Below are 56,316 nucleotides of genomic sequence, written 5' to 3'. Positions count from 1 at the left end.
AGACCATTCGGAACCTCCACGCCGAACAGGACCTGCAGCTCTTTCATGCCCATGGCGCGGGCGGCATCCACCACATTGGAGTCCACACTGGAAATGCCGGCATACGTGCCGGCCAGCAGCGGCGGGACCGTGAGGATGACCAGCGCCCACACCGGCGGCATGAGGCCGCTTCCGGCGACGAGGGCGAACAGCACCAGGAGCCCCAGCGTGGGCAGCGCGCGGAGGGCGCCGGCCACGGCCACGGCCACCACCCGGCCCCTGCCCGTGTGGCCGATGTAGAGCCCCACCGGGACGGCGATGGCGGCGGCGATGATCAGGACCAGGAAGCTGTACTGCAGGTGCTCGAGCAGGCGGACGGGTATCCCGCCCGGGCCGGACCAGTGGGCTGGATCCGCGAGCCAGGCGAATGTTTGCGTGAAGATGTTCATGAGCCCGCCCCCGCGTGCACCCTGGCGTCGGCGGTGAATTCGGCGCCGGACTTGGCGTTCGCGCCAGACTTGACGGAACCTGCCCTGGTCCAGGGTGTGAGGACCCGTTCAAGGAGGACCAGCAGCGCGTCCATCACCACGGCCAGCAGCAGGATGGCGACAATCCCCACCACCACCTCGGTGACGAAGTTCCGCTGCAGCCCGTCCGTGAACAGCATCCCCAGGTTTCCGACGCCCAGCAGGGCGGCCACGCTCACCAGCGAAATGTTGCTCACCGACACCACGCGGAGACCCGCGAACATCACTGGCAGGGACAGCGGCAGGTCGATCTGCAGGAACCGGGCGGCGGGCTTGTAGCCCATGGCCACGGCCGCCTGCCGGAGGTCGTCGTCCACGGAATCGAAGGCGTCCATGGCCGCCCGGACCAGCAGCGCCACGGCGTAGATGGTCAGGGCGATGACGACGTTCAGCGGGTCAAGGATCCGGGTTCCCAGCAGCGGCGGGAGAATGATGAACAGCGCCAGCGAGGGGATGGTGTAAAGCAGGGAACTCACGGTGGCCACGAGCTGCCGAAGTGCGCTGTGCCGCCGCGACAACTGTGCCAGCGGGATGGAGATCAGCAGGCCCAGGACCATCGGAACCAGGGCCAGGGCCAGGTGCTGGCCCGCCCTTTCGAAGACCATGGGGCTGTTCGCCAGGAACCACTGCATCAGAGTGCGCCCTGCCGGGTCCGGCGCGCGGACTCGATGACGGAAAGCACCTCCGCGCCCTTGACGACGCCGGCAACCTTGCCGTCGCCGTCGACCGCGACGCCGAGACCCGAGGGTGACGACAGGGCGGCATCGAGGGCGCGCCGGAGGGTGTCGCCCGGCCGGAACAGTGAGCCGCCGGGGATGAGCTGGGAGTCAAGGCCGGGGCCTTCCCAACCCAGCGGGCGCTGCTGGTCATCCACCACGAGGCGCCAGCTGTTCTCATGCGCTTTGGCGTCCCCGCCCCGGGTGACCGTGTCCACGGGATGAACCGCGACGCCGTCGGCCGTGGTGAAGGCGAGGTGCCGAAACCCGCGGTCCCGGCCCACAAAGGAAGCCACGAACTCGTTCGCCGGCGCCCGGAGGATCTCCTCGGGGGTGGCGTACTGCGCCAGCTTGCCGCCGACGGCGAAGACCGCCACCTTGTCCCCCAGCACGGTGGCCTCGTCGATGTCGTGGGTGACGAAGACGATGGTCTTGGCCAGGTCACGCTGCAGGCGCAGGAGCTCCTGCTGAAGTTCGTCGCGGACCACGGGATCCACGGCGCTAAAGGGCTCATCCATCAGCAGGACCGGCGGGTCGGCGGCGAGCGCCCGGGCAACGCCGACGCGCTGCTGCTGGCCGCCGGAGAGCTGCGACGGGTACCGCTTGCCCAGCGACGGGGCCAGCCCCACGACGTCGAGCAGTTCTTCCGCGCGCCTGCGGGCGTCAGCTTTCGCCACGCCGTTCAGCCGGGGCACCGTGGCGATGTTGTCCACCACGGAGCGGTGCGGCATCAGGCCCGACGACTGCATCACATAGCCCATGGAGCGCCGGAGTTCTGCCGCCGGCACGGAGGTGACGTCCCGTCCTCCCACGGTGATGGTCCCGGACGTGGGCTCCACCATCCGGTTGATCATGCGCAGGGAGGTGGTCTTGCCGCAGCCTGATGGTCCCACGAACACCGTGATGGAGCCGCGGTCAATGGACATGCTCAACTGGTCCACCGCCGGTTGCCCGCTCTGGTACTGCTTGGTGACGCTCTGGAACTCAATCATGGCTTCGGCCATACCCGGCTTACCTAACTGTTGGGCGGCAACATCGGACGGTAAAGCGAATTGATCATATGCATGCTGTTTTTTGGCTGTAAAGCGCGTCTTGACACAGCGTAACCACTGCCTCAGGCAAAACCGCCGCAGGCGCGGATACCTTAATCATTCGGAGACAAACACCAATGATTCGGTGCCGTCCCCCGCCCGGATGGGTGGCGGAGTTTTTGTCCAGATAATGGGTCCAAAAGACCCCGGAGCGGCCATTATCTGGACAAAAACTCCAGCCTCAGGAATGGCGGTATCGCTCGGCGGCCCGCTGGCTCCGGCCGGCCACCACCACTTTCTGGTGCCATTCCCGCTGGTACGCCCTTCTCGCCGCAGCGTCGTGGCGGCGCTCCAGGGCGGCGAGCTCCCGCTGCAGCTTGACGTAACTTGCCCAGCGCCGCTCCTCGAGGGACCCGTCGTCGAGCGCCTCACGGACCGCGCACCCTGGTTCCCTGTCATGGGCGCAGTCCGAGAAGCGGCACTGTTCGAAGAGCATGTGCAGGTCGCCGAACATCTCCTCCATCCCGTCGTCGGCGTCGAACAGCCCGAAGCCGCGGACACCCGGGGTGTCCATCAGAACGGCGCCGTTGGGCAGCGGCACCAGCTCCCGCGCCGTGGTGGTGTGCCGCCCCCTGCCGTCGGTGGCCCTGACGTCGCCTGTTGACTGGACGTGGTGGCCCGCGAGCGCGTTGATGAGCGTGGACTTTCCTGCGCCGGAGGGTCCAAGCAGGGCGATTGTCCGCCCCGGCTGCACCCGGGAGAGCAATTCGTCGATGCCGTCCCCCTGCTCGGCAGAGGTGGTCACCACGTCCACTCCGGCTGCCTGCAGGATGACCTTCCCGACGACGTCATCGGCGATGTCCGCCAGGTCCGCCTTCGTGATGATCACCAGGGGTGTGGCACCGGAATCCCAGACGGCAACAAGCGTCCGTTCGAGCCTGTTGTGGCTCAGCGGACGGTCCACCGGAACAACCACGCCCACCATGTCGATGTTCGCGGCGAGGACCTGTGCCTCCGTGGACGGATCGAAGGCACGTTTGCGGCTCAGCTCGGACGTGCGGGGAAGCACCCCGACGACGGCCGGTTCCGCCGCCCGGTTGCGGCCGAGCCAGATCCAGTCGCCGGTGGCCGGCACGGCACCGGCCGGGTAGGGCAGATGCATCAGTCCGTCGGCCGTGGCGGCCACAATCCGGTTGCGGTCCACCCGGACGACGCGGGCGGCTGCCTCGCCGCCGGCGGCCGGATGGGCTGCGAAGTGCTGCGCCGCTGCCGCCGTGAAGCCGTACGGGACTGGGCCTGGCAGGTGGTCAGGTTGTATGGGAGGGATTTGGTTTTGAAGCTGGTTGGCACGAAGGCCGGAAGGATTTTTCACTGTGAACCTCGGGTTGGCCCCGAAGTGCCGCCGGCCGTCCGGACAGTGCGCTGTGCACCGAGTGTGCTGGACTGGCTACGAGCGGGCAGCAGGGGCAGGAGTAATGAAGGTGTTTTCGACTGGGCGCGGAGCGCGCACGAATTCTGCAATCATCAGGTCCACCTCCCCCGCACTGTGTTCAACCGCACTGTGTTCAACCGCACTGTGTTCAACCGCACTGTGTTCAGCCGGATTGTGTTCATGTCAGCCTGGCCGCCGCCGGACAGAATGTCCGCGGCCTCCCCCAGAATAGCCAGCCGGGCGCCGCCTGGCTAGGGAAACCAGGAATTCAGTCCAGCTTGCCGTTGACCGGCCGTTCCCGGAACAACCGCAGCGCGGCATCGACCAGGGACACCCTGTTGAGCGAACCGACGTCGTGCAGCTGTATCCACGCGGCGTGCGTGGTGGTGCCGTTCTCTTCGTGGGTGAGCTCCCCGCCCGTCACCCTCGCCTCATACACCAGGCGGAGGGCCTGAAAGTCGCGGTCCGCCCCGTCCAGCCGCGAACCCGCCGGCCAGTGCCCGACGTCGATCCCCAGCATCGCGCCGATTTCGGCGTGGTAGCCCGTCTCCTCGAAGACCTCCCGGATGCAGCCGTCCACGGGATGCTCGGCAAGGTCCAGCCCGCCGCCGGGCAGCGTCCAGCCTTCCTTGCCGTCCTGCTTCCAGTACGCGAGGAGGATGGCGCGGTCGCGGATGATCACCGCGTAGGCGGCGGGGCGGGTGTCGAAGAGAACGGTCATGGCTCCAGCGTAGCCCCGCGCTATCCGCGTGCAGGCGGCCGTCCTAGAGTGGGACTGTGACGAATCTGGAGCTTCTCCCGCAGGAGGAAACCTGCCCGCCCGCCGGCCCGGACACAGGGACGGGAACCGGGCCATGCCTGCAGCTGTGGCCGGCCCGTGAAGTGCCGCTCGGCGGGGTCCGCGCGATGTCGGTGCTCCGCACCCTCCCCCAGCGCGGCCTGCCCACTGTGGGCGCTTGGTGCTTCCTGGACAGCTTCGGCCCCGACCGGACGGCGATGTCCGTGCTGCCGCACCCACATACCGGCCTGCAGACCGTGACGTGGCCCCTCGCCGGGCAGATCAGGCACCGGGACAGCGTGGGCAGCGACGTCATTGTCCGCCCGGGCGAGCTGAACATCATGACAGCCGGGCACGGCGTCTCGCACTCCGAGTTTGCCATGCTGCCGGCAACGGACGACGCCGGTGCAGGGCTTCCGCTGCAGCGGGGGCTGCAGCTGTGGGTCGCGTTGCCGGACGGGGAACGGGACAGGCCTCCGGCCTTCGAGCAGCACCGCAACCTTCCGACGGTCCGTGGCCCGGGCTATACGGCCACGGTGATGGTGGGGACCTTCGCCGGCGCTTCCTCGCCGGCCACGATGTACACGCCCATCGTCGGAGCGGACGTCAGCTGCGGCGGCGCCGCCGCTTTTCCGCTTGACCCGGCGTTCGAACACGCCGTCCTGGTGCTCGACGGCGGCCTGACGGTGGACGGGCAGGACGTCGGGCCGGGGCCGCTGGGCTACCTGGGGGCCGGGCGCGAGGTCCTGGCCGTGGACGCCCTGCCGGAGACCCGGTTCGTGCTGATCGGCGGCGAGCCGCTCCAGGAGGAGCTGCTGATGTGGTGGAACTTCGTGGGCAGGACGCATGAGGAGGTGGCCCAGGCACGGGCGGACTGGGAGGCCCAGGCCGAACTGTCCGACGCGGCTGCCGAAGCCTCGCGGTTCGGGCTGGTCCACGGCCACGGTCCTGACGCGGGCCGCGAGGCAGGCAGGATCCCCGCACCGCCCTTGCCCGGGGTGAAGCTCAGGCCACGGACCCGGTCCTGAGTCACGGCCGCCCCGGGCTGGCTCTCTCCAAGCGCGAACGGACACCTGGGGCCCTCAACGCGGGGCTCAAGTGTCCGTTCGCGCCCGGTTACACCAGTGTCAGCCCTGGCCACGGACCAGCAGCGGAACACCGAAGACAGGGTCCTGCTCCAGGATCCGCACATCGCTGACTCCGGCTGCCGCCAGGTGCTTCCGGAACGAGTCCTGGAGCCGGACAACGTTCATGCCCAGGCCGCTGCCCAGGATGACCGGTCCGTCCAGCCCCAGCTGCCGGAGGACCTGGGCCGCCATGTCCGCCAGGTCCTTGCCCGCCTGGTCGATCAGGTCGCGGCTGACGCTGTGGCCGGCGTCGGCCGCCTCCACCACCAGCCGGGCCTGCTGCGCCCAGAAGCGGCGTCCCGTGTCCGGGGAGTGAAAGAGCGCGATCAGCTTGTTCGGGTCGTCTGTGCTGCAGGAGTCCAGCAGCGCCCGGGTCAGCGCGTCCGGTTCCTGCCCCTGGTTCATGCGCCGCAGGCTGTGGCGCACTGCCTCCCGGCCCAGCCAGTAGCCGCTGCCTTCGTCGCCCAGGAGGTAGCCCCAGCCGCCGGCCCTCGCCTCGTCGCCGTTCCCGTTCGTGCCCCAGGCCGCCGAGCCGGTGCCCGCAATGACTGCGACGCCGGTGTTGGCGCCGCCGGCCGCGAGCAGGAGCCGGGAGTCGTGGACCACCGTGATCCGGGCCCCCGGGGCGTGCGGCGCGATGAGTGCTGCCAGGGCGGCGGCGTCCTCATCGGTGTCGATTCCGCCCGCACCGGCATAGACCTGTGCCACCGGGCCACGGCCGATTTTTGCGAAAAGCTCCTCGAGATGCGCAGCGGCTTCCGCCCGGCTGACATTCTGGACGTTGGCGCTTCCCACGCTCTCGTCAGCCACCGGTTCCCCGTGTTCGAAGCGGACGCCCCTCGTCTTGGTGCCGCCGATGTCGAGGCCGATCACGACGTCGTCGGGCTGGGCAGTGCCCGACCGGGCAGAACCGGACGGGACAGCATGGGACACGACCGGAGTGGACGCATCAGGGGCCGCACCGGATAGGTTGTCAGAGTTAGTCACCTGAACAGAGTACTGATTAGCCCCAAGGAGCAGGCCATGTCCCTCGCCGAGATCGATACCCGCATCATTGCCGCGCCCATGGCGGGCGGGACGTCGACGCCGGGCTTCGTGACGGCCGTGCACCGCGCCGGAGGGCTGGGCTTCCTGGCCGCGGGCTACAAGAGTGCGGACGCGGTCAGCGCCGAAATCCGTGCCTGCCGGGACGCCGGCGTCCGGTTCGGACTCAACGTTTTTGTGCCCGACCATGCACAGCTGAACCCCGCCCCCGACGCTGTGGCCAGGCTGGAAGACTACCGGAGCAGCCTCGACCGGGACGCCGGGCGCTATGGCGTGACCGTGCCACCCCTGGTGCTTGACGACGACGATGCCTGGCAGGCGAAGATCGACCTCCTCCTGCAAGAGCCCGTTGAACTGGTCAGTTTCGCGTTCGGGCTGCCCGGTTCCCCCATTGTCCAGGCGCTCCGGAAGGCCGGGTCCACCGTCCTGGCCACGGTCACCAGCCGCGCCGAGGCCGAGTTGGCAGCGGACCGCGGCTTCGATGCCCTCGTCGTCCAGCACAGCAGCGCGGGCGCCCATTCCGGTGCTTTCCTGCCCGCGGCGGCACGTGTCGGGATGCCGCCGTCGACCGCTGACTTGATCCGGGAGGTAAGGGCCGCCGTCGGCCTGCCGCTGATCGCAGCCGGCGCGGTATCCGACGCCGCCGCTGTCAGGTCGGTGATTGCCGCCGGGGCGGCCGCCGCCCAAGTGGGAACGGCGCTGCTGCGGACGGAGGAAAGCGGCGCGCGGCCGCTGCACAAGGACGCCCTTGGCGATGACCGCTTCACGGAAACAACACCCACCCGGGCGTTCACGGGCCGCTACGCACGGGCACTCGTCAATGACTTTGTCCGCGACCACGGGGACGCACCGGAGGGCTACCCCGCCATCCACCATCTGACCGCCCCCATCCGCGCGGCGGCTGCCGCCGCCGGTGACCGGGAGCGGCTGAACCTTTGGGCGGGGAAGGGCTGGCGCTCGGCCAGGACGGGACCCGTGGCCGAGGCGATCGGCGCACTGCTGGACGGTTAAGCTCCAGGGCGGTTAAGGAGCCCGACGGCAGGAGGCGCGGCTCCAGGGGGCACGGCTCCGGGTGGCACGGCTCCCGGGGCCAGCGCCGCGTGCCGGTCAGGCGCCCGACCGGGCCCGGACCAGCCCCGCCAGCAGCCCGGGTCCCTCGTTCAACACGAGCTCGCGGAAGAGGCGCACGGCGTCCGATTCACTGTCCCGCACGCTGCGGCGTTCCCGCCAGGCCAGGCCGATCTCGCGGTATGCCAGTTCCGACTCCAGCGCAACTTCCACCCAGCCCAGGTCGCCGGTGGCTTCCGTGACACCGCGGCCCGGGCTGCTGCCGCCCTCCGGCGGCAGGATGCTGACACCCAGGCCTGCGGAAACCAGGCCACGCGCGGTGTGGGAATCCTGGCTTTCGAAGGCTATCCGCGGCCTGAAGCCGGCCTCCCGGAACAGCGCATCCGTCAGGGAGCGCAGCCCGTAGCCGGATCCGAGCGCAACGAACGGGTCTTTCCGGATCTGGGCCACGGCCACCGACGTCCGGTCGGCAAGAGGGTGCCGGTGGTGCACCACGAGCCGCAGCGGTTCCCGGTACAGGGCAACGGAGCCAATGGTCCTGCTGGCGGGTGCCACGGGGGCGGTCAGGGCGAGATCGGCGGCGCCGGAGGACAGTTCCGCGAGGCAGCTGTCGCGGGAGCCCTGGCTGAGGTCGAACTCCGTCTGCGGATAGCGGCTCCTGAACGCACTGATGAGCAAGGGCAGCGTCGCCTCCCCAAACGTGTGCTGAAAGGTGACGGCGATCCGGCCGCGCACCACCTCCGATTGGTGCCGTACAAGGTCCAGGCCGGCGCGGAACTCGGCGAGCGCCGACTCCACATAAGGCAGCAGCGTCGCGGCGGCTGGAGTGAGCCGCACTCCCCTGCCGTCCCGGACCAGCAGATCGGTCCCCACCACGGCGCTGGCACGCGCCAGCGCTCGGCTAACGGTCGACTGCGGAACGCCCAGCAGCTCGGCGGTTTCGGTGATGTGTTGGGTCCGCCCGAGCTCTGCCAGCAGGGGCAGGATCGGCAGCAGCTGCACGAGCTGCCTGTGCTCGATATCCACGGTTTTTCCTCCGTCAATCAATCCGATACAGCATGAATAGTCGATGAATCATGCATTGGATACTAGAACAGCCTAGATCTACGCTGAAGGCATGCCAACGCCGCGCAAGCACGCCCCCGGAACCCCGCCGCGCCAGTCGCGGCCACCGGCCGGTGCCGCCGCCAAGGCGGGGGCCGAGTGGAACGGGCACCGGAAGGGCTCCCAGGCCTACGGGAGAATCCTGGCTGGCCTAGCGTTCGCCGGCGTGGCCACCTTCGCGCAGCTCTATTCCACCCAGGCAGTGCTCCCCGTCATGGCCGCCGAGCTTCGGGTGAGCGCCGCGGAAGCCGCGCTCACCATTTCGCTGGCCACTGTGGGCCTCGCCGTCACCGTCATCCCCTGGTCGTTCCTCGCAGACCGGATCGGGAGGGTGAAAGCGATGACCTGGGGAATCTGCCTGGCCACGGCCTTGGGGCTGCTGGTGCCGCTGGCCACGTCCTTTCCCGTGCTGCTGGGCCTCCGGATGCTGGAGGGCATGGCCCTGGGCGGCATCCCTGCCATCGCCATTGCCTACCTCAACGAGGAGATCGACCGGGCGCATGCTGCCGTGGCCGCGGGCAGCTACGTCGCCGGCACCACCCTGGGCGGGCTGGCCGGCAGGCTCGTGGCCGGACCGGCGGGGGAACTGTGGGGATGGCGCGCCGCCGCGCTCGCCGTCTCCGTCCTGGCCACGGTGGCCGCCGTGCTCTTCCTGGTCCTCATTCCCAAGGCCCGGGGCTTCAGCCCGGCCCGCGGCATAGGCCTGCGCGGTGCGGCCAGGACACTGTCAGGGCATCTGGCCAATCCGCGGCTGCTGGCACTGTACGTGCAGGCCTTTCTGCTGATGGGCGGCTTCGTAGCTGTCTACAACTATCTCGGGTTCCGGCTTTCCGGCGAACCGTTCAGCCTTCCCGCCACGCTCATCAGCCTCATCTTCCTGGCCTATCTGTCAGGCACGGTGACCTCACGCTGGGCCGGAGCCCTGACGCAGCGCTTCGGCCGGCGGACAGTGCTGCTTGCTGGAATTGCGGTGATGGCGGCAGGCCTGGCCCTCACCCTTACCCAGGTGCTGGCGCTGATACTGGCCGGACTCATCATTTTCACCGGCGGCTTCTTCGCCGCCCACAGCGTCGGCGCGGGCTGGACGGGAGCCATCGCCCAGACCGGCCGGGCACAGGCAGCATCGCTGTACAACCTCGCGTATTACCTGGGTTCCAGCATCCTGGGCTGGGCAGGTGGGCTGGTGTTCCAGTCGCTCGGCTGGCCGGCGCTGGCCACCGCCGTCATCATCCTGGGGTGTGCGACGGCGGTGATCACCGCCGTCGTGCATCCCGCCTCCGGGCGCCAACGGCGGCATCGCCCACAGGACGAGGCGAGCCTGCAGCATTCCTGAATTATTCGCCGCCGAACCGGACGGGAAACCTGCAGATGTTCGGAAGTGAAGCCTGCCCGTGAATGTCTTGGCCAGATTCGCGCCGCTAAGATGAACGGAGAACACTTCAGGAGGATTCGTGAGCAGCAACCCGAAGAATATTCGGCCGGCGGCGGGGCACGAGCCGCTCGACGCCATCGATGAGCGGCTGCTGGCGGCCCTGGTGGACGATGCCCGGATATCCAACAAGCAACTGGCGGAACTGGTGGGCATCGCCCCCTCCACCGCCCTCATGCGGACCCGCGCACTCTCAGACCGGGGCATCATCCAGGGATTTGAGGCGAAGCTGAGCCTTTCCGCGATCGGGCGGTCGGTGCAGGCCCTGATCGCTGTCCGGCTCCGCGCCCACGACCGGGAGCAGATCGACCGGTTCACCTCCCGCGTCCCCAAGCTGCCCGCCGTGCTGTCAACCTTCCACACGTCGGGCTCGGTCGACTATCTGCTGCACATCGCCGTCGCCACCACCGAGGACCTTCGGGACTGGGTTCTGGACAACCTCGCCACTGACCCCGTGGTGGGCCACACCGAGACCACACTGGTGTTCGAGCACATGCCTGGCAACCACGGGCCGCTGCCCGACCAGGACTGACCCGGCAAGAGGATCCGGCCAAAGGACTGACCCGGCGAGAGGACTGGGGCGGCACCGGGACGACCCTCCGGCCTACCTAGCGGCGGGGAAGCAGCAGGCCCGAGTGGGCTGCGCCGAGAAGGTCGCCGCGGAGAAGGGCCAGCTCGTCGCGGCGCCGGGCGGCGGCCCGCTGTTGCCGCACGGTTTCCTCCGGAATAACCCGCCGCCGCTCCGCCCATTCCACCAGGCCGGCACCGACACGAACGGCCACAGCTTCCAAGAGAGAGGCACGGCGGTAGCCGAGGACGGACTGGTTGACCGATAGAGCACTCATGGCTCTTTCCTTTCGGGACTCGTTGACTGTTTTGTACTGATCGACTCCGCATCGGCGGTGTCCTGCGCTTTGCGCTGGCCGCGGGTGCCTGCTGATGCGGGGACACCGAGGATGGGGAAGGCGTTGAAGTGGATCTGTACCGGCCGGGCGCCCCGCTGGTCCCCCTCGCCGCGGATCTCCTCCAGCAGCCGGTAGGAGTAGGCCTCCATGGCCCGCGTGTACGCGCCCAGCTGCTCCTCGTTCATCCGCACGTTGGCGGTGCTGACGGTGGCGGCTTCCAGCCAGTCGCGGTCCAGGGTGTCCGCCCCGTGCGCCATGAAGTCGGCGAGCACGGCCTGCCTGCGCAGTTCGAATTCGCGGTTGACCAGCCGGGATGCCTCCTGGGTGGCGGGGGAACTTGCAAGTTCAGGTGACGATACCTCGATGGCGCCGCGCGGCCGTTCCCACCACCGCTCCCGTGCCGTGCCCTTGCCCTCTACTTCCCGGACGAAATCGTGCTTGGCCAGCTGGCGCAGGTGGTAGCTCGTGGAACCGCTGGACTCCCCCAGCAGCTCGCCTAGGCTGCATGCCGTCTGCGCGCCGTACCGGGACAGCATCTCCAGGATCTGGACGCGCAACGGGTGCGCAAGGGCCTTGAGGGAGGCCGGATCCATCTTACGGACGGGGTACTGCAGTTCCTGCACGCCGGGGGCTTCGGTGCTGGGCTTGATGGCCATACGCCAAGGCTACTCTTGCAAAGATTCCTTTGCAACGATTATTTTGCAATCAGTTCTTTGCAATCGTTTCTTTGCAAGAACCCTGCTTTACGACGGCGGCAGGCCACCAGCCGCTGCTACCGGCGGAGGCTCCGGCGCCAGGTAATCGCGGCCAGGAGCCCCGCCGCGCAGGCGCAGGCTGACACGAATCCGGCGACGGCCGCGTCGAGTCCGTAGGCCGCCGTCGCGAGCCCCAGCCCCATCACCGGGACAGCGCTTCCGAGATAGGTGATCACGTAGACCGTGCTGATGATCTGTGCATGCCGGGACGCCTCCACCTTGCCGGCCACGTCATTGAAGACGGTCCGGAAGGCGATGCCCTGGCCGGCGCCTGCGGCAACGCTCGCCGCCACCAGCAGCCACGGGTTGCCGGCCGCAGCCGCGGCCGCAATGAGCGCCACGGCGCCGCCGAGCACAGCCAACCCTGCCGGCACAGCGAACCTGCTCCGGACGGCAACCAACTGGCTCAGGGCGGACGACCCCAGGGTGAGCCCGGCCAGCAGGCCAATCAGTGGCCGGGAGTCGGTGCTGAGGACTTTCGCGAAGTAGCCGGGTGCGAGGGAAAGGCAGAAGCCGAATACGGCAAAGCTGAGGAAGCCGACGGCCGCCGCCAGCCAGAATGCGCCCCGGGCCTCGCGGGACACTGTTGGCCGGCGCGGCGCCAGGGCCTTCAGCGGGCGGGGGCCGGCAGCAGGCTTGATGGCGGGCCGGGCGCGGAGCAGGTACAGCGGGACCAGCAGGGCTGCCAGGACGAGCGAATGGACGAGGTACGGCGTCGTGGTGGACCCGGGCAGAAGGGACAGGATCCCGCCGATCGCGGGGCCCGCTGCCACGCCCCCGGCCGAGGCCAGCAGGGTGAAACGGGAGGCCCACTCCGGGCGTTCCGGCAGCAGCTCACGCAGTGCCGCCGAGCTGGCCCCCGTTGCCAGGGCGACGGCAACGCCCTGGAGCGCCCGGCCGCCGCACAGCCCGGCAAGACTGTCTGCCCCCGCAAAGACCAGCCCGCCCGCGAGCCCCGTCAGCACGGCAAGGAGGAGCGCCGCACGGCGCCCGATGTGGTCGGACCAGTGCCCGGCAAGCATGAGCGTGGCCACGAGCGCCAGGACGTAGGCAGCGAACGCGACGGTGATGCCCAGGGAACTGATGCCCAGCCGCACCTGCAGCAGCGGATACAGCGGGGTCGCCAGGTTGGCTCCCACCAGGAGCGTGAAAATGACGACGCCGGCCATGGTCAGCCGTGAGGTGGTGGACGCATCCCAGCCCCAGCGGGTGGCCGTCGCCGGACGCATTCGAAGTTCGCTAAAGACGGTCATGCCCGTGCCCTTGCCTGTGTGTCCGCGGAACCTGCCCCTTATGGGGGCTGCACGCGCGGATGGAATCTTGGTACCTAAAGAATGCGGCAAGAGTGCGTACCCAGTGCGTCATTTTGTGGGAATATTGAGCAAAACCATCAATCTTTGGCCGGATTCATGAACCGGAGTGACGATTTGAACACCTTGGACCCCACGGATCTGAAGATCCTGCTCGAACTGATCCGCGACCCCCGCGTCCAGATCGGCGAGCTGAGCGACAAACTCGGCATCGCGCGGAACACCGCCCAGTCACGCGTGCGCCGGATGCTGCGCTCCGGCATCCTGCACGACGGCGGCCGCGAGATCGACCTCGAAGCGGTGGGTTACGACGTCGTCGCCTTTGTGACGATTGAAGTAACCCACCGGGAGCTCGACGGCGTGATCGCCGCTTTGCGGCTGATTCCCCAGGTCCTAGAAGTGCACGAGATCTCCGGCAGGGGCGACGTCTGGTGCCGGGTAGTGGCCACCGATACGCAAAACCTCCAGGGCGCGCTGCGTTCGATCCTGCGCGTCAAGGGAGTGATCCGCACCGAGACCGTGCTTGCCCTCCACACTCACATCCCGTACCGGACCGAGCCGCTGATCAGCCGGCTCGTTCAGTCGGCTCCGGCGCCTGCGCCGGCCCGGCCGGAATAGGATGCGAGGATGGATTGGCTCTCTTACTTCTTTCAGATCAACTGGCTTGCGGTGCTTCTTGCCTTCATCGCGAGCATGGCCATCGGCTTCGTCTGGTACCTGCCCGCCGTGCTCGGCAAGCGGTGGATGGAAGCCGTGGGCAAAACGGAAGATGACCTCAGGAAGTCCGAGGGCGGCGCCGGAATCTGGGTTCCCATGATGGCAGCCGCAGCCGTGACAGCCGTCCTCCTTGCAGTGCTGATCAGCAAGCTCGGGCTCGACACCGCGCTGGCCGGCGGATGGTTCGCATTTGTTCTGGCGGTGGTGTTTCGCGTGGGTGGCCATTTGATCCACAACGGCTTCGCCGGACGTCCTGCCGCGGTGACGCTGATCGATTCCGGCCACGATGTCCTCGCTGTGACGGCCGCCGGAGTCATCATCGGCGCAATGTCCTGACCCGACGCGATGTCCTGACCCAACAGACGGAGACCTGCACACTGTGACCATCATCGATAACGCCGTCTACGTCGACGGGGTCCGCACCGCGGAGCCCGAAAACCTGGAACAGACGTTTGAAACGCTTGGCAGCCACGGCGGGATGGCCTGGATCGGCCTGTACCGGCCCTCGAAAGCCGAGATGGCCGCCGTCGCCGAGGAGTTTGGCCTGCACGACCTCGCCGTCGAGGACGCCATCTCGGCCCATCAGCGGCCAAAGCTGGAGCGCTACGGGGACAGCCTGTTCACTGTTCTGAGGCCGGCCCGGTACCGCGATGACACCGAAACCGTGGAATTCGGAGAGCTCCATATCTTCGTTGGCAAGAACTTCGTGGTGACGGTCCGGCATGCCGAGATGTCCGGCGTCGGACAGGTACGCCGCCGCCTGGAGTCCCGGCCGGACCTCCTCCGCCACGGACCGCCGGCAGTGCTGTACGGGCTGCTGGACCAGGTGGTGGACGACTACGCTCCGGTGGTGGCCGGGCTGGAGAACGACATCGACGAAATCGAGGACCAGCTGTTCTCCGGGGACTCGACGGTGTCCCGCCGCATCTATGAACTCGCCCGCGAGGTCATCCAGTTCCAGCGGGCCATCCACCCCCTGCCGGCCATGATGCAGCAGCTCAACCGGGGGTTCGACGACTTCGCTGCCGGCGCCGACCTCCAGCACAATCTTCGCGATGTGGAGGACCACGTGGAGCGGGTGATTTCGCGGGCCGATTCGTTCCGTGACCTCCTGCAGAACGCACTGACCCTGGACGGCACGCTCACGGCCAACCGGCAAAACGAGGCCGGCGCGCAGCAGAACGAACAGGTAAAGAAGATCTCGTCCTGGGCTGCGATCTTCTTCGCACCGTCTTTCGTGGCCGGCGTGTACGGCATGAACTTTGACCACATGCCGGAGCTCCACTGGGCCTACGGCTATCCCATGGCGATCCTGCTGATGGTTGGCACAGCCGCCCTGATGTATCTCATCTTCAAGCGGAAGGGCTGGCTCTAGTGGCAGGATTTCACCGGGGCCTGGTCATCACGCCCGGCACGGAACGGCAGCTGGGTGCCTGCGGGCTCTTCAGCCCTTCCCCTTCCCAGCGGGACGTCCTGGCCCTGCCCACCGGTCCGCTGTCAGTCAAAGGCGCCGGCCCGGACATGCTGTGGGCGAGTTTTGCCGAGCTGTGCGGCGGGGCACGATCGACGTCGGACTATCTTCTGCTGGCGGAGCGGTTCCCCGCCTGGGTGGTGGACGGCATACCCGCACCTTCAGCAGAAGGCGGGGCCGGCCCGGCTGACTGGCAGCGGTTCCTGGCTGTGCTGGACGTCCTCCACGGGCAGGACATCACTCCGTTCCTCATCGCCCCGGGGCTTCTTGGCAGCCTCTTTGGCGGGCCGGAGTGCCGCGCTCCTGAGGAACTGGCCCCCGTCATGTCACGAATAGAAGAGCGACTCTCGAAGCTTCGCCGGATCGAATCGGACGAACAGTTGGCGGATGAGCAGTCCGGCGGCTGCTAGCACCAGCCGTAACCCGGCCGACCTGAGCCGGTTGCGTCTGCTTACAATCGATTGACATCAACTACTGAGGGAAACATGAAGAAACTCACCACTGCCCTGCTTGCCGCCGGGTTCATCCTCTCCGCTTCCGCCTGCGCTGCGCCGCAGCTCACCACCGCACAAACCTGCGACCGGATCCGGACGGTTGTCTCGAACCCCACGAACTCCGTGGGCAAGACCGGCATGACCCGCCTGGCCAACCAGATCCGCCCCATCGAGGCAGTGTCCTCGGACGAGCTGCAGCCCGCGCTGCATGCCATCCTGGAATACACGGACGAGTCCGCCAAGGAAACCCCTGACGAGGCGAAGCTCACCGAGCTGAAGGCCGGCTATGAGCAGGCCGGCAGCACCTACAGCAAATTCTGCGGCGGCCAGTAGCCCGCACCTTTACACGCCTGGCGTCCACGGGCAGGGTACCTTCCCGCCCGTGGACGCCTTTCGCGTTGGCAAAACACGGCCGCCCACGCACCGACGCGGAGGCGAATCCGCCACGCTTTCCTGAGACGGAAGCCAGCGACCCGGGCTTAGGAAAATCTTGGGTATGCCGCATCAAACCCCTCAAACAGGGGGTAAAAGCGACGCCTGACTCTCAGGTAGCTCCGGCGTTTCATAGCGTGCAGGCCGCAGACTGTTCCTGTCCCTGAAGCAAAGGTAGCCGCGAACCGTAGCTTCAGACTGCCGGGTCCGGAACGCATTCCCCCCATGTACTCCGGACCCGGCGGACAACTAACTGACACAGCCGGACATGGAGGACCGCTGGCAGCCGGGACCCGGCGACGCCCAGCTGCGGCTCCTCGGATGAAAGCTGGCCAACTCTTGATCCGAACCTGCGACGACAGTGTCAGGTTCTTGAGCTGAGTCCCGGACCATTTCATTGAGAATCGCAGGATGGCGTGGACAACTGGATGAGGTGGCTGCATGGCGGAGGACCCGGACGCGGCCCAGGACCTTCCGGTACTGGATGACCGTGCGCTGCAGGACCTCACGGACGAAGCCGGGGAGGACGCAGCGCAGAAGTTCATGGAGGAGTATCTGGTGATGCTTCCCGTGCGGGCGGCCAAGATCTTCAAGGGCCTCACCCGAGGCGATATGGAGACGACCCAGGAGGCCATCATCAGCCTGAGGGTCAGCTCGGGGATGGCCGGCGCGCAGCGCCTTGAGGCATATTGCAGCAGCCTTGAGAGTGCGCTGAAGCACGGGCACCACCCGGACATGACAGCAGTGAAGGCAGTGCTGTTCGCCAACATCCGGCTGGTAGTCCGCGAAGCGTCCCGGCGCGGCCACCTGCCGCCCAAGGGACACGGTTCTTCGGGCACATGAGCTGCAGCCGCGTAGTTTGTTCTCCGAGCCAAAAAAGGAAACACCCCGGTCCGCAGACCGGGGTGAAACTGTGGAGCTAAGGGGATTCGAACCCCTGACCTCTTCGATGCGAACGAAGCGCTCTACCAACTGAGCTATAACCCCGTGGCGCCGTGTCCCTGAGGAACACCAACGCCGGTTTCCCTAGGCTACAAATTTTCTGGCCGGTTTGCCAACCAGGCCTCAAATGTCGTGTCTCCGTAACGCTGTTCAGGCGCCAGGTTCTTTCCTTCACGCAGGAACCTGCCCGTCGATCCGGGCAGCGGAAGTTCGATCACGATGCCCCTGGCGCCGGTTATCCGCTTCCAGGTGCCGGCCAGCGATCCCATGCCCAGGACTTCCGGCCCTCCGACTGTCTGCAGCGCGTGGGGACCGCCGGACCGCGCTCCCCGTGCGGCTTCCAGCAGGGCCGACGCCACATCCGCCGGCGAGATCGTCTGGAACCGGGCCCCTTTGATCGCCGGCACGAGGCCAACGCGGGCCCCCGCGCCGAAACTCCCCGCCAACAGGCTGTGGAATGAGTGGCCCGCACAGTGCGGGTGTCCAGCGCGGATCGCTCGTACACGCGCTCCTTGTCCGCCTTTGACCGGTAATAGGCGAGGGTGCTTTGGTCGCAGTTGACGATGGACAGCTGTACGGCGCGGGCAACACCCGCCGCCGCGGCTTCGCCCAGCAGCACTGCCCCGCCAGCCGCATAATGCCTCAGTGCTTTGCCGGTCCGCGCCTCGAGGCAATCGACGACGACGTCGGCGCCCGCCAGCGCTTCCGGCACCCCTTTTCCGGTGGTGACGTCCGCGCGGAAGTAAGCGGCGCCGTCGTAATACTCCCGGGCACCCGGGAGCGGCGGGTTCCGGCTCAGAACGGCGACGGCGTGCCCCTGGTCAAGTGCCTGGCGCACCACTTCGCGGCCCGCCTCGCCGGTGCCGCCGGCAACGCAGATCCGGGCCACTACTGTGGCGCCTGGTGCCGCACCGGCGTCCGGCTACGCGCGGCGGCGCTGCAGGACGTCGTCAAGGTTGCTCAGCGCGCTCTGGGCCTTGGTCAGCGGCTTGGCGGGCGCGGCATTCGGGGAGGCGGCGGGAGGTGCGGCGGCCGGACCCTGCTTGAGTGAGGGCTTGCCCACGGACTTGGGAGCCTCTGGCAGCGCCAGCGGCTCGGGTGCCGGACGCTCGGCCTTGGCCGCTTCGACGTAGGTGGGCTTGGGAACTTCCACCGGATCCCAGCTGGATTCGGGCTGGGCCGCCTGGCCCTGTACCGGAACTGCGGCGCTTTCGTCGCCGGCCGCAAGGGCAACTGCCAGGGCCGCCTCGCGGAGTTCGACTGCCGTTAGAGGCTTGGGCTTCTTGGCTTCTGCCTCGGCATCGAAGAGCGCAATTTCGCGGGGCTTCACCGGCTCCACGGCGGGTGCCGCCTCCGCGCGGCGCTCGGCGGCGGACTCCCGGCCGGCGGGTGCGCCCATGGCCGCCCTGAAGGCGGCGCTGACTTTCCTGCGGCGGTCACGGACGGCGAGCCGTCGCAAAACCACGACGGCGGCAGCGCCGGTCAGGAACGCCACGGCCGGAACCCAGGGGTTGCCGAGCCCAAAGAGCCGCAGGACTCCGGCCACAATGGCCGTCATGACGGACAACAGCCCAACGAACGCGATGGCCGTCCGTCCGTAGCGGATCCGAAAGGCACCGGTCCCATCGGCGGCAGGCCTGGTGCCGGACGAAGCCGGGGTGAGGCCTGTTGCTGGTTCGCTGCTCTTCCTGGTGTCCATGCGATTCTCCTGCTGGGCGGCCATATACACGACCGTCCCGGCTTGCGGGTTTGCAGTTTCGGCGTCGACGCTGTCCAGCGTCAGGTCACCGGCAGTCTGGAACTGATGCCGGCCGTTGCGGAGCATGTAAGGGGCAACCCAAACGATCCAGAGCGCAACTGCAGCCACAAGGATGACTGAGCTGCTAAGGGGGAAGTCCACACACAAAACCGTATGAGGAATGTCGGGGCTCTTGTGGCATTCGTCTCGGTGTGTCGCGGCCCAGCTTCAATTCAATGGACTTATATGCGGAAACCCGGCTCTGACCAGCGGCTCTGTCGGTCAGGGGTCAGGCGGGTCTTACCCGCAGCCAGCGGCTGAGGAGGCCTTCCGGAATTTCCTCTGAAGTCAGTGCGAAGGAACGGTGGTCCGCCCATTCCCCGTTGATGTGCAGGAACCGCGGGCGGTAGCCCTCGTCCCTGAAGCCGAGCTTTTCCACGACGCGCAGGCTTGGACCGTTTTCGGGACGGATGTTGATTTCCATCCGGTGCAGGCCAAGGGTCCGGAAACAGTGGTCGGTTGCCATGGCCACGGCTGTCGGGGCAATCCCATGCCCGGCGCGGTCCTGGTCCACCCAGTAGCCGAGGGTCGCCATCATGGCCGATCCCCACACAATGGAAGAGACAGTCAACTGCCCCACGATGACGGGGTCACGGTGTCCGGGTGTCCACTCGGCGATCACGAAGGGCAGTGCCGTGGCCTGGGCAGCCTGGGTGTTCAGGGACCGGACCATCTGCCGGTAATCGGGCAGAGCCCCGCCAGCGATCGGATTCGAGGCCTCCCAGGGCGCCAGCCAGTCGCTGTTGCGGGAACGGACCTCAGTCCATTCCTTCCGGTCCCTGTACCTGATGGGCCGCAGGACAAGGTCCCCGCACTCCAGCGTGACCGGCCAGATGTGGCTGACCCTCATGAATGGTTACTTGGACAGACGGGCGGCAATTTCCGGCAGCCACTCACGCAGACCAGGTCCGAGGTCTTCGCTGTCGATGGCGAGTTCCACGCAGGCCTTGAGGTAGCTGAGCTTGTCCCCGGTGTCGTAGCGGCGGCCGCGGAAGACCACGCCGTACACGCCGCCGCCTTCACCGTCCCTGCTGGCCAGCTCCTGCAGGGCGTCGGTCAGCTGAATCTCGCCGCCACGGCCGGGCTCGGTCTTTTCCAGCACATCGAACACGTCAGGGTGGAGCACATAGCGGCCAATGACAGCCAGGTTGGAGGGCGCCTCGTCCACGTCCGGCTTCTCCACCAGCTTGTTGATCCTGACGAAGCCTTCGCCCTCAATCTCGGAGATATCAGCACAGCCGTAGGCGCTGATCTGGGACGGCTCCACCTCGATGAGGGCCACCACGGAACCGCCGGTTTTGGCCTGCACGTCGATCATGGTGCTGAGGAGCTCGTCGCGGGCATCGATGAGGTCATCACCGAGGAGGACGGCGAACGGCTCGTAACCCACGTGCTGGCGGGCGCGCAGCACCGCGTGGCCAAGGCCCTTGGGGTCACCCTGGCGGACATAGTGGATGTCGCCCAGGTTGCTCGCGGCCTGGATCGATTCCAGCTTGGCGGTGTCGCCCTTGGCCTCCAGCGTCGCTTCCAGGGCCGGGACGCGGTCGAAGTGGTCCTCGAGCGCGCGCTTGTTGCGTCCGGTGATCATCAGGACGTCGCTCAGGCCTACCTTGACGGCCTCCTCGACGACGTACTGGATGGCCGGCTTGTCAACCACCGGCAGCATCTCCTTGGGCATGGCCTTGGTGGCAGGCAGGAACCTGGTGCCGAGCCCAGCAGCGGGGATTACGGCCTTGCGGACTGAACAATTAGTGGAAGTCACTGGTCTAATCTATCCGAGGGAACATTCATACGGTAAATGCTTCCGGCAGCGGCCCGCCCGCCTGCCGCTGCGACAAAGGATGACATCCATGCCAACAGGGACCATGCCGTCGAAGGACGGGATCCGTTCGCGGCACCGGCAAATCCGGGCCACGATGACAGCAACGGACCTCGCAAATGCCGGCGACGGCATCGCAACCCATGGCCTGCCCTGGGCCGAGGCCATCGCTGCCGGCAAACGGGCCACGTTCACTGCTTACCTCGGCGTTGACTTCGAACCGCCAACCCTCCCGCTGCTGCACGCGCTGCATGAGGCGGGTCACAGCATCCTGCTCCCGGTGTGCGAACCGGACCGGGAGCTCAGCTGGGTCTTCTGGACCCCGGAGAGCGAGTTCATCCGCAGCAGGTACGCGCCCATTCAGGAACCGGACGGTGAGCGACACGGACTGGACGCGGTGCGGACTGCGGCCGGGATGTTCATGCCGGCAACGGCCGTTGACCGCAGCGGCAACCGAATCGGACAGGGCGGCGGCTACTACGACAAGTTCCTGGCCGCGGCCAACGCCGGCGGCCTGCATCTTCCGAAGGCAGCCATCATCTACGACACCGAACTCCTGCCAGCCCAGACCATCCCGGCTGAAGACTTCGACCGCCCCGTCGAGGCAGTGCTCATGCCCTCCGGGCTGGTAGCCTTCGCGTGACCTCGCCCGGGGCGGGGTGCTAGAATTGGCACTCAGGCCCTGCGACTGCTAATGGAGTCATTTCCGCCGCGGTGATCCGTCAAGGAGAAACCGGGAAACGAAGCCAGGCAGCACGGGACCTGTCGTTTGTCCAAGAGGAGGATCTACAGTGCCCACGTATGCCTATGCCTGCAAGGATTGCAGCCATGCCTTTGACATCGTGCAGTCGTTCACCGACAGCACTCTGACGTCCTGCCCCGAGTGCCAGGGCACGCTGCGCAAGAAGTTCAACAGCGTGGGCGTGGTCTTCAAGGGTTCCGGTTTCTACCGGACGGATTCGCGCGATTCCAAGGGAAGCGCCGTCTCGCCCTCCCCCGCTGCGTCAGCCCCGGCCGCCCCGGCCGCTCCCGCATCCTCTGCCCCGGCAGCAGCAGCCGCGAGCTAATCGGGTTCCCGCGGCACCTGCCGCCTTCAAACTCAAAAGAGTCCGGCCGGGTTTACCCGGCCGGACTCTTTGCTTTAGTCGGGTAACCCGGGGCTTGCGTGTCCCTTCGTGCGTGCAGGTGCCTAACTCTCTGTTCGCGCTCGGGCCAGTCTCCCGGCGGGCTGTGGAGGGCGCTACTTTTTCCACATACGGCTGCCCGCACCTGTCGCGGCCCAACGGACGGCCCGTAGCGTGGCGGCATGCCAGCTACCGGAATCTTCCCCGCAAGGGCATCCCGCCCGGCCGCTCGTCCCGGGCGCCGCAACGCATTGCCCGGTTCTGCCGTCCGTCCGCGCCCGCGCGGACAGCGCTTCGCGGGGTGGCTGAACCGTAACCGCCGCCTTGCCGTGGCACTCCTCCTTTGCGCGGCCGCGGGGATCGCCGTCCACCAGCTGACTCCTGCCCCCGCCCAGACCGTGGGTGTCCTGGCCGCTGCCCGTGACCTTCCGGCCGGGGCGAACCTGACGGGCAGCGATGTCAGGACCGTCAGCGTCCCGCCCGCCATGGTGCCGGACGGGAGTTTTGACGACAGCAGCGGAGTGGACGGCAAGCAACTGGCAGGGCCGCTTCGCCAGGGCCAACTCCTCACCGATGCGCAACTGGTGGGGCCAGGCCTGCTGACGGGAGCGCCGCCCGGATCCGCTGCGGTGCCGCTGCGGATGGCGGACCCGTCATCCATCCAACTGGTATCCCCCGGACAACTTGTGAACGTTGTCATGACAAGCGGCAACGGCTATGAGCAGGCGTCAGCGTCGAAGGTACTGGCCAAGTCCGTGCCTGTCCTGTGGACCTCCGGCCAGGGAGGCCAGGGCGGCCAGTGGCTTGCTGCCGGGGACTCGGACGGGCTGCTGGTAGTGGCCGCCACTCCTGCGCAGGCCAGTGCCTTGGCGGGCGCGTCAACCCAGGGAAAACTGTTTTTCGTCCTGGTGGGATCCGGTGCCCGGTGAGCGAGCCCGTGCGGGTTCCTTGCCCCGGGCAAGTCCTCGGGGCTCTGCGAATCCCCAGCGCTTTGCCAATCTTCGGGGATTTGCCAATCCTGCGGTCTGTGTGGATCCTCGGCGTGTCTGCCGGGCTGCTCAGCCCCAGTGCGGGGGCTTCTGCTCCTTCAGCCACGCGTCGTGATCGTTGCCGGATTCTGCGTCGCCCCAAGTGCGCGGGTCGTCCTCGGCCGCCGTCTTGGGGACCGCCCCTGTCCGCTCCTGCCCGCCGGCTTTGGCACGGCGGCCCTTTGCGGACTTCTCCGGTGCCGCTGCCTGCACGTTTTTGCGTTCGGCCTCGGCTTCGCGTTCGGCCCCGTCTTCGCGTTCGGCCCCGCCGTCTGATATCACAGCGGGCCCTCCTTCCGTTCCGTGGCCAGCCCGTCCGCGCCAGCCTCAGATCCGAAGCCTACGCCGGCGCCGGGCGCGCCGGAACCAGAGGCCCCCTGGTCCGTTCGGCCAGGGTATGCCCGATCAGTGTCTCCCTGATCGGTGTCCCCCTGATCCGCCTCTGCCTGATCAGTGTCCCGCTGGCCAGCCTCTGTCTGATCGATGTCGGTTTTGTCCGCATCCAACGAGACCTGGTGCTCCGGGACCGCCTCCGCTGCGTCCCGGCGAGACGCGTCCCAGCCGCTCTCGGCGCCGTCCTCGCCCGGGTCGTCACCGAAGCGGCCGTCCAGGTTCCCGTACCCCGCTTCGTCCCCCGGTTCAGACTCGAAGTCGCCCACCGCGAGGGTGCTGACGTCGTCATCCAGGAAGAATCCCGGCGACCCACCAGAGCGCCCCGGCGGAGCAGGCTTCTCAAGCCCCAGGTACCCGCCAATCCTGTCGGCGCAGGCCGAGGGATCGGTGAACACCTCGATGGTCCACAGCGGCATGTACCGCCAGCCGAGCCGCTCCAGCAACTGGGGGCGCAGCCGGCTGCGTTCCCGGACTGTCATCTGGCGGTATTGCTCGGTGCCGTCCGATTCAATGGCGACCGGCCGTGGAATGTCGGCTTCGTCCTGGCCCATGGTGCTGAGCGGATCGGCCGCGGCCACCACGTCGATGGCACCGTCGTACTGGTGCCAGACGCGGGCACCGCGGGCACGCAGCCGGTCGCCGAGGTCGGCCACCAGCGGATCGGCTCCCAGCGCCTGTTCGCTTGCCGCTGCCCGCGAAGCTGGGGTCCCCAGGTCGGTGTTGCCGGAGATCTCCCGGTCCAGAAGTTCGAAAAGGTCGACGGCACCGTGGGCCAGCCGCGTCCGGTCAAGGTCCTCCGGTTTGAAACACGTCAGGACATGCAGCGACTGCCGGGCCCGGGTCATGGCCAGGGCAAACTTGGCCCGGCCGCCTTCGGCGGACAGCGGGCCGAAGCTGTGCAGGGCGCGGCCGTGCGGTGTCCGCCCGTAGCCCGGCGAGAAGATCACGCGGTCGCGGACCAGCCCCTGAGCACGCTCCAGGTCCACCACCCGGAAGGATTCATCACCTGCCGTGAAGAATCCGGAGAGCGACGGATGGTTGGGCAGCTGCAGCCGGATGGACTCGCCGATGCGTGCCGCGTGCCGGAGGCTGGCAGTCACCACCGCCAGCGAGGTCCGGGGCCGGAGCCGGGCGTGTTCGAACACGAGTTCAACCACCCGGTTCACCTCGGCCACCACCGATTCGACGCCCTCGTGGTCCGCGCTGGGCAGGCCCGTGCCGTCGGGCAGGTACTCAACCGTCAGCGCACGATCCAGCCCCGTGGCCGACTGGCCCTCGGGGAGGCGGCGGAGGCCGCCGTCGTAGAAGTTCTTGCTCAGCTGCAGCACCAGGTCCTCGTCCACCGCACGGTAAACGGAGCGCAGCGGCGCCGTCGGCAGTACCGCAGAAAGTGCCGTGAACGCGCTTTCGACGCTCTGGTGCGACTGCTCGCCGGCAGCGAGCCGCTCCACCGCAACGGTAAAGGTGCGCGGGCTGGAGATCCTGTCGTCGCCGAAGGCGATCACCTGCCGGGCACGGGCGACGGCGGGAAGGACCGCCTGCAGCGACGTCGCCTCCGCGTCGAGGATCACCACGGCGTCGAACTTCTGCTCGGCAGGCAGGAGTCCGGTCATGAGGTACGGACTGACCGACCAGACAGGCACCAGCATGGGGACGAGCCCGGGTGCCTGCGCCGTCAGCGCGGCCAGTGTGACCCGCCCGTCCTTGAGCAGGCTCCGGAGCAGGTCAGCCTGGCGGGCATGCTCCTCAATGCCCGCGCGCCAGCGCTCGGCCAGCTTCCACCGCAGCCGCCCGCCGCCGCTGGCGATATGGGCGTTGTCGGCGAGCCGGTACTCCGCCTCCAGCTGGCGCAGCGCGTCGCCGTCGGACATGGCCAGGTAGTCGTCACCGCTGATCATCGCTTCGAGCGCCGACTGCCACCAGGCCAGGTCAAGCTCGGCGGCGACGGACCCGGCACCGACCTCGCGCTCCGAGAGGTCCGCCAGCAGCTCCCCCAGCCCGTGCTCGCGCATGTTCTCGATGAGAAGCGTGCGCTCGGGCAGGGTCTGCAGCGTCTGCGTGTCCGAGACCAGCCGTTCCAGGCGCTCCATGAGCTCCGGGTACGGAATGTTTTCGAGCGAGCCGCCGGCAGCCGTATGCCGCAGTGCCTCGCCCAGCATCTTCATCTCGCGGGTCAGTCCGCGGTGCATGATGCTGATCTCCGCCAGGCCGGACGGCACCGCCGGGTGCCGCTGTGTGGTGGCGTACCCGGCCCACTGGGCACGCTGTTCCTGGACCAGCACCAGGGAACTGTGAAGATCGGCAATGTGCACGCCCGGACGGACGTATTCCTTGGCCACCCGGCGCAGGCGGGACCGCTGCATGGAGGCCATGTCGATGCCGCGCTCCCTGCGCCAGGACGAGGACGCCGTCGCGGAAATCAGGTCAGTCACGGGCCGGTCGAAAATGTCCGGGGTGAACTTGTCCAGGCTTTCGCGGACGGCCACCAGGAGCTTGAGCTGGGAGCCCCATTCGGCAAACGTGGTGCCCAGGCGGATTTCGGCGTGGCTGGCCACCTCGTTCATCCGCTCCTGCAGCAGCGGCAGCTTCTTCGCCACCGCACGCGCCAGCTCCTGGGCTTCCTCGGTTTCCTTGCGCGTCACCAGCCGCGCGCCGTGCCAGGGGCTGGTGGTCGATGCCCTGCTGAACGCACCGAGTTCGGCCGCGCGCTTCAGCCGGCCGGCGAGTTCCTCGCGGTCCCGGATGCTGTCCAGGACGCTGCGCTTCAGGCGGACGGTGGTGGCCGGGGCGGGCTGGATGGACGTCAGCTCCGCGAGCGACTGCATGGCCTGGTACGGCGAGCAGCCCCACCGCTGCCGCACGTTGTGCAGCGACGCAACGTGGTCCAGAAGCGCATGGCGGTGCTCGGTGAGGGTCTTGTGCAGGCTGCCGAGCTGCGGTTCCTGGGCCTTCTCGTTGCGCACGATGGCGCGCACCAGCTGGCCCTTGAGCTGCTGTGGCGTTGCGTTTCCGGACAGCTGGAAAAGGATGGAGTCCAGGCCCAGGTTTTCGAGGCGTCCGGCCACTTCGTTGAGGCTGGCACGCCGGTCCCCCACCACCAGGACGGTCTTGCCTTCGTCCACGAGCGCACCGATGGTGTTGATGGCCGTCTGTGTCTGGCCCGTGCCGGGCGGGCTGCTTACCACCAGCGAGTCCCCGGCACGGACGGCGTCGACCACATACTGCTGGTCGGCGTCGGCGTCGAGGAGGAGCAGCTCTTCGGCCGGGTCCCGCTCGTCAACACTGGGAAAACGTCCGGGCTCGAGCGCGGGCACGTCGACGACTTCACCCGATGCGGCCTTGGCCAGCGAGGCCACCAGTGTGTTCCGACCATTAATCCACGGATCGTCGAGGTTCCCGGAAAGGTCCGCGAAGCTCGAGACCAGCAGGTTGTGCTCCACGTCGGCGCCGTGGATCGGCTTGACCAGGGTGCTGATCCGGTCCAGCACGGGCAGGGGGTCGAACCGCGCGGTGCTGTACGCCATCCGTGTCACCGCGTTGACGTCGAACACGATCCCGTGCACGGTCTTGAGGTGACGGATCAGGGCGGGGTTGATGCGCGCCTGCTCCGTGAGCTGGAGTTCGTAGTCGTCTTCGCCGGGGCGGATCGTGAGCGACATGGCAGTCAGCATCACCGGGGCCGAGACGCGCTGCGGTTTGCCGCCGACGGCGGAGGTCCACACCACGGTGCCGGCCGAAAAGTACCCGGCCTCGATGCCGCGGTCATTGGCCAGTTCGAAAATCTTCGAGCGCAGGTTCCGGCAGGCCCGGGCGGCCACGACGTACTGCTGCTGGTCACGGATCAGCGTGGAGAGCCGAGTCCGGCGCCCGGCCATGAGCTGCGCCAGGCCCGAAGGGTGCGCGTGCGTGAGGTCGATGGAACCCTCGGGCGTCTTGGTGAAGCGCAGCATGGTGTCTGCCCCTGTAACGGGCTTGAGCCCGGACAGCCACTTCCTGAGCTCCTCCGAACCCTCGGAGTCGACCTGACCTACTGACACTACTGCCTTCTTTTCTGCGCTTGCGCGTGACGCCTTGGACCATACGGGCATAGTTTCGAGCGTAGCCGGAAACCGCCGCGGTTGAGAGACCGCAACACTGGGTCGGCCCAAGTTGCGGCGCATTTCGCACCGTTGCCCGCCATGCCGGATGCGATACCCGGGAATGCAAAATGGCCGGCCTCCCTGCGGAGACCGGCCATTCTTACAACGCTATTCCCACTCGATGGTTCCCGGCGGCTTGCTGGTGACGTCGAGCACCACGCGGTTGACGCCGTCCACCTCGTTGGTGATCCGGTTGGAAATCCGGGCCAGCAGGTCGTAGGGAAGCCGTGACCAGTCGGCCGTCATGGCGTCCTCGGAGGAGACGGGGCGCAGCACAATCGGGTGGCCGTAGGTGCGGCCGTCGCCCTGGACGCCGACGCTCCGGACGTCCGCTAGCAGCACCACGGGCATCTGCCAGACGTCGTTGTCGAGTCCGGCAGCGGTCAGTTCGGCGCGGGCGATGGCGTCTGCCTTGCGCAGCAGGTCCAGGCGTTCCTTGGTGACTTCACCGACGATGCGGATTCCGAGGCCGGGGCCGGGGAACGGCTGGCGGCCGACGATCTCCTGGGGCAGGCCGAGCTGGGCGCCCACGGCACGCACCTCGTCCTTGAACAGGGCGCGCAGGGGTTCGACGAGCTCGAACTCCAGGTCCTCCGGCAGGCCGCCCACGTTGTGGTGGCTCTTGATGTTCGCTGCGCCCTCGCCGCCGCCGGATTCGACGACGTCCGGGTACAGGGTGCCCTGCACGAGGAACTTGATCTTTTCGCCGTGTGCGGCGGCGTCGGCGATGATGGCGCGCTCGGCCTCCTCGAAGGCCCGGATGAATTCGCGGCCGATGATCTTGCGCTTGGTTTCGGGATCGCTGACGCCGGTCAGCGCGGCCTGGAAGCGCTCCTGCTCGTTGGCCACGTAAAGGTTCACGCCGGTGGCGGCGACGAAGTCGCGCTCCACCTGCTCGGCCTCGCCTTCGCGCAGCAGCCCGTGGTCGACGAAGACACAGGTCAGCTGGTCGCCGACGGCGCGCTGGACGAGCGCTGCCGCAACGGCCGAATCCACGCCGCCGGAGAGGCCGCAGATGACCCGGGCATCGCCGATCTGCTGGCGGATGCGCTCCACCTGCTCTTCAAGGATGTTGCCCGTGGTCCAGTTCTGTTCCAGCTTGGCGCCCTTGAACAGGAAGTTCTCCAGCACCTGCTGGCCGTAGGCCGAGTGCTTCACCTCGGGGTGCCACTGCACGCCGTACAGGCTCTTCTCCTCGTTGGCGAACGCGGCAACCTCAGCGCCGGCAGTGGTGGCCAGCACCTCGAAGCCCTCGGGAGCCGCGTGGACGGAGTCACCGTGGCTCATCCAGGTGTTCTGGTGCTGCGGCATTCCCTCGAGGACGGAGCGGCCTTCGCCGAGGATGGTGGTCTGCGTGGAGCCGTACTCCCGCAGGCCGGTCTTGTCCACCTTGCCGCCGAGGGCGTTGGCCATGGCCTGGAAGCCGTAGCAGATGCCGAAGACCGGGACGCCGGCCTCGAAAAGGTCGGCACCGACGCTCGGGGCGCCGTCGGCGTAGACGCTGGCGGGTCCGCCGGACAGGATGATGGCGGCAGGGTTCTTGGCCAGGAGCTGCTCAGTGCTGTAGGTATGCGGAACCACTTCCGAATACACATTCGCTTCCCGGACGCGGCGGGCAATCAGCTGCGCGTACTGGGCACCGTAGTCAACAACCAGCACCGGCTTCTGGGAAGTTTGGGATGCAGTGGGAGTAGTCACCGTACTAGCCTACTTTGCAGGCTTGCCCCGACGCATCTTGAGCGGCCCCGCTGTGATGCACGGAACGCAAATCAGTAGCGGCTGGCGGCCTGCGGGTTGGCCGCGAGCTCGGCCTCCACCTCGGCGTGGAACTTCTTCTCCACAATGAAGGACAGGAACGGCACCACGCCGCCGAGTGCCAGCAGGATCATCTTGGCGAACGGCCAGCGCATCAGCGTCCACAGCCGGAAGTTGGACATCAGGTACACCACGTACATCCAGCCGTGGACGATGAGCACGGTGACGGACACGTTGAACCCGCCGAGGACGCCTTTCGGTTCGGCCTGGGTGAATCCGAAGCCGAACGGCTGGCCGGTCAGGGCGTCCGTTCCGCCGGCGAAGAGGTACTGGCCGAAGCCGTAGCGGGCAACCAGCTCCGCGCACAGCAGCAGCAGCATGGCACCCGTGAGGTAAGCCATGACCTTGTAGAACTTCAGGGCAGAGCGGATCTGCGCCTCGGTGCCGCCAAAGCGTCGCTTCTTTGCCGCCCCGGTCGGGTTGGAGGGCTGGATGGCCGGCTTGGGTTCGATCATGGCTGTACCTTTTGTTGGATCTCGTTGGGTTGGGTAGGTTCTGGTCCGTCGTAATCCTCGGCGTCCTCGAGGCTTCTGCGGTAGTCGTCCTTGACCAGCCGCCACCAGATGAAGAGCGCGAAGCCGGCGAAAACGATCCACTCCACGGAGTAGAACAGGTTCAGCCAGTTGACCTTCGCGGCCGGCGGCTGCGCGGCAATGCTGAGCGGCTCGAGTCCGCTGCCGGCGGCAGCACCGACGTCGGCCGTTCCTGATTTTTCCGCCGTGGCGGAAACGAAGGCCGGGTAGCTGCTGACGTTCCAGTCGTTGATGAGTTCGGCCACCGAGACGGCCGTCGCCTGTCCCGGTTCGGGGGCCGTGTTGGGCACTGGGGCCTCGGACGGCAGCAGCCGTCCGGTCAGCCGGATGATGCCCGACGGCGGGGCGCTGGCGTCGGCGGGAGCAGCGATCCAGCCGCGGGCCACCGGTATGTAGGTTTTGGGTGACGCTGCCGCGCCTTGGAGCACTGGGGCATCGGACACAGCGAAGGCCGTGACCACCCAGTAGCCGCTCTTGCCGTCCTTGAGACGGCCCGGGATCAGGACCTGCCTGGCCGGATCGTAGGTGCCGGACGCCGTGACCATCTGGTCCGCCACCGAGCCACGGAAGAAGTCTCCGGGTTGCAGGGTTTTCGTCAGGGCCTGGACCTGCTCCGTGGTGGGGTTGACGGGCACTTCAGGCTGCGTGGAACGTCCGAACTGCCATTGGCTCAGGAGCACAAAGACACCCGAAACGGCGATCGCAAAGACCAGGCCTGCGATCCATCGGGGCTGGAGGGCTGTTTTCCACACCCCTTAACGTTACTTCGTCCGTGTGTAGAACAACGAACCGCGGGTAGCGCGAACGTACAGTTGAGGCCCCCGGCGACGGGGCTCAACTGTACGTTCGCGCGATTCGGCGGGGCTCAACTGTACGTTCGCGCTCAGTGGTCGAAGAACACCAGGCTGGAATTGATGAGCTCGGCGATGACCTCGGCATCGTAGGCCCGGCGCAGCGATTCCCGGAAGGACTCCTTGGACAGGGACCGCGCCAGGGTGGCAAGCACTTCAAGGTGGTCGGAGAACGAGCTCGCGGGCGTGGCGATCAGCAGCACCACGGTGGCAGGACCGTCTGCGGCGCCAAAGTCCAGGGCCTTGCCGTACTTGGTAATCCCCACGGCGATTGACGTCTCGGAGACGAATTCGCTGCGGGCGTGCGGCAGTCCCACTCCCCCGGGCAGGCCGGTGGCCAGCTGGTGTTCCCGGGCGTTGACGTGCCCCAGGAAGCCCTCGAGGTCTGAGACGCGGCCGGCGTCGAACAGCGTCCGGGCCAGCTGGCTGGCCGCGTCCACCTTGTCCTCGGCATCCATTTCAAGGATCACCATGTCCGGTGTGGTGAGTTCCGCGTCGTAACGGTCCAGTGGTTCCGCCAAGTGGTGTCCCTTCAGTGGTGCCGGGGCCTGTCCGGCGGCAGGTCGCGAGCTCAGCGCAGCGGGACGATATCCTCCGCACCCAGCCGGGCAGCATCCGCCGACTCGTCATCGGGCTGCTGCTGGCTCAGCCGTTCGGCTTCCACCCGCGCAAGGTAATGCTTGATTTCGCTTTCCCGCTGCGCATCGCTCCAGCCAAGAATTTCTCCCATAAGCTTAGCGACTACCGGGACGGCAGACACACCGCGGTCCCACGCCTCGATGGAAATCCGGGTGCGCCGGGTCAGGACGTCGTGCACGTGCCGGGCGCCCTCATGGGTTGCGGCGTAGACCGCCTCGGCCTGCAGGTAGTCGTCGGCGCCGGGCAGCGGCTCGGCCAGTTCGGGCCGGTCCTGGATGATTGCCAGCACCTCCGAGGTCATGGATCCGTAGCGGTTCAGCAGGTGCTCCACGCGCGCCACGTGCACTCCGGATTCCTCGGCTGTCCGGTTGCGGCGGTTCCAGGCAGCCTTGAACCCGCTGGCCCCCAGCAGCGGGATGGTCTCGGTGCAGCTCGGCGGCACCCGCTCGTCCATGCTGCGGACGGCCTCGTCCACGGCGTCCTTGGCCATGACGCGGTAGGTGGTCCACTTTCCGCCTGCCACCACAACGAGTCCGGGCACCGGATGGGCCACAACGTGCTCGCGGGAGAGCTTGGCTGTGGAGTCGCTTTCCCCGGCCAGCAGCGGCCGGAGCCCGGCATACACACCCTCCACGTCTTCCCGGGTAAGGGGCCGTTTCAGGACCTTGTTGACGTGTTCCAGGAGGTAGTCGATGTCCTTGCTGGACGCCGCGGGGTGTGCCTTGTCCAGGTGCCAGTCGGTGTCCGTGGTGCCGATGATCCAGTGCCGCCCCCACGGGATGACGAACAGCACGGACTTCTCGGTCCGCAGGATCAGCCCGACTGTTGACTGGAAGCGGTCCCGCGGCACCACCAGGTGGATGCCCTTGGATGCGCGCACCTTCAGCTGGCCGCGCTCGGTGACCATGGCCTGGGTCTCGTCGGTCCAGACCCCCGTGGCGTTGATGACCTGCTTGGCGCGGATGTTGAAGCTGGAGTTGTCCTCGCGGTTGACCACCTTGGCGCCCACCACCCGCTCGCCCTCGCGCAGGAAATCGACGACGGCGGTCTGGTTGACCGCGTGTGCACCGTAGTAGGCGGCGGTGCGGACCAGGTTGGCCACATACTTCGCGTCGTCCACCTGGCCGTCGTAATAGCGGATCGAGCCGACGAAGGCGTCGTCCTTCAGGCTCGGGGCGGCGCGCAGGGTGCCCCGGCGCGAGAGGTGCTTGTGGAACGGCACGCCGCGCTTGTGGCCGCCGGAAATGGACATGCCGTCATACAGCGCGATGCCCGCGCCGATGTACGGCCGCTCGACGAAGCGTTTGTTCAGCGGGTACAGGAACGGCACCGGCCGGGCAAGGTGCGGCGCCAGCTCGGAAAGCAGCAGCCCCCGTTCCTGCAGCGCTTCCTTCACGAGTGCGAAGTCGAGCATTTCCAGGTAACGGAGGCCGCCGTGGATGAGCTTGGAGGACCTCGACGACGTCCCGGCGGCCCAGTCGCTGGCTTCCACGATGCCGACGCTCAGGCCGCGGGTCACCGCGTCCAGGGCCACGCCGGTGCCGACGATGCCGCCGCCGACTATGAGGATGTCCAGTTCCTTGCCCGGCTCCGCCGAAGCCTTCAGCGCCGCAAGCGCGGCCTCCCTCGCCTCGGGCCCCAACGCGCCCCTGGTCGCCGCCGGACGATCACCGAAACCGGTCATGACAGGCCTCCATCCTCATCAAACGTTGTAGTTCACCAGAGTACTTCGATCGTCTGCCGATGGGCAGGGTGCGGACTGCGTTGCCGGCGCCGCAGCTCAGTTTCCGGCGTAGGGCGAAACCACGACGTCGACCCGCTGGAACTCCTTGAGGTCCGAGTACCCGGTGGTGGCCATGGAGCGGCGGAGGGCGCCGATCAGGTTGGAGGTCCCGTTGGTGTGGTGGCCCGGCCCGAAGAGCACCTCTTCGAGCGGACCAACAGTTCCGATGTTGACCCTGTCGCCGCGGGGCAGCTCCAGGTGGTGGGCTTCCTGGCCCCAGTGCCAGCCCTTTCCGGGGGCTTCCTCCGCCCGGGCGAGGGCGGTGCCGAGCATGACGGCGTCCGCGCCCATGGCGATGGCCTTGACGATGTCACCCGAGGTGCCCATCCCGCCGTCGGCGATCACGTGGACGTAGCGTCCGCCGGACTCGTCCATGTAGTCGCGGCGGGCAGCGGCGACGTCGGAGATGGCGGAGGCCATGGGCGAATGGATGCCCAGTGCCCGGCGCGTGGTGGTGGTGGCACCGCCGCCGAAACCGACCAGGACGCCGGCCGCGCCGGTGCGCATCAGGTGCAGGGCGGGCGTGTAGCCCGCGGCGCCGCCCACGATGACCGGAACGTCGAGCTCGTAGATGAACTGCTTGAGGTTGAGCGGTTCGTGGTCCTTCGAGACGTGCTCGGCGGAAACCGTGGTTCCCCGGATCACAAAGATATCGACGCCGGCAGCCACCACGGTCTTGTAGTGTTCCTGGGTGCGCTGCGGGGTCAGCGAGCCGGCCACGGTGATGCCGGCGGCGCGGATTTCGGCCAACCGGGACGTGATCAGCTCGGGCTGGATGGGTGCCTGGTAGAGCTCCTGCATCCTGCGCGTGACGGCCGGGCTGTTGGTTTCGTCCGCAAGCGCGCCGATCTCGTCCAGCACGGGCTGCGGGTCCTCGTACCGGGTCCAGAGTCCCTCGAGGTCCAGGACGCCCAGGCCGCCGAGCTTGCCGAGAGCGATGGCCGTCGCCGGCGACATGGCCGAGTCCATGGGAGCCGCGATGACCGGCATGTCGAACTTGTAGGCATCGATCTGCCACGAGACGGAGACGTCCTTGGGGTCACGGGTGCGACGGTTGGGGACGATCGCAATGTCATCCAGGGAGTAGGCACGACGCCCACGCTTGCCACGGCCAATCTCAATCTCGTAAGTCACTGCTCTAGGTTATCCCAGCCGAACACCTGTCTGAGGACCGGGACACCGGGAGGCATGCCCCGGCGACAGAGGCGTTGGCTACAGTGGCCGGATGGGCAAACGCTGGGTCATCGACGGGCACATCGCAGGCATCGGAACCGCTTCCGGGCTGCATTGCCACCACCTACCGCTTCGAGGAGGTCCCCTTCGTGGAGGTGTCCGCCGTGGCGGCAGGTAAATCGTTGACGGTCGACGCCGGTCCGCTGGTGATCCGGGCAGCCACCGGCGGCAGGGCCCTCCTGGGCGCACTCCTGCGGACGGTGCCCCGGCCGCTTGCCGTGCACACCCGTTGACTGGCTGCCGTCAGCCCGCCGGCCGCCGTTGCCAGCCCGGGAGCCCGGACGTCCGGCACTGCCGGGAACGGGAGCTCAGATCCCGCCGGCCTCCTCAACGCTGAGCTGCGACTCGAACATCCGGAAGTAGCGGCCGCGAAGTGCCACCAGTTCCCGGTGCGTGCCCTGCTCCACGATCCGGCCGTCCTCCAGCATATACACGATGTCAGCCTTCTCGATCGTGGCCAGCCGGTGGCTGATGGCGATGATGGTGCTGCTGCGTTCGGCGAACAGCCGGGTGAAGATGCGGTGCTCCGCCAGCGCGTCGATGGCGGAGGTGGGCTCGTCCATGACCATGAAGGCGGCGTTCCGGTAGAAGTTCCGCGCCATGGCCAGACGCTGCCACTGCCCGCCGCTCAGTCCGCTCCCCTTCCGGCCCCGCGGATCCTCCATCCAGTTGCTGACGTGGTTGTCCAGGCCGTTGGGCAGCTTGTTGATGAATTCCAGCGCCTCGGCGTCCGAGGCCGCACGGCCAATCCGTTCGTCGTCGCGGGGTGAATCGACGTCGCCGAACAGGATGTTTTCAGCGGCCGTGGCGAACTCGTACTTGAGGAACTCCTGGCTCAGCACCGCCAGGTGGCGGTGCCAGGAGGTGACGTCGACGGCGGCGAGGTCCACGCCGTCGAGCATCACCTGGCCGGAATCCGGGCGGTACAGCCCTGCCAGGATGCGGATCAGCGTGGACTTTCCGGCGCCGTTCTCCCCCACGATGGCGATGTGCTGGCCCTCTCGGATCGTCATGCTGATGCCGCGGATCACCTCGATGTCACTGCCTGTGTAGGTGAAGCGGATGTCGCGCAGCTCAACCGTCTTGGGGGCCTCGGGCAGCGGCGGTGCGTGGCTGGAATGCACGGGCAGCGCCATGAACAGCTCGTAGTCCTTGAGGTTGGCGAGGTCCTCGTCGATGGAGCTGAGCGAGGAGACCAGGTTGTTCGCCGTGGACAATGCGCGGCTGACGATCTGCTGGACGTAGAGGAACTGTCCAACCGGCTGGGCGCGGGCGATGATCTGGCCCACCACCCAGATGAGCGAGACAACCTCGGCGGCATACTGCAGCGCGTCGGCGGCCAGCTGCTTGGGGATGTACCTCTTCTGGAAATCCAGCCGGCGCTTCTCGTCAGCGTCCCGGAGCCGGGAGCGCAGTTCCATGAGGTACCGGACGATCCCGTAGAGGCGCATCTCGGCGATGTGCTGCGGGCGGAGCAGGTTGGTCTCGATCATCCGCCGCTGCCGCCGCGAATCCACCTGCGTGTTCCAGTGCGCGATCTGCTCGCGGGACAGCTTGAACTGCAGGTAGACGCTGGGGACGATCGCGACCAGCACGATCACGGCGATCCACCAGCTCACCAGCAGCAGCGCGCCAATGGCCAGGATCACCGAGACCAGCTGCGTGAAGATGGCCGCGATCCGGTCCAGGACCCTGGCATAGGAGTCGGAGAACCGCTTGGCGCGGTCGTAGAGGTCTACCGTTTCCTTGTCGTCGTACCGCCAGAAGTCCAGCGCAAGGAACCGCTCGTACATCAGGTCGCCCACGATGGCCCCCACCCTGAAGCTCATGACCTGCTGGATGTAGCGGTCCAGGCTGCCGAACGCGCCCCAGAACAGGCCCAGCGCGGCGGTGATGACGACGTAGACGATGGCCTGCTGCCCGGCGTCGGAGTCCCCGCTGTAGGCGGCCGCCAGCGCAGTGGTGGTCAGGCCGGCGAAGTAGGTGGTGACCAGCGGCAGCACCGCGGAGATCAGCGAGCCGGCCACCTTCATGAGCACGGCACCCGGCGAGGCGCGGAAACTGACGCGGAGGACCTGGGCCACGGCGCGGGCGTAGGGCTTCAGTGCCAGCCGCCGCCGGGGTTCCCTTTTGGGGCTCAGTTCGGCGGGATGGCGTGGTTGGGACATGGCTCCAGCCTAATCCCGCAGGTGTGACCGGAGACGACGGCGGGCCGCCGGGAAAAATCCCGGCGGCCCGTCGGCGCGACCCGCTTCTAGCGTGAACCGTAGTTCGGTGCCTCGACGGTCATCTGGATGTCGTGCGGGTGCGATTCCTTCAGGCCGGCCGGGGTGATCCGGACGAACTTTCCGCGGGCCTTCAGTTCAGCAACGGTCGGGGCACCGGTGTAGAACATGGTCTGGCGGAGGCCGCCGACCAGCTGGTAAGCCACCGATGCCAGCGGGCCGCGGTAGGCCACGCGGCCTTCGATGCCCTCGGGGATGAGCTTGTCATCGCCGGAGACGTCGGCCTGGAAGTAGCGGTCCTTCGAGTAGGACGTGTTCTTGCCGCGCGACTGCATGGCGCCGAGGGAGCCCATGCCGCGGTAGCTCTTGAACTGCTTGCCGTTGACGAAGATGAGCTCACCCGGGGACTCGTCGCAGCCGGCCAGCAGGGAGCCGAGCATCACGGTGTCGGCGCCGGCAACCAGCGCCTTGCCGATGTCGCCCGAGTACTGCAGGCCGCCGTCGGCGATCAGCGGAACGCCGGCGGGAATGGCCGCCTTGGCCGACTCGTAGATGGCGGTGATCTGCGGAACGCCCACGCCGGCCACCACGCGGGTGGTGCAGATGGAGCCCGGGCCGACGCCCACCTTGATGCCGTCGGCACCGGCGTCGATCAGCGCCTGGGCGCCTTCGCGGGTGGCGGCCTGGCCGCCGATGATGTCCACGTGCGCCGCAACGGGATCGGACTTCAGGCGGCGGATCATGTCCAGCACACCCTGCGAGTGGCCGTTGGCGGTGTCGACGAAGAGGGCGTCAACGCCGGCGTCGATCAGCTTCATGGCGCGTTCCCAGCCGTCACCGAAGAAGCCGATGGCGGCGCCGACGCGCAGCCGGCCCTCATCGTCCTTGGTGGCCAGCGGGTACTGCTCGGCCTTGGTGAAGTCCTTGGTGGTGATGAGGCCCTTCAGGCGGCCCTGGTCATCCACCAGCGGGAGCTTTTCGATCTTGTTGGTGGCCAGCTTGTGCGAGGCTTCCTCGCGGCTGATGCCGACGTGGCCGGTGACCAGGGGCATCTTGGTCATGACGTCACTGACCAGGCGGATCGGGAAGTCCGATTCCGGCACAAAGCGGGTATCGCGGTTGGTGACGATGCCGAGGAGGCGGTTGCCGTCGTCGACCACGGGAAGGCCGGACACTCGGTACCGGGCGCACAGCTCGTCGAGTTCCTGCAGCGTGGCTTCGGGACCGATGGTGAGCGGGTTGGTGATCATGCCGGACTCGCTGCGCTTGACGCGGTCCACCTGGTCCGCCTGGTCGTCGATCGCGAGGTTGCGGTGGACGACGCCGAGGCCGCCCTGGCGTGCCATGGCGATGGCCATGCGGGACTCGGTGACGGTGTCCATGGCCGCGGAAAGCAGCGGCGTCTGCACGCTGATGCGCTTGGAGATCCGGGACGACGTGTCGGCCTCGGAGGGGATCACGTCGGTGTGGCCGGGAAGCAGCAGGACGTCGTCGTACGTCAGGCCGATGAAGCCGAAGGGGTCGTGCTCGGGCTGGGTCATGAGTGCGCCTCTTACCTTGGTTTACAGGTTCACGGGTAGGGGTTGCAGCCGATGACCAGCCCGTCATTACGGGACTGGCCTGTGCAGGGTTGGCCCTGTGCTGGTTAAAGCGGGGCCGGGGGTGCTGCTGGAGGAATTGAATTAATACTAGAACCTTGGCGGCGATCCCCATATTCCGCGCCGGCATTGTGAGCAAGGGCACTATCAGGAGCTGGTTACTTCCACCCCGTGGCGGCCAGGAACCGTTTCTCGAACATCGGAATCATGGACTGGACGTAGGTCTTGGTGAGGTGGTTGTCGTCCTTGTAGACGTAGACGTTGCCCACCACGGCCGGGCAGATGCCGCCCGCGCAGATGAAGTCGCTCATGTCCATCAGGTGCAGTCCGTCCACCTTGCCCCGGTACGCGTCCAGCGGCGATTTGGCGGCGAGGGATTCACCCAGCGGCGGGTTGCACTCCGGCGCGTCGGTGCCGTACTTCTGGACGCATTCGGGCATGTTGATGGCGAAGCGGGGGTTGTCCCGGACGCCCACCACGTCGATCCCGGCGTCGGTGAACTGCCTGATGCCCTCCAGGTAGCCGGGCACCTCGGTTTCGAACGGAGCTTCCTTGTGCGTGAGGGATGCCACAGTGAACACCGCGTCCGGTTTGTGCTCCATCACGTATGCGGCGCTGGCCTTGTTGAAGGCGTTGCAGTCGGCGTCGCGCTCCGCGGATTCAGCCCCGTACCGGCAGTTCCCCTTCAGGAGGGTGACCACCTCCCAGCCGTGGTCGCGGGCGATGGGGCCGAGGGCGGCCATGTACTGCTGGGCGTGGGAGTCACCCAGCACCACGATCCGTTTGATGACCTGGTCCGGTTTGCTGTTCTGCAGGCAGCCGTTGAGCAGCGGGTCGCTGGGGACGTTGTCGTCGGTGCACAGCCCGTCGATGTCCGCCCACTCGTTTTTCATGGCGGCCGGGGCCGGAATCACGGTGGCTTCCGGCGTCGGCTTGCCGGCGTTTTCCGGCGCCAGCGCGGCGGCACCGGGAGTCAGCTCGCGCGGCTGCGCCGCTGCTGCCGCTTCCTCGGCATTCAGCCTCGTCTGCCATACCGCGACCGGCCCGGCCAGCAGGGCGCCGCAGGCAACAATCACGACGGCGGTGCGCCAGGCCCGCAGTTGCGGCCAGTGCCATTCGCGCAGCGGCTTTTCGACGAAGCGGGTGGTCAGGACGGCCAGCACCACGGAGCAGCCCACGATGACGAGGCCCTGAACGAGGTTGGGCTTGGCAATACCGGTGGCGGCCAAAGAAAGCACCAACACCGGCCAGTGCCAAAGGTACAGGGCATAGGAGTTGTCCCCCAGGGCCACCAGCGGCTTTGAGCACAGGATCCGGTCCACGCCGAATCGGCTGCCGCTTTGCCCCGCGACGATGATGGCGGCCGCGGCCAGGGTGGGCCACAGCGCGATGAAGCCCGGGAAGGACCTGTCCACGGTGAGCACCAGGCCGCAGGAGATCATCGCGGCGAGACCGGCCCAGCCCAGGACGACGCGCAGCGCCTTGCCCGGTTTCAGGTAGGGCAGTGCCAGTGCCAGCAGCGATCCCAGTGCGAACTCCCACAGCCGGGTCCGCGTATCGAAGTAGGCATAGGCCTGGTTGCTGGACGTCTGGTCGATCGAGAACACCAGGGAAGCGATGAAGATGCCGCCGAAGGCAACCATCAGGACAGTCCGGTAGCTGACCTCCCGGCGGCGCCGCAGCAGCCGCCACACCAGGGCGGAGCCGGCGAAGATGAGGGGCCAGAGAATGAAGACCTGCCCCTGGATGGACAACGACCAGAAGTGCTGGAGCGGGCTGGCTCCGGAGTGGTCCTGCGCGTAGTAGTCCACGGCCGTGTTGGCCAGCAGCCAGTTCTGCCCGTAGAGGAGGGATGCCCAGGCCTCATTGAGGACGTCGGGCCAGCGGCTCTGCGGCAGCACCAGCCAGGTTCCGGCCAGCACACCCAGAATAACGACGACGGCTGCCGGGATCAGCCGCTTGAAGAGGTGCAGCCAATGGCTCACGAGGCGTAGCGGCGTGCCCTTCTCCACCTTGCGGACGAAGGACATGGTCAGCAGGAACGCCGAAATGAGGAGGAAGATGTCCACGCCGCCGGAAACCCGGCCAAGCCACACGTGGTACGTGACCACCATGAGTACCGCCAGGGCGCGAAGGCCCTGGACCTCGGGCCTGTAACCCGGCTTGGCCTTCAGGCGTGCAGCCCTCGGCTCATGGCTCTCTTTTCCCGCCGGCTCCTCGCGCGGCATGCTTTTCAGCGGGTCCGTCGATCTCGCTTCTGGCACAGATAACCCCTCAAACGGCAACACAAAGTACCCATGTTACCGTTTCGTGACATTCCAGACGAATCCAACGCGCGGGGTGTGACCGGCGTCTCAGCTGCGAAAACGCTTCTGGAAGCGCAAAAGGAGGCCCGGCCAGCAGCAGCTGGACGGGCCTCCTTGTGACACCGCGAGGGCGGGCTGCAGCCTAGTGGCTGTGGCCTGCGTGCTCGTCTTCCTCGGCGGGCTTTTCAGCCACGAGGGTTTCGGTGGTGAGCACCAGCGCGGCGATGGAAGCCGCGTTGCGCAGGGCGGCACGGGTGACCTTGACGGGGTCAATGACGCCCGCCGCGATCAGGTCCTCGTATTCGCCGGACTTGGCGTTGAAGCCGTGGTTGTTGTCCTGCTCGGCAACCCGGGCGGCTACGACGTAGCCGTCGTGGCCGGCGTTCTGGGCGATCCAGCGCAGCGGCTGGACCAGTGCACGGCGGACGATGCCGACGGCAGCAGCCGCGTCACCTTCGAGTGCCGTGACAGCCGGGTCCTCGTCGAGTGCCTTCAGCGCGTGGATCAGGGCGGAACCGCCACCGGCCACGATGCCTTCTTCGAGGGCGGCGCGGGTGGAGGACACTGCATCTTCGATGCGGTGCTTCTTTTCCTTCAGCTCAACCTCGGTGGCTGCGCCGACCTTGATCACGCCGATGCCGCCGGCCAGCTTGGCCAGGCGTTCCTGCAGCTTTTCCTTGTCCCAGTCGGAGTCGGTGCGGGTCAGCTCGGCGCGCAGCTGGGCAACACGTGCCGATACGTCCTCGGCCGAACCTGCGCCGTCGACGATGGTGGTGTTGTCCTTGGTCACCGTGATGCGACGGGCGGTACCCAGCACCTCGAGGCCCACGGAGTCCAGGCTCAGGCCCAGTTCCGGGGACACAACCTGGGCGCCGGTCAGCGTCGCGATGTCCTGCAGCATGGCCTTGCGGCGGTCGCCGAAGCCCGGAGCCTTGACGGCAACCACGTTCAGGGTGCCGCGGATGCGGTTGACGATCAGCGTGGACAGGGCCTCGCCGTCGACGTCCTCGGCGATGATGAACAGCGGCTTGGAGCTCTGCAGCGCCTTCTCCAGCAGCGGCAGGAATTCCTGCACCGAGGAGATCTTGCCCTGGTTGATCAGGATGAGGGCGTCCTCGAGGACCGCTTCCTGGCGCTCGGTGTCGGTGATGAAGTACGGGGACAGGTAGCCCTTGTCGAACTGCATGCCTTCGGTCAGAGCCAGCTCGGTCTGCGTGGTGGAGGATTCCTCGATGGTGATCACGCCATCCTTGCCCACCTTGCCGAATGCCTCGGCGAGCAGCTCGCCCACCTCGTCGCTCTGGGCGGAGATGGCGGCAACGTTGGCCACCTGGCTGCCCTCGACGGGACGGGCGTTCTCCAGCAGGCGGGCTGCGATGGCCTCGACAGAGACCTCGATGCCGCGCTTGATCTGGCCCGGGGCGGCGCCGGCAGCAACGTTGCGCAGGCCTTCCTTGACCAGTGCCTGGGCGAGCACGGTTGCGGTGGTGGTACCGTCACCGGCGACGTCGTTCGTCTTGGTGGCGACTTCCTTGGCCAGCTGGGCGCCAAGGTTCTCGTACGGGTCGTCGAGCTCGACTTCCCGTGCGATGGTCACGCCGTCGTTGGTGATGGTGGGTGCGCCCCACTTCTTGTCCAGCACGACGTTGCGGCCGCGGGGACCAAGCGTCACCTTGACCGTGTTGGCGAGCTTGTCAATGCCGGCTTCGAGCGACCGGCGGGCAGCGTCATTGAACGCAAGCTGCTTTGCCATGGTTTGTCCTTTCAAGACAGAACCCCGTGCAGCCGCCCGGTCGGAATGAATTCAGACGCGGACAGCGGCACGGGGATCCAAAGAGTTACTTTACGACGATCGCCAGAACGTCGCGGGCGGAGAGCACGAGGTACTCGGTGCCGCCGGTCTTGACTTCGGTTCCGCCGTACTTGGAGTAGATGACGACGTCGCCAACGGCAACGTCGACCGGTACGCGGTTGCCGTCTTCGAAGCGGCCGGGGCCTACTGCAACAACTTCGCCTTCCTGCGGCTTCTCCTGGGCGGAGTCCGGGATGACCAGGCCGGAAGCCGTGGTCTGCTCGGCTTCGAGCGGGCGGACAACAATGCGATCCTCAAGAGGCTTAATAGAGACCGACACTCGGACCTCTCCTTTTCGTCAAAATTCATGGACAGTAAAAACTGTTGCGCCGTGGCGGCAGACCGTCGTCGCGGTGCCGGCAGCAGCCAGGCTGGCAGCTCTTCGTGTGTTAGCACCCTCCTAGGGAGAGTGCTAATGATGACTCTATGTAAGGGGTTAGCACTCGGTCAAGGTGAGTGCCAGAATTTCATCCGCCGTAACCCAGCGGGGCGCAGCCGTCAGCGTCCGGCGAGGTCGTCGAACCCCAGCTCCTCGCCGCCGTCGGCGTCCTCGTCCCCCGCTTTCCGCTGTTCGCGGACAAGCACGACGGCGGCCGCCACCGCAATTACCGCCGAGACAATGAGCACCACAATGCCGCCGACACGCGCACCCAGGTAGAGGTCCCTGATCTGTCGGGCTTCCTCGGTGGCGTCGCTGATGTTCTTGCCGCCCACCGAGTAGACGGTGGCATTGAAGGAGTCCAGCAGGAAGATGATCACGAGCAGGACCAGACAGACGACGGCGACCACTGCTCCGACGATCAGCGCCGGGCGTGCGTACCGGACCAGGCGGCTATGCTGCACCGGACCAGGGCTGGTGCTTTCGGGCTGACCAGAGTCGGACTGACCTGGGGTGGGCGTTTCGCTGGATTCCATTCAGACCACCCTAGCGGGAAGAGCTTGGGGCGGCCGCTCCACTAGGCTTGATCCCATGTCTGAAGCACCGCAGGACCAGATCGCCCCGCTCCTCACAGAAGAAGGCTGGGAGCTGCTGGCCTCGCTCGGACCCTACCGGGAGGACGAGTCCTTCACCCTCAGCTCAAGCCTCCGCAAGGCCGGCCACTCCCCCGAACTGGTGTCCGCTGTCCTCACGCAGTCACGGCTCCGGACCAAAGCAGAGGCCAAGTTCGGCGAATTTGCCCGGCAGATGCTCTTCACCCAGGCCGGCCTGGAGCAGGCAACCCGGCTCAACGTGGCGGCCCGGCACGCCCAGCGCTTTGCCCAGGCGGGCGTCCGGCACGTTGCCGACCTGGGCTGCGGCCTCGGCGCGGACGCCATGGCCCTCGCGTCGCTGGACATCGCCGTGACCGCCGTGGAAGTGGACGAGACCACCGCCGCCTGCGCCACGATCAACCTCATTCCCTTTCCGCACGCCAGGGTGGTCCATTCGGACGCGACGTCGGTGCCGCTGGAGGACGGGACCGGCGTCTGGCTGGACCCTGCCCGGCGCACCACCACCACGTCCGGCACCAAGCGGATCTGGGACCCCGAGGCGTTCTCTCCCCCGCTGTCCTTCGTGGAATCGCTGGCCGCCGCGGGGCGCGCCGTCGGCGTCAAAATGGGGCCGGGCATGCCGCACGAGTCGGTGCCCGCCGGCTGCGAGGCCCAATGGGTCTCGGTGGGCGGCGACGTCACGGAAGTCACGCTGTGGTTCAACGCCGTGGCCCGTCCGGGAATCCGCCGGGCGGCCCTGGTGATCGGGCCGGAGGGCGCGGCGGAACTCACCAGCGGGGAGGAGTTCGACGCCGGACCGGTGGCCCCCGTGGGCCCGGTGGAGGGTTTCCTGTATGAGCCGGACGGCGCCGTCATCCGGGCCGGGCTCGTGGCCGATCTGGCCCTCGATCTGGGCGGCCACCTCGTGGACGAGCACATCGCCTACATCTGTGCCCCGGAGCTGCTGGACACTCCGTTTGCGAGGGCTTACCGGGTAGTGGAGGTCATGCCCTACAACGTCAAGGCCCTCAAAGCCTGGGTCCGGGAAAACGGCATCGGCGTGCTGGACATCAAGAAGCGCGGCACGTCCGTCACCCCGGAGGAGCTGCGCAAGCAGCTGCTCCCCGGGGGCAAGGGCGCAGGCAAAACCGGCAAGAAGACAGCCACCCTGGTCCTCACCCGGATCGGGGAAGAAAGAGTGGCTGTCTCCGTGGAGCCCGTGTAACTACTGGCCCGTGTAACTACTAGCCCGTGTAACTACTGGGCCCGCACGAACGCCTCGGCGTCCCGGACCTGCTGGTCCGTGGGGCGGATGCCCGTATACAACACAAACTGCTCCAATGCCTGGATGGTGGCCACCTCGGCGCCGGTGATGACCTGCTTGCCGGCGTCCCGCCCCGCCTTGATGAGCGGCGTTTCAGCGGGCAGCGCCACGACGTCGAACACAATCTTGGCGGCCCCGATGGTTTCGGCGGGGAAGGACAGCGCGTCGGATTCCGGTCCGCCGGCCATTCCCACGGGGGTCACGTTGATGATCACGTCCGCGGTGGCCTCCGGGCCGGTGCCGAGCTCCGCACGCCAGGCAAAGCCGTAGAGATCGGCGAGCGCCCGGCCCGTTGCCTCGTTGCGGGCGATGAGGGTGACGTCCTTGAAGCCCGCGTCGCGCAGGGCTGCGGCGGTGGCCTTGGCCATGCCTCCGGCGCCCTTAAGCAGCACCGACGACTCCACAGGCACGGCGTTGCGCTGCAGCAGCTGCTCGATCGCGGTGTAGTCGGTGTTGTACGCGGTCAGCCGCCCGCCGTCGTTGACGATGGTGTTGACGGAATCGATGGCCTTGGCGGACGGGTCCATGGCGTCCACCAGGGCGATCACATCCTCCTTGTAGGGCATGGAGACGGCGCAGCCCCTGATCCCCAGGCCGCGGACGCCCGCGATCGCCTGGGCCAGGTCGGTGGGCGCGAAGGCCTTGTAGATCCAGTTCAGGCCCAGCTGGTCGTACAGGTGGTTGTGGAAGCGGGTCCCGTTGTTGCTCGGCCGGGCCGAGAGGGAGATGCACAGGGTCATGTCTTTATTCAGAATCGGCACCCCTCCATTAAACGGCGGCACTGCCTTTGTTACGTGCAGCCCGCTGCTATCGGCAGCCGGTGCCGGGCCGGTAGGGTCCGACGGCGGCCGGCAGCTTTCCGGGGGCGGTGGCCTTGCCTGCCAGGACGGCCAGCAGCGCCTTGTACGCTCCGGGCGTTCGGCCGTAGAGGGCGATCTTCGTGGGCGCGACGGACTGCGCCAGGGGCCAGGGCGCGTCCAGGGCCACCGCAACGTCGCCCTTCGTGGGGCCGGCGCCGTAGCTGATCAGGCTGACCAGCGGCCCCGTCGTGCCCAGGGTGATCCCCGCCTCCTTGGCCGCAGCGGCAAAACGGGCCCGGTCCACGGGCGTGCCCCCTTCCACGCGCACGTTGCCGCGCACGGAAGCGCCCTTGCACAGGCCGGCCACCACCGTGATGGCGCGGGCCGAAATCTTGGCGGACAGCGCTTCGCCGCTTCCCGGCGCCGCGGCGGGCTTAGGCTGGGCTGTCCTTCCGCGCCAGATCATCATGGTGACCACCCGGCGGGCCGCGTCCTCGAGCCGCGCCGGCGGGAGCTTTCCCTCCGTGACCGCACGGACGACGGCGGCATGGGCGGCGGCTGCGTCCGCCGGCATCAGCAGCAGGTCCGCGCCGGCCGCCAGCGCGGCGGGCGCCGCTGAACCGAGGGGGTAGCGGCCGGCCACCGCGCCCATGTTCAGCCCGTCCGTGACGGCCACGCCCTTGAAGCCCAGGCCGCGGAGCGCCCTGTAGGTTGCCTTCGAGAGGGACGCGGGCACGCCCGGATCCAGTGCCCGCGCGGCGATGTGTCCGGTCATGATCATGGGCGCACCCGCCTTGACCGCGGACTGGAACGGCTTCCAGTCCCGCGCCTTCAGCTGCGCGAGGCTGGCGTTCTGGACCGGGAGGCCCTTGTGGGAATCGGTGGTCACCGAGCCGTGCCCGGGAAAGTGCTTAACGGTGGGCAGCACGCCGCCTGCCAGCATGCCCCTGGCGAAGCCGGCACTCAGCGATGCCGCGGCACGGGCGTCAGCTGACATGGAACGGGCACCGATGGTGGGATCGGCCGGTCCCATCGTGACGTCGGCCGCGGGCGCGAAGTCCACGGTGAAGCCCAGCGGCGCGAGTTCCGCCGCGAGGCCTGTGCCGGCCTCGGCGGCCAGGGGCACGCTGCCGGCCGCGCCGTAGCTCATGGGCGTGGGCCAGCGGGTCAGCGGTGCGCCGACGCGGCTCACTGCCCCGCCTTCCTGGTCGACGCCGATCAGGCCGGACCAGGTGCGGCCGCCGGAGCGGGCGGCCTTGTCCAGCCGGCGCGTCACGCCGGCCAGCGCCGGGACGTCCACCAGGCCGGTGGCGGTTCCGGGCACGTTGTCGGCCATGATCATCGAACCGGCAAGGTGAAGTCGTTCGATGGTCGCTGCCTGGGCTTCGTGGTCGAGGCCGGTGTAGAAGGGCAGGAGCACCTGCCCGGCCTTCTCCTCGAGGGTCATCTTCGCCACCGCCGCGGCGGCGGCGTCGGCGTCCCGCTGCTGCGGGCCCCAGCCCAGCGCCGCGGTTTCCCTCGGCGCGGGCTTCGCCGTGGACGGGGCCGGACTGGATGCATCCGTCTGGGGCACCGTCGGTGAGCCGGAAGCGGAAGCCGCGGGCGCCGTCGTCGTGCGCTGTTCCGGCCCAGGTGACGGCGGCACCGTGCACGACGCCATGGCGAACAGCGCCGCAAGCGCTGCCGCAGATGCGGCAGGTGCGGTCCGCGCGGATGCAATGCCGGAATGTTTTTGCGGGGAAGTGGGGCGGCTGGTTTTGTGAAGACTCTCACGCGCCCTGTATAGCCAAGCCATCACCTCGATGCTACCCCTGCACTAGACTTGGAAGACCGTTCCCCCTGCCAGCCGTTCGTCAGGAACGGACGGCACCCGGTCCATTCGGCATCAGCCAGCACACAGCGAGGAACACATGAAGATTGATTTCGCTTCATCCAGGCAATCAACTCTTGGTGTGGAATGGGAACTCGCGCTGGTGGATGCGCAGACCGGCGAACTGTCGTCGGTGGCCAACGACGTGCTGCGCGGGGTCGTGGCACGGCATCCCGAGCTGAACGAGGATGACGAGCACCCACACATCAAGCAGGAGCTGCTGCTCAATACCGTCGAGCTGGTGACCGGCATCTGCGAGACCGCCGCGGAAGCCAAGGAAGACCTCGCCCGTTCGCTGGCCGCCGTTCGTGAAGTCACGGACCCGATGGGCGTTGAAGTGTTCTGCGCCGGGAGCCACCCGTTCAGCCCGCCGCAGCTGCAGCCGGTCACAGACAAGGAACGCTACGCGAAGCTGATCGACCGCACGCAGTGGTGGGGCCGGCAGATGGTGATCTACGGGGTGCACGTCCACGTTGGCCTGGACCGGCGCAGCAAGGTCCTCCCCGTGCTGGACGGCCTGGTCAACTACTTCCCGCATTTCCAGGCCCTGTCCGCGTCCAGCCCGTTCTGGGGCGGCGAGGACACCGGCTACGCCTCGCAGCGGGCGCTCATGTTCCAGCAGCTGCCGACGGCGGGACTTCCCTTCCAGTTCGCCAGCTGGGAAGAATACGAGTCCTACGTCCAGGACATGTTCACCACCGGCGTGATCGACACGATCTCGGAGATCCGCTGGGACATCCGCCCGGTGCCGGCCCTCGGAACCATTGAGATGCGCATCTGCGACGGCCTGGCCACGCTCGAGGAAGTGGGCGCCGTGGCAGCTTTGACGCAGTGCCTGGTCCACGAATTCTCCGACATCCTGGACGCCGGTGGCAGCATCCCCACCATGCCCCCGTGGCACGTCCAGGAAAACAAGTGGCGGGCCGCCCGCTACGGCATGGACGCGATCATTATCCTCGACGCCGAGGGCAACGAGCAGCTCGTCACCGACCACCTGCTGGAGACGCTCAACCGGCTCGAACCCGTCGCCGCGAAGCTGGGCTGCCCGGATGAGCTGGCCGACGTCGAAAAGATCATCAGCCGCGGCGCGGGGTACCAGCGCCAGCGCCGGGTGGCCGCCGAGAACCACGGCAACCTGCAGGCCGTGGTCCTCGACCTCGTGAAGCAGATGCGGAACGGCCCCACCGCCTGAGTTTGCGCGTGGCCCAACTAGGTAGCAGTTGAGGGCGTTCCCAACGCCGAGAACGCCTTGATCTGCGACCCACTTGGCGCCGACACCGTTGTCACCGGCATGGACGAGTCCGGCGCGAAGTCTATGCCGCTGGGTTCGATGCCCGCCATGACCAGCTGCGCGCCGAGCGCCGCCACCATCGCGCCGTTGTCCGTGCACAGGTCCAGCGGCGGAACGTGCAACGTAATGCCGGCGGCTGAGCAGCGCTGTTCGGTCAGTTGCCGCAGCCGCGAATTGGCGGCCACTCCCCCGCCCAGCAGCACGTCGGTGATGCCACGCTCCCGGCAGGCGAGGACGGCCTTGGAGGTAATGACATCCACCACGGCCTCCTGGAAGGCTGCCGCGATGTCCGCCACCGGCACCGGTTCGCCCGCGGCTTCGAACTGCTCCACGCACCGGGCCACCGCGGTCTTCAGTCCGCTGAAGGACCAGTCGTAGCGGTGCCGGCCGGGCTCCTCCGCGGTGCCCATGTATTTGGGCTGCGTGAGTCCGCGCGGGAACCGGATGGCTTTGGCGTTGCCTTCGCGCGCCAGCCGGTCAATGGCCGGGCCGCCGGGGTAGCCGAGGCCCAGGATCCTGGCGACCTTGTCATAGGCCTCGCCAGCGGCGTCGTCGATGGTGGAGCCGAGCAGCTCGACGTCGTCGGTAATGCTCCGGATGCGCAGGATCTCGGTGTGGCCGCCGGAGACCAGCAGGGCGCCCAGATTCTCGGGCAGGATGGGGTTCTCTGGCAGGACCGGCTTGTCCGCGCCGCCGCCGGGGCCCGTTCCGACGCCGGGGCGGGAGTTCAGCAGGCCGACGCCCACGTGGGCCACCAGGTGGTTGATGGCATAGAGCGGTTTGCCCGTGGCAACGGCGAGCGCCTTCGCGGCGCACACGCCGACCATCAGTGCTCCGGCCAGCCCCGGACCGGACGTCACCGCAATGGCGTCGATCTCGTCCAGGGTCACATCCGCCTCAGCCAGGGCCGCCTGCAGGGCAGGAACGAAGGCATCCAGGTGGGCGCGCGAGGCGATTTCCGGGATGACGCCGCCAAACCGGACGTGCTCCTCCATGGAGGAGGACACCGTGTTGGTCAGGAGGTCGGTGCCGCGGACGATGCCGACGCCCGTTTCATCGCACGATGACTCAATGCCGAGAACTAGCGGCTGCGAGCGGTTCATTTCTGGTCTGCCTCCGTCGGCGCGGTTTCGCCGGCACTGCCGGCTTCGTCAGTCTGCAGGGGCTGGGGACCGGCGTCGTGCACGGTGTCCGGGTGCACTGTGGCCTCGTGCACGGTGTCCTGGTGCACGACGTCACTGTGCACACCGAGCACGTCCTCCAGCTGAAGCCGCATGATCAGGGCGTCGACGCCGTCGCGGTAGTACCGCTTCCGCACGTGGATCTGCTCGAAGCCAAAGCGGACGTACAGCTGCTGGGCGCGCGGGTTGTCGGCACGGACCTCGAGGAGGATGTCCGCTGCACCGCGGCGCCGCCCCTCGGTGATCAGGTCGGTGAGGAGCGCCGTGCCGATGCCCTTGCCCTCGAACTCGGGAACGACGGCTATGGTCTGGACGTCGGCGATCGGTTCCACGCACATGAGCCCCGCATAGCCGACGATGCCGTCCGGTGCTTCAGCCACTAGGTATCTGCGGGTTTCCGGCTGCAGCAGTTCGTCCCAGAACATCTGCAGCGGCCACGCGTCCACCGGGAACAGCCGGACCTCCAGCTCGTGGACGGCCGGGATGTCGCCGGGAAGCATGTCACGGACGGTCACGCCCGAGGCTAATTGGCGGGGCAGGACAGGCGCTTCACCGGGTGTTTGAATCCCGGAAGTGGGGTTGCCGGGTCCCGGGTTGCCGGATGATTCGGGCAGCAGGTTCACAGGGCACGCTTCCGGGGGCCGGGGACCTGGGCGTCGGATTCGCGGAGGTAGAGCGGCGTGGAGTCAAGGAGTTCCCCGCCGGCTGCCAGCCTCGCCAGCGCAAACTGGCCCAGGTACAGTGCGTCCGGCTGCTCGGTGCTGAAGTCCGGATCCGCACGCACGTCGTCGGGGTACAGCCCTGCGCCCGCGCCGTAGGCGGGCAGGTCGGGAAGGTTAGCGGCGAAGCCCACGTGCGGACCGTCCGTGAGCTTCGGCAGCTGGCCCGCGGCCAGGGTGTAGCGCGCCCAGTAGACCTCTTTGCGCCGGGCGTCCGTGGCCACCAGGAATTCGGCCGGCGCTTCGGTGGACTCGGCCACCTCGAGGGCGACGGCGTCGAGGCTCATCATGCCGTGCAGCGGCGTGTTCCAGACGAAGGCCAGGGTACGCGCCGTCGCAATGCCGGACCGGAGCCCGGTGAACGGACCGGGACCAACGCCCACAACGATCGCGTCAATGTCTGCTCCGGTTACTCCGGCGTCTGCCAGCAGCCGCTCGATTCCGGGCGCCAGGACTTCGGCGTGGCTTCTCGTGTCCTCGGTGGAAAAGCTGCCCACCACGCCTTCCAGGGCGTCGTCAGATACCAGCGCGGCGCTGGCCACGGCTGAGGTGTCGATGGCGAGTATGAGCATCAGGAGATTCCTTCCGCGGCCAGAACGGGCTGCTCGGCCCAGCGCGGCCCGAAGCCGCGGATGATGATGGTGCGGGGCTCGTCGTCGTCCTCCGACTCGAAGTCCAAGACCGGCGCTTCAGTGCCCGACGCCGCCGGACCGGGCGCCGTGCCGGGTCCGGTTGAACCGTGACCGGCGTGAAGGGGCACGACGCCGGCGCCGCCCAGCTGGCGGTGCAGTTCCACCTCGAGCCGGCTCTCGGTCAGGTGCTCCACGCGGTCCCGGCCCCACTCCACCACGGTCACGGCGGAGTCCAGGGTGTTCTCCAGGTCAATATCGTCGATTTCCGACGCCGATCCCAGCCGGTACGCGTCCACGTGCACCAGGTCCGGCCCGCCGGGACGCCGGCCGTCGGGGAGGTTCGGGTGGATGCGCACCAGCACGAAGGTCGGCGAAATGATGCCCTCGCGGACACCCAGGCCCTCGCCCAGGCCCTGGGTGAAGGTGGTCTTGCCGGCGCCCAGTTCGCCGGTGAGCACCAGGAGGTCCCCCGCCCGGAGCACCTCCGCCAGAGCCGCGCCGAGCGCGTGGGTCTGGTCCGCCGTCGTAACCGTCAGGGTCTGGACCCACAGCGAATCGCTGCCGGCCTCCGGGACGCTCACGGCGCCGGCGATTCGGTGGCGGGCGATCCGCTGGCCGGCACTTCGTTGACCGGCGACTCGTTGACCGGCGACTCGTTGATGTAGGTGCGGGGCACGCGGGGGCTGATGCGGGTGACGATCTCGTAATTGTTGGTGCCGGCGGCGCGGGCCCAGTCATCGGCCGTGGGGCCGCCGTCGGCTCCGTCGCCGAAGAGGACCGCCTCTGCTCCGAGGACGCTGCGGCCACCCCGGCTCACATCGAGAGGGCCGAGGTCGATCACCATCTGGTCCATCGCGATCCGTCCCACCACGGGGTAGGTGACGCCCTCCACGCGGACCGGGCCGCCGGTGGCGACGCGGGGAACGCCGTCGGCGTAGCCCAGCGGAATAAGCCCCAGCGTGCTCTCGCCGGAGGTGTGGTAATTGAAGCCGTAGGAAACGCCCTGGCCGGAATGCACGTCCTTGCAGTGGGACACGACAGTGCGCAGGGTCATCGCGGGGCGGAGGCCCAGTTCCGCGGAAGTCTGCCCCTCGAAGGGCGAGAGGCCGTAGATTCCGAGCCCCGCGCGGACCAGGTCGAAGTGCGTGTCGGGCCGGGACAGCGTGGCCGGGGTGTTGGCCAGATGGCGGACTTCGGGGTCCACACCGGCATCCTCGGCGATGGCCAGGACTTCGCGGAACGCGGCGAGCTGGTCGTCGGTTTCGGGGCGCTCGGGTTCGTCGGCCACGGCAAGGTGGGAGAAGATGCCCACTACGCGCAGCAGCCCTTGGTCCTGGTAGTCCACGGCTTCGCCCACCAGACGGTCCCACACCTCGACGGTGGCGCCGTTGCGGCCAAGTCCGGTGTCGACTTTAAGATGAACGCGTGCCGGCCGTTCCTGTTCCCGGGCGGCGGCCACGATCTGTTCCAGCTCCCAGCCGGAGCACCCGATATCGACGCCGGCAGCCACCGCCGCGCCGAAGTTGCTTTCCGGGGTGTGCAGCCAGGCGAGCAGCGGGGCTTCGATGCCTGCGGCGCGCAGGGCCAGCGCCTCGGAGATGTGCGCCACGCCCAGCCAGCTGGCGCCTGCCTCGAGGGACGCACGGGCCACCGGCACTGCGCCGTGTCCGTAGGCGTCGGCCTTGACGACTGCCATGACCTTGGCCGGCTCGGCGGCCGCGGCGATCCGGCGGACGTTGTGCCGGATGGCCTCAAGGTCGATCACTGCGGAACGCTCATGGGCCGTCCGGGCGGAACCGTGGAACGTACCGGCCGGGCCCGCTACTGCCGGGCGGTCACCTGTTGCTGCTGGATAAATCACCCTACTGATTCTAGTGCTGGCGCCTCCGGCCGAATAATTGCCGTGTTCCCGGGCGCTCCGGCGACGCGGAAAGTTCCCGGCGATGCGCATGCGGCCGGAGGACACGGGAATGTGCGCGTCTCCGGGCCAATTGCGCGTCGCAGGGCAGGCCGCGCGTCGCAGTGGCCGGGCGGCCGTCGCAGGGCAGGCTGCGCGTCGCAGTGGCGGGGCGGCCGGCGCCTTGCCTCCCGGTGCCTGCTCAGGCGTCCGAGAGGTGCGCGATGGTGGCGGCAGCGCGCCGCTGGGCCTCCTGCGGAACGTCGCGGACGATGTCGGCGAGGAACGAGTAGCGGCGCAGCCACTGGCTGCCGCGGCGTTCGGGCCGGGCGTTGGCGCGCTTCCACCAGTCGGCAATGTCTCCCCACCCGGGCGCCGCGAGGGAACCGCCCACTTCCTGCACTGCCAGCGCGGCGCAGAGGTTGGCGAAACGAAGCCGGTCGCTGAGGGGCCACCCCGCCAGGCTCCCGACGATGAATGCGGCCCCGAAGCAGTCCCCGGCACCGGTCGGATCGTAGGCGGCGACCGGCAGCGACGGCACCCATTCCTCCTCGCCGGTTTCCGAGTCCACGGCCACTGCTCCCTGCGCCCCAAGGGTCACCACCGCCACCGGGACCCGGTCCGCCAGGGAGTACAGCGCAGCCCACGGATCGTCCTTGCCGGTGAAGGCCATGGCCTCGCGCTGGTTGGGCATGAAGGCGTGGAAGTACTGCAGGTTCGCGAGCCGTGCGTGGGCCCATTCACCGGTGGGATCCCAGCCGACGTCGCCGAACAGCTTCACCCCGTCCCTGTGCGCCGCGAGCGCCCACGGCTCCAGTTCATGGCCGAGGTCCGCCACGGCAGCCAGCGCGCAGGGCGGCTCCCCGATCAGCTCGGAGGCGCTTACCGGCGCCGGGTGCCCGTGTGTGACCATCGAGCGGTCGTGGTTCACGCTCAGGGATACGGTCACCGGGGAGTGCCAGCCCGGGACCCGGCGGGACAGGGAGAGGTCCACGTGCTCCTGCCGGTCCAGGATTTTCCAGTTGTAGTCGCCGTAGCCGTCGTCCCCGAAGGCAGCCGCTAAACCCGTCCGCAAGCCAAGGCGCGCTGCCGCGATGGCCTGGTTGGCCACGCCGCCCGGGCAGCTGCCCATTCCCTCGCTCCAGATTTCCGTTCCGGGCTCGGGCGCGTGCGGCAGCCCGGTGAAGATGATGTCCTGAAAAACGGTCCCGGCCAGCAGCAGATCGAACTCTCCGGCCGACTGTCTGCGGACGGCCGAGAGCGGGTCGAAACGGCGTGCGGGATTCGCCTCCATGTTCGGCACATTACGCTCTGTACCTTGGCGTTGAAACCCCGCGATCTGGGGGTCAGGACGCTTCCGGGTGGCTGCCTCGCCGCAATTCCGGCCGCTTCGTGGGCTGCTCCGCATAGACTCCTGCCATGCGGCTCATGATCGCCGGCGGCGGCGGATTCCGGGTTCCCCTTGTTTACCGTGCCTTGTGTTCCGGACCCTCTTCAGGCCTGGTCAGCGAGGTGGTGCTGTTCGACGTCGACGGCGGCCGCCTGGCCGCCATCGAAGCCGTCCTGCGGTCCATGTCCTCGGAGGTGAGCGGTGCGGCGGACGGAAGTTCCGCCGTCGTACGTTCCTCCGGCCGTCCGCCAGCGGTGACGTCCACGACGTCCCTGCCCCAGGCACTCAACGGGACGGATGTGGTGTTCGCCGCCATCCGCCCGGGCGGCACGGCCGGCCGGGTTGCCGACGAACGGGTGGCCCGGGAGCTCGGGCTGCTGGGGCAGGAAACCACCGGCGCGGGCGGCATCTCCTACGCGCTGCGGTCCATCCCGGCCATGCTGGAGCTCGCAGGGAGCATGCGGACGCACTGCCCGGACGCGTGGCTGGTCAACTTCACCAACCCGGCGGGGATGGTCACCGAGGCGCTGGTTCCCGTGCTGGGCAGGAAGGTGATCGGCATCTGTGACTCCGCGAGCGCCCTGGTGCACCGCGCCGCCAGGGCGGCCGGCGTGCACTTGCCGGGAGGAAAGCTCGACGGCGTGGGCTACTACGGGCTGAACCACCTCGGTTGGCTGTACCGGCTGGAGAGCGGCGGCCGGGATGTCCTTCCCGGGCTGCTGGCCGATGCCGGAGCCCTGGCCGGATTTGAGGAGGGCCGGCTGTTTCCGCAGGCTTTCCTGCGCGAGCTGGGGCTGCTGCCGAACGAATACCTGTTCTACTACTACGAGATGGCGCGCGCGGCGGCCGGCATGCGCGCCATGGCGAAGACGCGCGGTGAGTCGATCCACGGCCAGCAGGCTGAGCTGTATCCGCGGCTGGCCACTGCCGGCGGGGACGCGTACGGCATGTGGGAGGCTGCCCGGCGGTCCCGCGAGGAGGGGTATCTGGCCGAGGCCAGGGCCGGCGGCGAGTCGCGGAACCCCGAGGACCTTGCCGGCGGCGGCTACGAGCAGGTGGCGCTGGCGGTGATGCGGGCGCTGGCCGGAGGGGCCGGCGTCGACGGTGTGGGCGCCGGGGCGGAGCTGATCCTCAACACACCGAACTCCCCCGGGCAGTCCCCCGCGGGCGCGGGCGGCTCCCAGGCCGCGATTCCCGGGCTGCCGGCGGACGCCGTCGTCGAAGTTCCCTGCACGGTCACGCCTGACGGGGTGGTGCCGATCCCGCAGGACAGGCCCGCCGAACCGCAGCTGGGCCTCCTGCAGCAGGTCAAGAAGGTGGAGCGGCTCACCGTCCGGGCTGCGTCCACTGGTGACCGCGATGCGGCACTGGCGGCCTTCGCCGAACACCCGCTGGTCGGTTCCGCGGAGCTGGCTGGCGCGTTGCTTACGGGCTACGAGGCCGCGTTTCCAGAGCTGGCCGCGCTGTGGCGGCGGTGACAAGGCTGGCCGGGCGGCGTGGGAGCGAGGCAAGCCGGGGCTGGTATTAGCAGGGCCGTGCGGGTTTTAGCAGGACCGTGCTACAACCGGCCGACGCCCCGCTGTACGTGTGGGACGCCACGTCGGCAGCAGTTGCAGCACCACCGTTCCGCTGACCGTTGAGGAGTAGTGTTTTACCCGACGCAGTTCTAGCAGTCCGGAGAGGAGGGAGGGCCATGTCCGTGATCAAACGAGTGGCTTTCCTGTCGCTGCATACCTCCCCCATGGAACAGCCCGGTTCCGGGGACGCCGGCGGCATGAACGTCTACATCCGCGGCCTCGCCTCCGCCCTGGCCGAAACCGGCATCGAAGTGGAGATCTTCACC

General features: G+C 67.9%; 53 protein-coding genes, 1 tRNA gene and 1 pseudogene (2 of these 55 running past the window's edge). 18 read left to right on the top strand and 37 right to left on the bottom strand.

Annotated features, from left to right (window positions below; translation table 11 throughout):
• The 5 genes from ACFQ50_RS05115 to ACFQ50_RS05095 all read right to left on the bottom strand — a co-directional run.
• On the bottom strand, positions 1-428 hold the 5' portion of the coding sequence (locus tag ACFQ50_RS05115) for an ABC transporter permease (protein ID WP_377994421.1). It extends 316 nt beyond the left edge of the window; only the first 428 of its 744 coding nucleotides appear in the window; its start codon is at positions 426-428; its stop codon lies off the left edge, out of view.
• Positions 425-1,138, bottom strand: a complete 714-nt coding sequence (locus ACFQ50_RS05110) for an ABC transporter permease (protein WP_377994420.1) — start codon at positions 1,136-1,138, stop codon at positions 425-427. The genes ACFQ50_RS05115 and ACFQ50_RS05110 overlap by 4 nt, the downstream gene beginning before the upstream one ends.
• Complete coding sequence (locus ACFQ50_RS05105; RefSeq protein WP_377994419.1) at positions 1,138-2,226, bottom strand: ABC transporter ATP-binding protein; 1,089 nt, start codon at positions 2,224-2,226, stop codon at positions 1,138-1,140. The genes ACFQ50_RS05110 and ACFQ50_RS05105 overlap by 1 nt, the downstream gene beginning before the upstream one ends.
• 268 nt (positions 2,227-2,494) lie before the next feature.
• Positions 2,495-3,556: a ribosome small subunit-dependent GTPase A gene (rsgA, locus tag ACFQ50_RS05100; protein WP_377994447.1), complete on the bottom strand. Its 1,062-nt coding sequence runs from the start codon at positions 3,554-3,556 to the stop codon at positions 2,495-2,497.
• 397 nt (positions 3,557-3,953) lie between these two features.
• Positions 3,954-4,406, bottom strand: a complete 453-nt coding sequence (locus ACFQ50_RS05095) for an NUDIX hydrolase (RefSeq protein ID WP_377994418.1) — start codon at positions 4,404-4,406, stop codon at positions 3,954-3,956.
• A 56-nt stretch (positions 4,407-4,462) separates the two neighbouring features.
• On the opposite strand from ACFQ50_RS05095, the gene ACFQ50_RS05090 reads away from it, so the two are divergent.
• Entirely contained in the window at positions 4,463-5,491 is a 1,029-nt protein-coding gene (locus tag ACFQ50_RS05090) for a pirin family protein (RefSeq protein ID WP_377994417.1), read from the top strand.
• A gap of 99 nt (positions 5,492-5,590) precedes the next feature.
• Here ACFQ50_RS05090 and ACFQ50_RS05085 read toward each other — a convergent pair whose 3' ends face one another.
• Positions 5,591-6,523, bottom strand: coding sequence for an N-acetylglucosamine kinase (locus ACFQ50_RS05085; protein ID WP_377994446.1), 933 nt, complete (start codon positions 6,521-6,523; stop codon positions 5,591-5,593).
• 90 nt (positions 6,524-6,613) lie between these two features.
• Between ACFQ50_RS05085 and ACFQ50_RS05080 the strand changes: the two genes are divergently transcribed.
• The gene (locus tag ACFQ50_RS05080) at positions 6,614-7,645 is read left to right on the top strand and encodes a nitronate monooxygenase (protein ID WP_377994416.1); all 1,032 of its coding nucleotides are present in this window, start codon (positions 6,614-6,616) and stop codon (positions 7,643-7,645) included.
• A gap of 96 nt (positions 7,646-7,741) precedes the next feature.
• On the opposite strand, the gene ACFQ50_RS05075 is transcribed toward ACFQ50_RS05080, so the two are convergent.
• Entirely contained in the window at positions 7,742-8,728 is a 987-nt protein-coding gene (locus tag ACFQ50_RS05075) for a LysR family transcriptional regulator (protein WP_377994415.1), read from the bottom strand.
• A gap of 91 nt (positions 8,729-8,819) precedes the next feature.
• Here ACFQ50_RS05075 and ACFQ50_RS05070 point away from each other — a divergent pair, with 91 nt between their 5' ends.
• Complete coding sequence (locus tag ACFQ50_RS05070; RefSeq protein ID WP_377994414.1) at positions 8,820-10,139, top strand: MFS transporter; 1,320 nt, start codon at positions 8,820-8,822, stop codon at positions 10,137-10,139.
• Positions 10,140-10,257: 118 nt separating this feature from the next.
• Positions 10,258-10,767, top strand: a complete 510-nt coding sequence (locus ACFQ50_RS05065; protein WP_377994413.1) for an Lrp/AsnC family transcriptional regulator — start codon at positions 10,258-10,260, stop codon at positions 10,765-10,767.
• A gap of 76 nt (positions 10,768-10,843) precedes the next feature.
• On the opposite strand, the gene ACFQ50_RS05060 is transcribed toward ACFQ50_RS05065, so the two are convergent.
• From ACFQ50_RS05060 to ACFQ50_RS05050, 3 genes are all read right to left on the bottom strand, one after another.
• Positions 10,844-11,080, bottom strand: coding sequence for a 2-nitropropane dioxygenase (locus ACFQ50_RS05060; protein WP_377994412.1), 237 nt, complete (start codon positions 11,078-11,080; stop codon positions 10,844-10,846).
• Positions 11,077-11,796, bottom strand: coding sequence for an ArsR/SmtB family transcription factor (locus tag ACFQ50_RS05055; protein WP_377994411.1), 720 nt, complete (start codon positions 11,794-11,796; stop codon positions 11,077-11,079). Before ACFQ50_RS05055 ends, ACFQ50_RS05060 begins: the two co-directional genes overlap by 4 nt.
• A 116-nt stretch (positions 11,797-11,912) precedes the next feature.
• Positions 11,913-13,148 (bottom strand): MFS transporter, encoded by a 1,236-nt coding sequence (locus ACFQ50_RS05050; RefSeq protein ID WP_377994410.1) that lies wholly within the window; start codon positions 13,146-13,148, stop codon positions 11,913-11,915.
• Between the two features lie 174 nt (positions 13,149-13,322).
• Between ACFQ50_RS05050 and ACFQ50_RS05045 the strand changes: the two genes are divergently transcribed.
• From ACFQ50_RS05045 to ACFQ50_RS05020, 6 genes are all read left to right on the top strand, one after another.
• Complete coding sequence (locus ACFQ50_RS05045; RefSeq protein ID WP_377994409.1) at positions 13,323-13,823, top strand: Lrp/AsnC family transcriptional regulator; 501 nt, start codon at positions 13,323-13,325, stop codon at positions 13,821-13,823.
• Positions 13,824-13,832: 9 nt separating this feature from the next.
• Positions 13,833-14,258 carry a DUF1761 domain-containing protein gene (locus tag ACFQ50_RS05040; RefSeq protein ID WP_377994408.1) on the top strand — a complete coding sequence of 142 codons (426 nt, stop codon included), beginning with the start codon at positions 13,833-13,835 and terminating at the stop codon, positions 14,256-14,258.
• Positions 14,259-14,301: 43 nt separating this feature from the next.
• Entirely contained in the window at positions 14,302-15,297 is a 996-nt protein-coding gene (gene corA, locus ACFQ50_RS05035) for a magnesium/cobalt transporter CorA (protein WP_377994407.1), read from the top strand.
• Complete coding sequence (zapE, locus tag ACFQ50_RS05030; protein ID WP_377994406.1) at positions 15,297-15,803, top strand: AFG1/ZapE family ATPase; 507 nt, start codon at positions 15,297-15,299, stop codon at positions 15,801-15,803. Before corA ends, zapE begins: the two co-directional genes overlap by 1 nt.
• Positions 15,804-15,878: 75 nt before the next feature.
• A complete protein-coding gene (locus ACFQ50_RS05025; protein ID WP_377994405.1) occupies positions 15,879-16,220 on the top strand; it encodes a hypothetical protein in 342 nt (113 codons plus the stop codon).
• A gap of 540 nt (positions 16,221-16,760) precedes the next feature.
• Positions 16,761-17,162, top strand: coding sequence for an Hpt domain-containing protein (locus ACFQ50_RS05020; RefSeq protein ID WP_377994404.1), 402 nt, complete (start codon positions 16,761-16,763; stop codon positions 17,160-17,162).
• 71 nt (positions 17,163-17,233) lie between these two features.
• Here the strand turns inward: ACFQ50_RS05020 and ACFQ50_RS05015 are convergent.
• From ACFQ50_RS05015 to galU, 5 genes are all read right to left on the bottom strand, one after another.
• Positions 17,234-17,306: transfer RNA gene (locus ACFQ50_RS05015), tRNA-Ala, on the bottom strand.
• Between the two features lie 190 nt (positions 17,307-17,496).
• Positions 17,497-18,150: an SDR family oxidoreductase gene (locus tag ACFQ50_RS05010; RefSeq protein ID WP_377994403.1), complete on the bottom strand. Its 654-nt coding sequence runs from the start codon at positions 18,148-18,150 to the stop codon at positions 17,497-17,499.
• Positions 18,151-18,183: 33 nt separating this feature from the next.
• On the bottom strand, positions 18,184-19,161 hold the full coding sequence (locus tag ACFQ50_RS05005) for a hypothetical protein (RefSeq protein ID WP_377994402.1): 978 nt from the start codon (positions 19,159-19,161) through the stop codon (positions 18,184-18,186).
• A gap of 127 nt (positions 19,162-19,288) precedes the next feature.
• On the bottom strand, positions 19,289-19,909 hold the full coding sequence (locus ACFQ50_RS05000; protein WP_377994401.1) for a GNAT family N-acetyltransferase: 621 nt from the start codon (positions 19,907-19,909) through the stop codon (positions 19,289-19,291).
• A 6-nt stretch (positions 19,910-19,915) separates the two neighbouring features.
• A complete protein-coding gene (gene galU, locus ACFQ50_RS04995; protein ID WP_377994400.1) occupies positions 19,916-20,821 on the bottom strand; it encodes a UTP--glucose-1-phosphate uridylyltransferase GalU in 906 nt (301 codons plus the stop codon).
• Between the two features lie 88 nt (positions 20,822-20,909).
• Between galU and ACFQ50_RS04990 the strand changes: the two genes are divergently transcribed.
• The 3 genes from ACFQ50_RS04990 to cpaB all read left to right on the top strand — a co-directional run bounded on the left by ACFQ50_RS04990 (position 20,910) and on the right by cpaB (position 22,931).
• On the top strand, positions 20,910-21,521 hold the full coding sequence (locus ACFQ50_RS04990; protein ID WP_377994399.1) for a 5-formyltetrahydrofolate cyclo-ligase: 612 nt from the start codon (positions 20,910-20,912) through the stop codon (positions 21,519-21,521).
• 148 nt (positions 21,522-21,669) lie between these two features.
• A complete protein-coding gene (locus ACFQ50_RS04985) occupies positions 21,670-21,945 on the top strand; it encodes an FmdB family zinc ribbon protein (RefSeq protein ID WP_377994398.1) in 276 nt (91 codons plus the stop codon).
• 239 nt (positions 21,946-22,184) lie between these two features.
• Positions 22,185-22,931, top strand: a complete 747-nt coding sequence (cpaB, locus tag ACFQ50_RS04980; RefSeq protein WP_377994397.1) for a Flp pilus assembly protein CpaB — start codon at positions 22,185-22,187, stop codon at positions 22,929-22,931.
• Between the two features lie 129 nt (positions 22,932-23,060).
• Here cpaB and ACFQ50_RS04975 read toward each other — a convergent pair whose 3' ends face one another.
• The 8 genes from ACFQ50_RS04975 to ACFQ50_RS04940 all read right to left on the bottom strand — a co-directional run bounded on the left by ACFQ50_RS04975 (position 23,061) and on the right by ACFQ50_RS04940 (position 34,317).
• The gene (locus tag ACFQ50_RS04975; RefSeq protein WP_377994396.1) at positions 23,061-23,312 is read right to left on the bottom strand and encodes a hypothetical protein; all 252 of its coding nucleotides are present in this window, start codon (positions 23,310-23,312) and stop codon (positions 23,061-23,063) included.
• A complete protein-coding gene (locus ACFQ50_RS04970) occupies positions 23,309-27,511 on the bottom strand; it encodes an AAA family ATPase (protein ID WP_377994395.1) in 4,203 nt (1,400 codons plus the stop codon). Before ACFQ50_RS04970 ends, ACFQ50_RS04975 begins: the two co-directional genes overlap by 4 nt.
• Before the next feature lie 159 nt (positions 27,512-27,670).
• Positions 27,671-29,260: a glutamine-hydrolyzing GMP synthase gene (gene guaA, locus ACFQ50_RS04965; protein ID WP_377994394.1), complete on the bottom strand. Its 1,590-nt coding sequence runs from the start codon at positions 29,258-29,260 to the stop codon at positions 27,671-27,673.
• A 71-nt stretch (positions 29,261-29,331) separates the two neighbouring features.
• The gene (locus tag ACFQ50_RS04960; RefSeq protein WP_377949564.1) at positions 29,332-29,832 is read right to left on the bottom strand and encodes a DUF3817 domain-containing protein; all 501 of its coding nucleotides are present in this window, start codon (positions 29,830-29,832) and stop codon (positions 29,332-29,334) included.
• Positions 29,829-30,662: an SURF1 family protein gene (locus ACFQ50_RS04955; RefSeq protein WP_377994393.1), complete on the bottom strand. Its 834-nt coding sequence runs from the start codon at positions 30,660-30,662 to the stop codon at positions 29,829-29,831. Before ACFQ50_RS04955 ends, ACFQ50_RS04960 begins: the two co-directional genes overlap by 4 nt.
• A 131-nt stretch (positions 30,663-30,793) precedes the next feature.
• Positions 30,794-31,282 carry a PTS sugar transporter subunit IIA gene (locus ACFQ50_RS04950; protein ID WP_377994392.1) on the bottom strand — a complete coding sequence of 163 codons (489 nt, stop codon included), beginning with the start codon at positions 31,280-31,282 and terminating at the stop codon, positions 30,794-30,796.
• Positions 31,283-31,332: 50 nt separating this feature from the next.
• On the bottom strand, positions 31,333-33,084 hold the full coding sequence (locus ACFQ50_RS04945; RefSeq protein ID WP_377994391.1) for a glycerol-3-phosphate dehydrogenase/oxidase: 1,752 nt from the start codon (positions 33,082-33,084) through the stop codon (positions 31,333-31,335).
• 96 nt (positions 33,085-33,180) lie between these two features.
• Complete coding sequence (locus tag ACFQ50_RS04940) at positions 33,181-34,317, bottom strand: GuaB3 family IMP dehydrogenase-related protein (RefSeq protein ID WP_377994390.1); 1,137 nt, start codon at positions 34,315-34,317, stop codon at positions 33,181-33,183.
• A gap of 83 nt (positions 34,318-34,400) precedes the next feature.
• On the opposite strand from ACFQ50_RS04940, the gene ACFQ50_RS04935 reads away from it, so the two are divergent.
• Positions 34,401-34,649, top strand: a complete 249-nt coding sequence (locus tag ACFQ50_RS04935) for a hypothetical protein (protein WP_377994389.1) — start codon at positions 34,401-34,403, stop codon at positions 34,647-34,649.
• Between the two features lie 75 nt (positions 34,650-34,724).
• Here ACFQ50_RS04935 and ACFQ50_RS04930 read toward each other — a convergent pair whose 3' ends face one another.
• The 6 genes from ACFQ50_RS04930 to ACFQ50_RS04905 all read right to left on the bottom strand — a co-directional run bounded on the left by ACFQ50_RS04930 (position 34,725) and on the right by ACFQ50_RS04905 (position 43,312).
• Complete coding sequence (locus ACFQ50_RS04930; protein ID WP_377994388.1) at positions 34,725-36,584, bottom strand: ABC transporter ATP-binding protein; 1,860 nt, start codon at positions 36,582-36,584, stop codon at positions 34,725-34,727.
• Positions 36,585-36,670: 86 nt separating this feature from the next.
• Positions 36,671-38,182 (bottom strand): IMP dehydrogenase, encoded by a 1,512-nt coding sequence (guaB, locus tag ACFQ50_RS04925; protein ID WP_377994387.1) that lies wholly within the window; start codon positions 38,180-38,182, stop codon positions 36,671-36,673.
• A 215-nt stretch (positions 38,183-38,397) separates the two neighbouring features.
• Positions 38,398-40,467 carry an acyltransferase family protein gene (locus ACFQ50_RS04920; protein ID WP_377994444.1) on the bottom strand — a complete coding sequence of 690 codons (2,070 nt, stop codon included), beginning with the start codon at positions 40,465-40,467 and terminating at the stop codon, positions 38,398-38,400.
• Between the two features lie 220 nt (positions 40,468-40,687).
• On the bottom strand, positions 40,688-42,298 hold the full coding sequence (gene groL / locus ACFQ50_RS04915) for a chaperonin GroEL (protein ID WP_377994386.1): 1,611 nt from the start codon (positions 42,296-42,298) through the stop codon (positions 40,688-40,690).
• A gap of 85 nt (positions 42,299-42,383) precedes the next feature.
• The gene (gene groES, locus ACFQ50_RS04910) at positions 42,384-42,677 is read right to left on the bottom strand and encodes a co-chaperone GroES (RefSeq protein ID WP_003805290.1); all 294 of its coding nucleotides are present in this window, start codon (positions 42,675-42,677) and stop codon (positions 42,384-42,386) included.
• A 218-nt stretch (positions 42,678-42,895) separates the two neighbouring features.
• The gene (locus ACFQ50_RS04905; RefSeq protein WP_377994385.1) at positions 42,896-43,312 is read right to left on the bottom strand and encodes a hypothetical protein; all 417 of its coding nucleotides are present in this window, start codon (positions 43,310-43,312) and stop codon (positions 42,896-42,898) included.
• A 55-nt stretch (positions 43,313-43,367) separates the two neighbouring features.
• Here ACFQ50_RS04905 and ACFQ50_RS04900 point away from each other — a divergent pair, with 55 nt between their 5' ends.
• On the top strand, positions 43,368-44,594 hold the full coding sequence (locus ACFQ50_RS04900; RefSeq protein WP_377994384.1) for a methyltransferase domain-containing protein: 1,227 nt from the start codon (positions 43,368-43,370) through the stop codon (positions 44,592-44,594).
• Positions 44,595-44,626: 32 nt separating this feature from the next.
• Here the strand turns inward: ACFQ50_RS04900 and ACFQ50_RS04895 are convergent, their stop codons facing one another.
• The gene (locus ACFQ50_RS04895) at positions 44,627-45,454 is read right to left on the bottom strand and encodes a shikimate 5-dehydrogenase (protein WP_377994383.1); all 828 of its coding nucleotides are present in this window, start codon (positions 45,452-45,454) and stop codon (positions 44,627-44,629) included.
• Positions 45,455-45,500: 46 nt separating this feature from the next.
• The gene (locus ACFQ50_RS04890; protein ID WP_377994382.1) at positions 45,501-47,288 is read right to left on the bottom strand and encodes a glycoside hydrolase family 3 N-terminal domain-containing protein; all 1,788 of its coding nucleotides are present in this window, start codon (positions 47,286-47,288) and stop codon (positions 45,501-45,503) included.
• Between the two features lie 115 nt (positions 47,289-47,403).
• On the opposite strand from ACFQ50_RS04890, the gene ACFQ50_RS04885 reads away from it, so the two are divergent.
• Complete coding sequence (locus tag ACFQ50_RS04885) at positions 47,404-48,555, top strand: glutamate--cysteine ligase (RefSeq protein ID WP_377994381.1); 1,152 nt, start codon at positions 47,404-47,406, stop codon at positions 48,553-48,555.
• Between the two features lie 17 nt (positions 48,556-48,572).
• On the opposite strand, the gene tsaD is transcribed toward ACFQ50_RS04885, so the two are convergent.
• The 6 genes and pseudogenes from tsaD to ACFQ50_RS04855 form a co-directional block, all read right to left on the bottom strand.
• On the bottom strand, positions 48,573-49,757 hold the full coding sequence (gene tsaD, locus ACFQ50_RS04880; RefSeq protein ID WP_377994380.1) for a tRNA (adenosine(37)-N6)-threonylcarbamoyltransferase complex transferase subunit TsaD: 1,185 nt from the start codon (positions 49,755-49,757) through the stop codon (positions 48,573-48,575).
• A 158-nt stretch (positions 49,758-49,915) separates the two neighbouring features.
• Positions 49,916-50,335: pseudogene (gene rimI, locus ACFQ50_RS04875) on the bottom strand (ribosomal protein S18-alanine N-acetyltransferase); the annotation flags it as partial.
• A gap of 119 nt (positions 50,336-50,454) precedes the next feature.
• Complete coding sequence (tsaB, locus tag ACFQ50_RS04870; RefSeq protein WP_377994379.1) at positions 50,455-51,126, bottom strand: tRNA (adenosine(37)-N6)-threonylcarbamoyltransferase complex dimerization subunit type 1 TsaB; 672 nt, start codon at positions 51,124-51,126, stop codon at positions 50,455-50,457.
• A complete protein-coding gene (gene tsaE, locus ACFQ50_RS04865) occupies positions 51,126-51,767 on the bottom strand; it encodes a tRNA (adenosine(37)-N6)-threonylcarbamoyltransferase complex ATPase subunit type 1 TsaE (RefSeq protein ID WP_377994378.1) in 642 nt (213 codons plus the stop codon). The genes tsaB and tsaE overlap by 1 nt, the downstream gene beginning before the upstream one ends.
• Positions 51,764-53,047, bottom strand: a complete 1,284-nt coding sequence (gene alr / locus ACFQ50_RS04860) for an alanine racemase (RefSeq protein WP_377994377.1) — start codon at positions 53,045-53,047, stop codon at positions 51,764-51,766. Before alr ends, tsaE begins: the two co-directional genes overlap by 4 nt.
• 238 nt (positions 53,048-53,285) lie before the next feature.
• On the bottom strand, positions 53,286-54,377 hold the full coding sequence (locus tag ACFQ50_RS04855) for a carbohydrate kinase family protein (protein WP_377994376.1): 1,092 nt from the start codon (positions 54,375-54,377) through the stop codon (positions 53,286-53,288).
• A 125-nt stretch (positions 54,378-54,502) separates the two neighbouring features.
• On the opposite strand from ACFQ50_RS04855, the gene ACFQ50_RS04850 reads away from it, so the two are divergent.
• Together ACFQ50_RS04850 and mshA are read left to right on the top strand one after the other, a co-directional pair.
• Complete coding sequence (locus tag ACFQ50_RS04850; protein WP_377994375.1) at positions 54,503-55,951, top strand: 6-phospho-beta-glucosidase; 1,449 nt, start codon at positions 54,503-54,505, stop codon at positions 55,949-55,951.
• A gap of 215 nt (positions 55,952-56,166) precedes the next feature.
• Positions 56,167-56,316, top strand: the 5' end (the start) of a protein-coding gene (mshA, locus tag ACFQ50_RS04845) for a D-inositol-3-phosphate glycosyltransferase (protein ID WP_377994374.1). It continues 1,128 nt past the right edge of the window; the window shows 150 of its 1,278 coding nt (coding positions 1-150); the start codon lies at positions 56,167-56,169; the stop codon falls past the right edge of the window.

The sequence above is a fragment of the Arthrobacter sp. NPDC056493 genome (assembly GCF_042795115.1).
Classification (GTDB): domain Bacteria; phylum Actinomycetota; class Actinomycetes; order Actinomycetales; family Micrococcaceae; genus Arthrobacter.
The sequence above is the reverse complement of the archived record's forward strand: the minus strand, read 5'-3'. Positions and strand labels throughout refer to the sequence as shown.

Coding starts and splice junctions, on each gene's coding strand:
- ACFQ50_RS05110 (WP_377994420.1), bottom strand. CDS start 1,138: ATGCAGTGGTTCCTGGCGAACAGCCCCATGGTCTTCGAAAGGGCGGGC.
- ACFQ50_RS05105 (WP_377994419.1), bottom strand. CDS start 2,226: ATGGCCGAAGCCATGATTGAGTTCCAGAGCGTCACCAAGCAGTACCAG.
- ACFQ50_RS05095 (WP_377994418.1), bottom strand. CDS start 4,406: ATGACCGTTCTCTTCGACACCCGCCCCGCCGCCTACGCGGTGATCATC.
- ACFQ50_RS05080 (WP_377994416.1), top strand. CDS start 6,614: ATGTCCCTCGCCGAGATCGATACCCGCATCATTGCCGCGCCCATGGCG.
- ACFQ50_RS05070 (WP_377994414.1), top strand. CDS start 8,820: ATGCCAACGCCGCGCAAGCACGCCCCCGGAACCCCGCCGCGCCAGTCG.
- ACFQ50_RS05060 (WP_377994412.1), bottom strand. CDS start 11,080: ATGAGTGCTCTATCGGTCAACCAGTCCGTCCTCGGCTACCGCCGTGCC.
- ACFQ50_RS05055 (WP_377994411.1), bottom strand. CDS start 11,796: ATGGCCATCAAGCCCAGCACCGAAGCCCCCGGCGTGCAGGAACTGCAG.
- ACFQ50_RS05050 (WP_377994410.1), bottom strand. CDS start 13,148: ATGACCGTCTTTAGCGAACTTCGAATGCGTCCGGCGACGGCCACCCGC.
- ACFQ50_RS05040 (WP_377994408.1), top strand. CDS start 13,833: ATGGATTGGCTCTCTTACTTCTTTCAGATCAACTGGCTTGCGGTGCTT.
- ACFQ50_RS05025 (WP_377994405.1), top strand. CDS start 15,879: ATGAAGAAACTCACCACTGCCCTGCTTGCCGCCGGGTTCATCCTCTCC.
- ACFQ50_RS05020 (WP_377994404.1), top strand. CDS start 16,761: ATGGCGGAGGACCCGGACGCGGCCCAGGACCTTCCGGTACTGGATGAC.
- ACFQ50_RS05000 (WP_377994401.1), bottom strand. CDS start 19,909: ATGAGGGTCAGCCACATCTGGCCGGTCACGCTGGAGTGCGGGGACCTT.
- ACFQ50_RS04990 (WP_377994399.1), top strand. CDS start 20,910: ATGCCAACAGGGACCATGCCGTCGAAGGACGGGATCCGTTCGCGGCAC.
- cpaB (WP_377994397.1), top strand. CDS start 22,185: ATGCCAGCTACCGGAATCTTCCCCGCAAGGGCATCCCGCCCGGCCGCT.
- ACFQ50_RS04970 (WP_377994395.1), bottom strand. CDS start 27,511: ATGCCCGTATGGTCCAAGGCGTCACGCGCAAGCGCAGAAAAGAAGGCA.
- ACFQ50_RS04960 (WP_377949564.1), bottom strand. CDS start 29,832: ATGATCGAACCCAAGCCGGCCATCCAGCCCTCCAACCCGACCGGGGCG.
- ACFQ50_RS04945 (WP_377994391.1), bottom strand. CDS start 33,084: ATGACCGGTTTCGGTGATCGTCCGGCGGCGACCAGGGGCGCGTTGGGG.
- ACFQ50_RS04930 (WP_377994388.1), bottom strand. CDS start 36,584: ATGTCCCAACCACGCCATCCCGCCGAACTGAGCCCCAAAAGGGAACCC.
- guaB (WP_377994387.1), bottom strand. CDS start 38,182: ATGACCCAGCCCGAGCACGACCCCTTCGGCTTCATCGGCCTGACGTAC.
- ACFQ50_RS04920 (WP_377994444.1), bottom strand. CDS start 40,467: ATGCCGCGCGAGGAGCCGGCGGGAAAAGAGAGCCATGAGCCGAGGGCT.
- groL (WP_377994386.1), bottom strand. CDS start 42,298: ATGGCAAAGCAGCTTGCGTTCAATGACGCTGCCCGCCGGTCGCTCGAA.
- ACFQ50_RS04905 (WP_377994385.1), bottom strand. CDS start 43,312: ATGGAATCCAGCGAAACGCCCACCCCAGGTCAGTCCGACTCTGGTCAG.
- ACFQ50_RS04900 (WP_377994384.1), top strand. CDS start 43,368: ATGTCTGAAGCACCGCAGGACCAGATCGCCCCGCTCCTCACAGAAGAA.
- ACFQ50_RS04890 (WP_377994382.1), bottom strand. CDS start 47,288: ATGGCTTGGCTATACAGGGCGCGTGAGAGTCTTCACAAAACCAGCCGC.
- ACFQ50_RS04885 (WP_377994381.1), top strand. CDS start 47,404: ATGAAGATTGATTTCGCTTCATCCAGGCAATCAACTCTTGGTGTGGAA.
- tsaD (WP_377994380.1), bottom strand. CDS start 49,757: ATGAACCGCTCGCAGCCGCTAGTTCTCGGCATTGAGTCATCGTGCGAT.
- tsaB (WP_377994379.1), bottom strand. CDS start 51,126: ATGCTCATACTCGCCATCGACACCTCAGCCGTGGCCAGCGCCGCGCTG.
- ACFQ50_RS04855 (WP_377994376.1), bottom strand. CDS start 54,377: ATGGAGGCGAATCCCGCACGCCGTTTCGACCCGCTCTCGGCCGTCCGC.
- ACFQ50_RS04850 (WP_377994375.1), top strand. CDS start 54,503: ATGCGGCTCATGATCGCCGGCGGCGGCGGATTCCGGGTTCCCCTTGTT.